The organism is Acidovorax sp. GW460-11-11-14-LB4, from assembly GCF_059423685.1.
Map to the genome: position 1 here is coordinate 1 of NZ_JBWKYJ010000024.1, position 55,779 is coordinate 55,779.

Annotated in this window: 51 protein-coding genes, 8 tRNA genes and 1 pseudogene (1 of these 60 only partly in view); 34 read left to right on the forward strand and 26 right to left on the reverse strand. The window is 63.1% G+C overall.

Translation table 11 applies throughout. From position 1 onward, the window contains the following. The 6 genes and pseudogenes from AC07X4_RS11025 to AC07X4_RS11050 form a co-directional block, all read right to left on the reverse strand. Positions 1-194 (reverse strand): annotated as a pseudogene (locus AC07X4_RS11025) (energy transducer TonB); the annotation flags it as partial. A 103-nt stretch (positions 195-297) separates the two neighbouring features. After that, the gene (locus AC07X4_RS11030; protein WP_056063825.1) at positions 298-570 is read right to left on the reverse strand and encodes a (2Fe-2S)-binding protein; all 273 of its coding nucleotides are present in this window, start codon (positions 568-570) and stop codon (positions 298-300) included. A gap of 136 nt (positions 571-706) precedes the next feature. Continuing rightward, positions 707-1,849 carry an alpha-hydroxy acid oxidase gene (locus AC07X4_RS11035; protein ID WP_494740083.1) on the reverse strand — a complete coding sequence of 381 codons (1,143 nt, stop codon included), beginning with the start codon at positions 1,847-1,849 and terminating at the stop codon, positions 707-709. A 115-nt stretch (positions 1,850-1,964) separates the two neighbouring features. Further along, positions 1,965-2,657, reverse strand: a complete 693-nt coding sequence (locus AC07X4_RS11040) for a Fe2+-dependent dioxygenase (RefSeq protein WP_494740084.1) — start codon at positions 2,655-2,657, stop codon at positions 1,965-1,967. A gap of 66 nt (positions 2,658-2,723) precedes the next feature. Next, positions 2,724-4,946, reverse strand: coding sequence for a TonB-dependent receptor (locus tag AC07X4_RS11045; protein WP_494740110.1), 2,223 nt, complete (start codon positions 4,944-4,946; stop codon positions 2,724-2,726). A 270-nt stretch (positions 4,947-5,216) separates the two neighbouring features. Further along, on the reverse strand, positions 5,217-5,537 hold the full coding sequence (locus tag AC07X4_RS11050; RefSeq protein ID WP_015014555.1) for an SWIB/MDM2 domain-containing protein: 321 nt from the start codon (positions 5,535-5,537) through the stop codon (positions 5,217-5,219). 435 nt (positions 5,538-5,972) lie between these two features. Between AC07X4_RS11050 and rraA the strand changes: the two genes are divergently transcribed. Further along, positions 5,973-6,494 (forward strand): ribonuclease E activity regulator RraA, encoded by a 522-nt coding sequence (rraA, locus tag AC07X4_RS11055; RefSeq protein ID WP_056063808.1) that lies wholly within the window; start codon positions 5,973-5,975, stop codon positions 6,492-6,494. A 76-nt stretch (positions 6,495-6,570) separates the two neighbouring features. On the opposite strand, the gene AC07X4_RS11060 is transcribed toward rraA, so the two are convergent. Next, a complete protein-coding gene (locus AC07X4_RS11060) occupies positions 6,571-7,482 on the reverse strand; it encodes a DMT family transporter (RefSeq protein ID WP_494740111.1) in 912 nt (303 codons plus the stop codon). Between the two features lie 93 nt (positions 7,483-7,575). Here AC07X4_RS11060 and AC07X4_RS11065 point away from each other — a divergent pair, with 93 nt between their 5' ends. From AC07X4_RS11065 to AC07X4_RS11120, 12 genes are all read left to right on the forward strand, one after another. After that, a complete protein-coding gene (locus tag AC07X4_RS11065; protein WP_494740085.1) occupies positions 7,576-7,998 on the forward strand; it encodes a gamma-glutamylcyclotransferase family protein in 423 nt (140 codons plus the stop codon). A gap of 252 nt (positions 7,999-8,250) precedes the next feature. Continuing rightward, the gene (gene aceA / locus AC07X4_RS11070; RefSeq protein ID WP_494740086.1) at positions 8,251-9,582 is read left to right on the forward strand and encodes an isocitrate lyase; all 1,332 of its coding nucleotides are present in this window, start codon (positions 8,251-8,253) and stop codon (positions 9,580-9,582) included. Positions 9,583-9,898: 316 nt separating this feature from the next. After that, positions 9,899-11,818: a threonine--tRNA ligase gene (gene thrS / locus AC07X4_RS11075; RefSeq protein WP_494740087.1), complete on the forward strand. Its 1,920-nt coding sequence runs from the start codon at positions 9,899-9,901 to the stop codon at positions 11,816-11,818. Positions 11,819-11,898: 80 nt separating this feature from the next. Next, positions 11,899-12,507 carry a translation initiation factor IF-3 gene (gene infC, locus AC07X4_RS11080; protein ID WP_082522461.1) on the forward strand — a complete coding sequence of 203 codons (609 nt, stop codon included), beginning with the start codon at positions 11,899-11,901 and terminating at the stop codon, positions 12,505-12,507. 183 nt (positions 12,508-12,690) lie between these two features. Beyond that, positions 12,691-12,894 (forward strand): 50S ribosomal protein L35, encoded by a 204-nt coding sequence (gene rpmI / locus AC07X4_RS11085; RefSeq protein ID WP_008904041.1) that lies wholly within the window; start codon positions 12,691-12,693, stop codon positions 12,892-12,894. 26 nt (positions 12,895-12,920) lie between these two features. Further along, positions 12,921-13,280, forward strand: coding sequence for a 50S ribosomal protein L20 (rplT, locus tag AC07X4_RS11090; RefSeq protein ID WP_005795139.1), 360 nt, complete (start codon positions 12,921-12,923; stop codon positions 13,278-13,280). Between the two features lie 101 nt (positions 13,281-13,381). Beyond that, complete coding sequence (pheS, locus tag AC07X4_RS11095; RefSeq protein WP_056063795.1) at positions 13,382-14,434, forward strand: phenylalanine--tRNA ligase subunit alpha; 1,053 nt, start codon at positions 13,382-13,384, stop codon at positions 14,432-14,434. Positions 14,435-14,506: 72 nt separating this feature from the next. Then, on the forward strand, positions 14,507-16,954 hold the full coding sequence (gene pheT / locus AC07X4_RS11100) for a phenylalanine--tRNA ligase subunit beta (protein ID WP_494740088.1): 2,448 nt from the start codon (positions 14,507-14,509) through the stop codon (positions 16,952-16,954). 25 nt (positions 16,955-16,979) lie between these two features. After that, on the forward strand, positions 16,980-17,306 hold the full coding sequence (locus AC07X4_RS11105; RefSeq protein WP_056063789.1) for an integration host factor subunit alpha: 327 nt from the start codon (positions 16,980-16,982) through the stop codon (positions 17,304-17,306). A gap of 97 nt (positions 17,307-17,403) precedes the next feature. Then, entirely contained in the window at positions 17,404-17,838 is a 435-nt protein-coding gene (locus tag AC07X4_RS11110) for a MerR family transcriptional regulator (protein WP_099730505.1), read from the forward strand. A gap of 30 nt (positions 17,839-17,868) precedes the next feature. Then, positions 17,869-17,945: transfer RNA gene (locus AC07X4_RS11115), tRNA-Pro, on the forward strand. A 236-nt stretch (positions 17,946-18,181) separates the two neighbouring features. Then, positions 18,182-18,493: a single-stranded DNA-binding protein gene (locus tag AC07X4_RS11120; RefSeq protein WP_494740112.1), complete on the forward strand. Its 312-nt coding sequence runs from the start codon at positions 18,182-18,184 to the stop codon at positions 18,491-18,493. Between the two features lie 81 nt (positions 18,494-18,574). Here the strand turns inward: AC07X4_RS11120 and AC07X4_RS11125 are convergent, their stop codons facing one another. From AC07X4_RS11125 to AC07X4_RS11155, 7 genes are all read right to left on the reverse strand, one after another. Beyond that, complete coding sequence (locus AC07X4_RS11125) at positions 18,575-18,757, reverse strand: hypothetical protein (RefSeq protein ID WP_056063784.1); 183 nt, start codon at positions 18,755-18,757, stop codon at positions 18,575-18,577. A gap of 382 nt (positions 18,758-19,139) precedes the next feature. Next, a tRNA-Thr gene (locus AC07X4_RS11130) sits at positions 19,140-19,215 on the reverse strand. An 11-nt stretch (positions 19,216-19,226) separates the two neighbouring features. Beyond that, positions 19,227-20,234, reverse strand: coding sequence for a class 1 fructose-bisphosphatase (locus AC07X4_RS11135; RefSeq protein ID WP_436075023.1), 1,008 nt, complete (start codon positions 20,232-20,234; stop codon positions 19,227-19,229). A gap of 23 nt (positions 20,235-20,257) precedes the next feature. Next, positions 20,258-23,002: an aminopeptidase N gene (gene pepN, locus AC07X4_RS11140; protein ID WP_494740089.1), complete on the reverse strand. Its 2,745-nt coding sequence runs from the start codon at positions 23,000-23,002 to the stop codon at positions 20,258-20,260. Then, entirely contained in the window at positions 22,986-23,660 is a 675-nt protein-coding gene (locus AC07X4_RS11145; protein ID WP_494740113.1) for an HAD family hydrolase, read from the reverse strand. The genes pepN and AC07X4_RS11145 overlap by 17 nt, the downstream gene beginning before the upstream one ends. A gap of 9 nt (positions 23,661-23,669) precedes the next feature. Beyond that, positions 23,670-24,774, reverse strand: a protein-coding gene (prfB, locus tag AC07X4_RS11150) for a peptide chain release factor 2 (RefSeq protein WP_099730502.1) whose coding sequence is annotated in 2 segments (ribosomal slippage) — positions 23,670-24,692 and positions 24,694-24,774 — 1,104 coding nt in all. Because the reading frame shifts where the segments join, the coding sequence is not laid out codon by codon here. Between the two features lie 201 nt (positions 24,775-24,975). Beyond that, the gene (locus AC07X4_RS11155) at positions 24,976-25,884 is read right to left on the reverse strand and encodes an alpha/beta fold hydrolase (protein ID WP_494740090.1); all 909 of its coding nucleotides are present in this window, start codon (positions 25,882-25,884) and stop codon (positions 24,976-24,978) included. Between the two features lie 157 nt (positions 25,885-26,041). On the opposite strand from AC07X4_RS11155, the gene AC07X4_RS11160 reads away from it, so the two are divergent. Beyond that, a complete protein-coding gene (locus tag AC07X4_RS11160; protein WP_494740091.1) occupies positions 26,042-27,103 on the forward strand; it encodes an aldo/keto reductase in 1,062 nt (353 codons plus the stop codon). 93 nt (positions 27,104-27,196) lie between these two features. Here AC07X4_RS11160 and AC07X4_RS11165 read toward each other — a convergent pair whose 3' ends face one another. Together AC07X4_RS11165 and AC07X4_RS11170 are read right to left on the reverse strand one after the other, a co-directional pair. Continuing rightward, positions 27,197-28,621 (reverse strand): M20 family metallopeptidase, encoded by a 1,425-nt coding sequence (locus tag AC07X4_RS11165; protein ID WP_494740092.1) that lies wholly within the window; start codon positions 28,619-28,621, stop codon positions 27,197-27,199. A 25-nt stretch (positions 28,622-28,646) separates the two neighbouring features. Continuing rightward, complete coding sequence (locus tag AC07X4_RS11170) at positions 28,647-29,645, reverse strand: Bug family tripartite tricarboxylate transporter substrate binding protein (protein WP_056063760.1); 999 nt, start codon at positions 29,643-29,645, stop codon at positions 28,647-28,649. 177 nt (positions 29,646-29,822) lie between these two features. Here AC07X4_RS11170 and AC07X4_RS11175 point away from each other — a divergent pair, with 177 nt between their 5' ends. The 3 genes from AC07X4_RS11175 to plsY all read left to right on the forward strand — a co-directional run bounded on the left by AC07X4_RS11175 (position 29,823) and on the right by plsY (position 32,095). Next, a complete protein-coding gene (locus AC07X4_RS11175; protein WP_494740093.1) occupies positions 29,823-30,782 on the forward strand; it encodes a LysR family transcriptional regulator in 960 nt (319 codons plus the stop codon). A gap of 71 nt (positions 30,783-30,853) precedes the next feature. Beyond that, positions 30,854-31,345 carry an aminoacyl-tRNA deacylase gene (locus tag AC07X4_RS11180; protein WP_494740094.1) on the forward strand — a complete coding sequence of 164 codons (492 nt, stop codon included), beginning with the start codon at positions 30,854-30,856 and terminating at the stop codon, positions 31,343-31,345. 57 nt (positions 31,346-31,402) lie between these two features. After that, entirely contained in the window at positions 31,403-32,095 is a 693-nt protein-coding gene (gene plsY / locus AC07X4_RS11185) for a glycerol-3-phosphate 1-O-acyltransferase PlsY (protein WP_494740095.1), read from the forward strand. Positions 32,096-32,130: 35 nt separating this feature from the next. On the opposite strand, the gene AC07X4_RS11190 is transcribed toward plsY, so the two are convergent. From AC07X4_RS11190 to AC07X4_RS11200, 3 genes are read right to left on the reverse strand one after another with little or no spacing between them, the layout of a single operon-like run. Further along, positions 32,131-33,150, reverse strand: a complete 1,020-nt coding sequence (locus tag AC07X4_RS11190) for an HD-GYP domain-containing protein (protein ID WP_056063748.1) — start codon at positions 33,148-33,150, stop codon at positions 32,131-32,133. Between the two features lie 16 nt (positions 33,151-33,166). After that, entirely contained in the window at positions 33,167-33,868 is a 702-nt protein-coding gene (locus tag AC07X4_RS11195; protein ID WP_494740096.1) for a retropepsin-like aspartic protease family protein, read from the reverse strand. 1 nt (position 33,869) lies between these two features. Beyond that, the gene (locus tag AC07X4_RS11200; protein ID WP_056063745.1) at positions 33,870-34,355 is read right to left on the reverse strand and encodes a YajQ family cyclic di-GMP-binding protein; all 486 of its coding nucleotides are present in this window, start codon (positions 34,353-34,355) and stop codon (positions 33,870-33,872) included. Positions 34,356-34,440: 85 nt separating this feature from the next. Here AC07X4_RS11200 and murB point away from each other — a divergent pair, with 85 nt between their 5' ends. Continuing rightward, the gene (gene murB, locus AC07X4_RS11205) at positions 34,441-35,514 is read left to right on the forward strand and encodes a UDP-N-acetylmuramate dehydrogenase (RefSeq protein ID WP_494740097.1); all 1,074 of its coding nucleotides are present in this window, start codon (positions 34,441-34,443) and stop codon (positions 35,512-35,514) included. A 220-nt stretch (positions 35,515-35,734) separates the two neighbouring features. Here murB and argG read toward each other — a convergent pair whose 3' ends face one another. The 4 genes from argG to AC07X4_RS11225 form a co-directional block, all read right to left on the reverse strand. Further along, positions 35,735-37,072 carry an argininosuccinate synthase gene (argG, locus tag AC07X4_RS11210; RefSeq protein ID WP_056063739.1) on the reverse strand — a complete coding sequence of 446 codons (1,338 nt, stop codon included), beginning with the start codon at positions 37,070-37,072 and terminating at the stop codon, positions 35,735-35,737. Positions 37,073-37,157: 85 nt separating this feature from the next. After that, positions 37,158-37,475 carry a pyrimidine/purine nucleoside phosphorylase gene (ppnP, locus tag AC07X4_RS11215; protein ID WP_015014470.1) on the reverse strand — a complete coding sequence of 106 codons (318 nt, stop codon included), beginning with the start codon at positions 37,473-37,475 and terminating at the stop codon, positions 37,158-37,160. 163 nt (positions 37,476-37,638) lie between these two features. Continuing rightward, entirely contained in the window at positions 37,639-38,301 is a 663-nt protein-coding gene (locus AC07X4_RS11220) for a glycine zipper 2TM domain-containing protein (protein ID WP_056063736.1), read from the reverse strand. A gap of 135 nt (positions 38,302-38,436) precedes the next feature. Next, on the reverse strand, positions 38,437-38,820 hold the full coding sequence (locus AC07X4_RS11225; protein WP_494740098.1) for an arsenate reductase: 384 nt from the start codon (positions 38,818-38,820) through the stop codon (positions 38,437-38,439). Between the two features lie 61 nt (positions 38,821-38,881). On the opposite strand from AC07X4_RS11225, the gene folC reads away from it, so the two are divergent. From folC to AC07X4_RS11285, 12 genes are all read left to right on the forward strand, one after another. After that, a complete protein-coding gene (folC, locus tag AC07X4_RS11230) occupies positions 38,882-40,207 on the forward strand; it encodes a bifunctional tetrahydrofolate synthase/dihydrofolate synthase (protein ID WP_288850608.1) in 1,326 nt (441 codons plus the stop codon). A gap of 22 nt (positions 40,208-40,229) precedes the next feature. After that, positions 40,230-41,072, forward strand: coding sequence for an SPOR domain-containing protein (locus AC07X4_RS11235; RefSeq protein ID WP_494740099.1), 843 nt, complete (start codon positions 40,230-40,232; stop codon positions 41,070-41,072). A 25-nt stretch (positions 41,073-41,097) separates the two neighbouring features. After that, entirely contained in the window at positions 41,098-41,586 is a 489-nt protein-coding gene (locus tag AC07X4_RS11240) for a CvpA family protein (protein ID WP_121942709.1), read from the forward strand. 78 nt (positions 41,587-41,664) lie between these two features. Continuing rightward, on the forward strand, positions 41,665-43,170 hold the full coding sequence (purF, locus tag AC07X4_RS11245; RefSeq protein ID WP_494740100.1) for an amidophosphoribosyltransferase: 1,506 nt from the start codon (positions 41,665-41,667) through the stop codon (positions 43,168-43,170). Positions 43,171-43,313: 143 nt separating this feature from the next. Then, on the forward strand, positions 43,314-44,735 hold the full coding sequence (gltX, locus tag AC07X4_RS11250) for a glutamate--tRNA ligase (protein ID WP_494740101.1): 1,422 nt from the start codon (positions 43,314-43,316) through the stop codon (positions 44,733-44,735). Positions 44,736-44,800: 65 nt separating this feature from the next. After that, a tRNA-Ala gene (locus tag AC07X4_RS11255) sits at positions 44,801-44,876 on the forward strand. Positions 44,877-44,908: 32 nt separating this feature from the next. Further along, positions 44,909-44,984, forward strand: a tRNA-Glu gene (locus AC07X4_RS11260). 53 nt (positions 44,985-45,037) lie between these two features. After that, a tRNA-Asp gene (locus AC07X4_RS11265) sits at positions 45,038-45,114 on the forward strand. A gap of 64 nt (positions 45,115-45,178) precedes the next feature. Beyond that, positions 45,179-45,254, forward strand: a tRNA-Ala gene (locus tag AC07X4_RS11270). A 34-nt stretch (positions 45,255-45,288) separates the two neighbouring features. After that, a tRNA-Glu gene (locus tag AC07X4_RS11275) sits at positions 45,289-45,364 on the forward strand. 53 nt (positions 45,365-45,417) lie between these two features. Continuing rightward, positions 45,418-45,494: transfer RNA gene (locus AC07X4_RS11280), tRNA-Asp, on the forward strand. Positions 45,495-45,704: 210 nt separating this feature from the next. Beyond that, positions 45,705-48,587 carry a bifunctional diguanylate cyclase/phosphodiesterase gene (locus tag AC07X4_RS11285; protein WP_494740102.1) on the forward strand — a complete coding sequence of 961 codons (2,883 nt, stop codon included), beginning with the start codon at positions 45,705-45,707 and terminating at the stop codon, positions 48,585-48,587. Positions 48,588-48,816: 229 nt separating this feature from the next. On the opposite strand, the gene AC07X4_RS11290 is transcribed toward AC07X4_RS11285, so the two are convergent. The 3 genes from AC07X4_RS11290 to AC07X4_RS11300 all read right to left on the reverse strand — a co-directional run bounded on the left by AC07X4_RS11290 (position 48,817) and on the right by AC07X4_RS11300 (position 51,679). Next, positions 48,817-49,575: a 3-hydroxyacyl-CoA dehydrogenase gene (locus tag AC07X4_RS11290; RefSeq protein ID WP_494740103.1), complete on the reverse strand. Its 759-nt coding sequence runs from the start codon at positions 49,573-49,575 to the stop codon at positions 48,817-48,819. A 120-nt stretch (positions 49,576-49,695) separates the two neighbouring features. Continuing rightward, entirely contained in the window at positions 49,696-50,748 is a 1,053-nt protein-coding gene (locus AC07X4_RS11295; protein ID WP_494740104.1) for an extracellular solute-binding protein, read from the reverse strand. A gap of 382 nt (positions 50,749-51,130) precedes the next feature. Further along, positions 51,131-51,679, reverse strand: a complete 549-nt coding sequence (locus AC07X4_RS11300; protein WP_056063715.1) for a phasin family protein — start codon at positions 51,677-51,679, stop codon at positions 51,131-51,133. A gap of 198 nt (positions 51,680-51,877) precedes the next feature. Here AC07X4_RS11300 and AC07X4_RS11305 point away from each other — a divergent pair, with 198 nt between their 5' ends. The 4 genes from AC07X4_RS11305 to AC07X4_RS11320 all read left to right on the forward strand — a co-directional run. Further along, the gene (locus tag AC07X4_RS11305) at positions 51,878-52,810 is read left to right on the forward strand and encodes a histone deacetylase family protein (protein WP_494740105.1); all 933 of its coding nucleotides are present in this window, start codon (positions 51,878-51,880) and stop codon (positions 52,808-52,810) included. Continuing rightward, a complete protein-coding gene (locus tag AC07X4_RS11310) occupies positions 52,807-53,289 on the forward strand; it encodes an acyl-CoA thioesterase (RefSeq protein WP_494740106.1) in 483 nt (160 codons plus the stop codon). The genes AC07X4_RS11305 and AC07X4_RS11310 overlap by 4 nt, the downstream gene beginning before the upstream one ends. 252 nt (positions 53,290-53,541) lie before the next feature. After that, the gene (gene pncB / locus AC07X4_RS11315) at positions 53,542-54,762 is read left to right on the forward strand and encodes a nicotinate phosphoribosyltransferase (RefSeq protein ID WP_056063706.1); all 1,221 of its coding nucleotides are present in this window, start codon (positions 53,542-53,544) and stop codon (positions 54,760-54,762) included. Positions 54,763-54,828: 66 nt separating this feature from the next. Continuing rightward, positions 54,829-55,779, forward strand: partial view of a sodium:proton antiporter gene (locus tag AC07X4_RS11320; protein ID WP_192421911.1) — the 5' portion only. It continues 462 nt past the right edge of the window; only the first 951 of its 1,413 coding nucleotides appear in the window; the start codon lies at positions 54,829-54,831; the stop codon falls past the right edge of the window.

A 55,779-nucleotide genomic window follows, 5' to 3' on the forward strand; every position in this document is an offset into this window, starting at 1 on the left:
GTGACCTTGGGCGGGGCGGGCGGCGCGATGAATTCGCTGAGCAGTTCGGCCGGCACGATCACCTCGGCCGCCTTGCGCACCAGGCCGGACTGCAGGGCCCAGATGCCCGCCACATGCAGCGCCACCACGGAGCCGACGATCACGGCATTGCGGCTCACACCGCCAGGGGGGGCGAAACGATCAGGGTGAGACATAAAAAGAAAGGAAGGGCAGCGCCGCCCCTAGCATAGGGCGGACGCTGCCGGGTAAACCCGGATTATTTGCGAAAGATCCACCAGGCCGAACCTGCGACCAGGATCAGGCTGCCTGCGAGGGTAGAGAGGAGTTCCATGACTTGCTTTCCAGGATGGAGCTGGCAAGCTGGATCGTCTGCGGCGCCGCATCGTTGCGCAAGGCGGCTACCGGGTTCGAGACACTGCACTGCGCCACCACGTCGCGGGCGCAGCTTTCGCAGCATCCGCATTGGGTGGCCACGCCCAGTTCGAACTGGATCTCATCGAAGCTCATGCCAGCACGGGCATGGCGGGCAATCTCACGGTCCGAAACCCGGCGGCAAACACAGACGATCATGGCGGCAGGCAGTGTGGCTGGCTGTTGAAAGGATGATTGAGATTATAAATACGAATCTATCGCATTTGCAATAAATCATTCCTGCCGACAGGGGGAAGGCGCACCTGCCCGTGTGGAGCTGCCGATACCCCGGGCCTCAGATCTCGCCCGCCGCGGGCTCGTCGCGGCCGTCCAACAGCGCGGAAGTCGCTTCGGCAAGGGTGGAGCAGCCGGTCAAGGCCATGGCGACCTCCAATTCGTCGCGCAGCAGGCGCAGCACATGGGCCACGCCCGCCGCCCCCGCATTGGCCAGGCCCCAAATGGCAGGGCGACCCACCAGCACGGCGGAGGCGCCCAGCGCCATGGCCTTGAGCACATCGGTGCCGCGCCGGATGCCGCCGTCCACCAGCACCGGCACCTTGCCCTGCACAGCCTTCACCACACGGGGCAGCGCGGTGGCGGTGGCAGGGGCCGTGTCCAGCGTGCGCCCGCCATGGTTGGACACGATGAGGCCCGCAGCGCCCAGCGAAACGGCCTGGCGCGCGTCGGCGGGGTGCAGCACACCCTTGAGCAGCACCGGCAGCCGGGTGATGGATTGCAGCCACGCGATGTCGTCCCACGTGGGCGCATGGTGGAGCAGGCCGTCGAACAGGGCGCTCTGGCCGGGGCCCAATGCGGAAGGGGCGGGTGCCTGCAGGCCTGCCAGGTTGACGGGGCCCACGCCGGGCGGAAGCCGAAAGCCCGCACGCCGTTCGCGGTCGCGCACGCCGCTGGTGGGGGCATCCACCGTGAGCACCAGGGCCTCGTAGCCGGCCGCTTCGGCACGCTGCACCAGTGCCTGGGTGAAGCCACGGTCGGGTTGCAGGTAGAGCTGAAACCACAGCGGGCCGCGCCCCGGGTCGGGCAGGACGGCCTGGGCCACGCTCTCCAGCGACACGCTGGCCTGGGTGCTGAGCACCACGCCCGCGCCCAGCGCCGCTGCGGCATAGGCCATGGCCAGTTCGCCGTCGGGGTGCGCCAGGCGCTGGAAGGCCACGGGTGCGAGCAGGATGGGGTGCGCCAGCGTGCGGCCCAGCAGGGGCACCCGGGTGTGCCCACCCGCCAGCGGCCGCAGCACGCGGGGCCACAGGGGCAGGGCGTCCCAGGCGCTGCGGTTGGCGTGCAGACTGATCTCGTCGGCCGCGCCGCCGCTGAAGTACGCCCAGGCGTTGTCGTCCAGCTGCGTGCGCGCGTGTTGCTCGTGGTCGGCCAGGGTGACTAGGCCCGGGGGGATGGTGTGGCGTGCAGGAAATTGGGTCATACAAACAAAAATAGCACCAAGCGATAGTGGATCATGCGCTGGGTGCTATCAAAATAATAGTTTTTGCGGGGTGTCTCATACCCCCGGTCGCAGCCGTGGGGTAGGGGTCTGCGGTTCACACATCGGCCCACATGCGCAGCAGGTTGTGGTACGTGCCCGACAGCGCGATGGCCGACGGGTCGGTGTCGCCGTGGGTCTGGCGCAGCTTGAGCAGGGCCATGTCCATGTCGAACAGCAACTGGCGTTGCTCCAGCCCGCGCACCATGCTCTCCACCCAGAAGAAGCTGCTCACGCGGTGCCCGCGCGTGACCGGCGCGACCTGGTGCACGGTGCTGCTGGGGTACAGGATCATGTCGCCCGCAGGCAGCTTGATGCGCTTCTCGCCCAGGGCTTCGGCAATCACCAGTTCGCCACCGTCGTAGTCGTCGGGCGGCGTGAGGAACAGCGTGCACGACAGGTCGCTGCGCACCCAGCAGCTGTCGGCGCGGGAGTGCATGACGGCGCTGTCCACATGGTTGCCATAGTAGTTGGCGCCATCACCATACTTGTTGAACAGCGGGTTGTAGATGCGGCGCGGCAGCGCGGCCGAAAAGAAGAGGGCGTTGCGATTCAACGCGGCCTTGACCAGGCCCTGGAGCTGGGCGGACAGCTCGCTGGCTTGTGCGAGCTGCAGGTTGTTTTTCTGGTGCACCGCCTGGCCGCCCGCGCTGCGGGCGCCGTCCACCCAGGGGGCGTCGGCCGCCCAGAGCTTTTGCCGGGAGAACGCGACCTCGTCGGCGGTGAGAACGTCTTGGATGTGCAGGAACATGGAGCCATTGTGAACCGGCCCCGGGCAGTGCCGGGGCCGGTTCATTCGAGGGACTTCAGAGGTGCGTCAGAAGCGTGTCTTCAGCGTCAGCTGCACAGCGCGCGGGGCGCCGGGCGTGTAGAAGCCGCGGTACAGGCCTTCGGCATACGTGCGGTCGAACAGGTTGCTCACGTTCAGCTTCAGCGAGGTCTTGTCGTCAAACGCGTACTCGGCCATGGCGTCCACCACCGCAAAGCCGCTGGCGTACACGGCGCGCGAGCCCTCGGGGTTCTGCTTGGCGCGGTATGTCAGGCCAGCACCCACACGCAGCTTGGAGGTGACGGCGTAGGTGCTCCACACGCTGCCGCTGTGCTTGGGCGTGAGGCCGGGTCGGTCACCCTGCACCTGCGCGCCGCCGCCGTTGGCGGCCAGCACCACGTTGCTCTTGTCGATCTTGGCCGACGGGATCCAGGTGTGGTTGAAGAACAGTTCCCATTGGGGAGTGAGGCGGCCCGCTAGGTTGAACTCCATGCCGGTGGCGTGGCGCTTGCCCGAGAGCAGTTCTTGCGCGGCAGCGGTGTCGGGGTCGGTGTTGCGCTCGTTGTACTTCTGGCTGTAGAAGGCAGCCACGCCCAGCAGGGCGCGGCGCTCGAACAGCTCGAACTTGCCGCCGACTTCGATGTTGCGGCTCTTTTCTGGGTCGGTGTTGGCGGTGCGCGCCGTGGTGGTGCCGGGGTTGCCAAACTGGTAGGTGTCGCCCGAGGTGTTGTACGAAGTGCCGTACGACAGGTAGTACGAGGTCAGCTCGTCAGGCTGGAAGATCATGCCAACGCGGGGGCTGAACAGGCTGTCGGAGCGCGAGTTGCTCAGGCTGCCTGCGGCGTTGTGGTACGCGGCGCGGAAGTTGTCGTAGCGCAGGCCGCCGACGAGCTTGAGCGTGTCGCTCAGCGAGACCGTGTCCTGGAAGTACAGGCCCAGGTTGCGCGATGTGAACGTGTTCCACTGCACCGGCGCACGGCCGTCGGCCACCCACGCGCCGTCGTTGGGCGTGCCCACCGTGGTGGTGGGGCGGGTGGTGGTGTTGGCGTAGTTCTGGTTGCGCTTGGCGTCGTCGTCGTAGTAGTCCACGCCGGTCAGCACCGCGTGCTTCTTGCCACCCCAGTTGTAGGTGTTGCTGTAGTCGCTTTGCACCTGCAGCACATTGCTCTCGCCCACGCGGCCCTTGGAGCCACGGGTCAGCACGGTGTTGCTGTTGATCTGGTCCAGCGTGATGGCGCTGTTCTGGAAGCCGATGGTGCTGGCCAGCAGGTCGCGCTCGTACTTGCCGTAGCGCAGGCGCGTGGTCAGCTCGCCGCTGTCGTCAAAGCGGTGGATGTGGCCCAGCGTGAAGTACTGCGATGTGGTGTCGTTGTGGTCGCTGGCCAGGCCGTAGTACTTGCCGGCTTCCAGCGGCATGTTGATCTTGCCGTCGGCCGAGAGGCGCCAGGGGTGGTTGTAGAGCGGGCGGCCCTTGGATTCGAGGTAGTACAACCCGACGGAGAACTCGTCGCGCGTGCCGATGCCCCAGGCAAAGGTGGGTGCAATGCCGCGCTTGTCCTGCTTGGCACCGTAGTTGTCGTACTCCTGCACCATGGCGTTGAGGCGGAAGGCCGAGTTCTCGCCCGTCACCCAGTTGAAGTCGCCGGTGGCGCGGTGGTACTTGCCGGTGCCCAGCGTGTAGCCGGCTTCGTGCTGGTCGATCAGCAGCGGGTACTTGTTGACCTGGTTGACCACGCCGCCGGTCGAGCCCTTGCCGAACAGCATGGAGGCCGAGCCCTTGAGCACTTCGATGCGGTCGTTGTTGAAGGTGTCGCGCTCGATCAGCGGGGCGTCCTTCATGCCGTCCACGTAGATGTCGCCCGCCAGGCCCAGCGAGAAGCCGCGCAGGCGCACGTCTTCTTCACCGGTCTCGCCGGACTGGAAGGTCACGCCCGCCGTGGTGCGCAGCACTTCGCGGAAGTCGTCCTGGTTGCGGTCGTTCATCAGCTTTTCGGTGAACACCGTCACGGACTGGGGGATGTCCTTGATGTCCTGCTTGCCCTTGCCCACGGTGGTCTTCTTGATGAGCAGGGTGTCCTTGCCCTGGACTTCAGCGGCTTCCTTCACCGTCACGGTGGACAGGGTGGTCTCGGACGTGCCGGTCTGCGCCATGGCGCCCATCGAGGCGGCCAGCATCAGCGCGCCCAGTGGCAGCAAGGCCCTGTCGGATTGCGAAGCCTGGGGCAACAGGGTGGCGGGAGAAGCAACGAATGCGGGAGAAGAACGCAGCATGCCGCTGCGGCGCTGGGCGCGAGATTTAGCCAAGAGGGCCTCCGTCAATAGGGGTGTGCAGGTGGCGCGCAGGGGCACCAAGAGCAGGCGAGAGGCAGTGGCTAGATCAACATGGCTGTGCGTCGTCGTGCAGCTTTATGTTACATCAAATGCGGGTCATTCTCATTTGCATTGATGCGGGCGCGCCACACTTCGACAGGGTATGGGCGTAAAAAAACCGGCAGAGCCGGTTCTTTTACGGGTGCGACGCGGGTCGCAAAGCGCCAGGGCTTACTTGACGTGCTTGCCGATCAGGCCAGCCAGTTCAAACATGGAGACCTGGGGTTTGCCGAACAGCTCCTTGAGCTTGGCGTCAGCGTTGATGTTGCGCTTGTTGGTGGCGTCCTGCAGGTTGTTGGCCTTGATGTAGACCCACAGCTTGCTGATGATCTCCGTGCGCGGCAGAGGAGCCGAGCCCACCACAGCGGCCAGCGCGGGGCTGGGCGTGAGCGCCTTCATGAAAGCGGCGTTAGGGGTCCGCTTCTTGGCGGGTGCAGCGGCCTTCTTGGCTGCTGGGGCTGTGGTTGCCGGAGCTTTTTTTGCAGTTGCCATGTTGGGTTGTCCTTGTTGGGAATAAATTTTTACCAGCGAAAACGACGCTTTCCCACTGGCAGGCTGATGCTAATGGGAAAAAAACGCGTTTCCAAGGGAGAAACGGCTTTTTTTGCCTCGATTTGTAGCGGTGGCGCCGCGCACCCCGCAGCAATAGGCCGCCAAGGCGCGCCAGGCTTGACAAACACGCGGCAAAGGGCGGGTTTCAAGTGCGGTTCCCCGGGGGCATCTTCTGGGTGCGGCGTTGGGCACCGCGTCTGTGGTGGCTGCTGCTGCAGCACAATCTTGCACAACAGATTTGCCGCTCAACGAACGCGGCTCGCCCGCAGGCGTGTGCCGCAGCGAGGGGGCGTTCGGTGTGGGGTTCGTGCTCGCCGCTGCCGTTGGGGCGGGTTTGATTGTTGGAACCGTTTGATTGACTGAAAGGATCTTGGAATGGCTGCAGCTTCGCCTCTTCCCCTCACGCCGTTTGCCACCTGCGACTTTTGTGACGTCCACAAGGGCGACACCAGCGGTGCGTTCCGCGTGCTGCCCCCGGTGTTCCAGAGCTTTGGGGGCGTTGCCGCGTTCGCGGGCCCCGTCACCACCGTCAAGTGCCACGAGGACAACACCCAAGTCAAGGCGGCTGTCGAGTCAGCAGGCGAGGGCCGGGTGCTGGTGGTGGATGGCGGCGGTTCGCTGCGCCGGGCCCTGGTGGGCGGCAACCTGGCGGCAGCCGCCGCCCGCAATGGCTGGGCCGGCATCGTGGTGGACGGCTGTGTGCGTGACGTGGCCGAGCTGAACGCGGAAGCCGTCGGCATCCGCGCGCTGGCGCTGATGCCGCTGCCCACCGAGCGGCGTGGCGAGGGGCAACGCGATGTGGCTGTGTCGATCCAGGGCGTGCCCGTGCGCCCCGGCGACTGGCTGTATGCCGATGCCGATGGCATCGTGGTCAGTGCGCAGCCCTTGCACGGCTGAGTCCGGCCTTCTCTGGTTCTGCCCAGTCTGTCCAGTCCCCGTGGTGGGATGGTGAAGACGGTTGCCGAAGGGCCAGTCAGCCGGCGCTGCCGCTCCGCCGCCCTACGCGCAGCGCCGCGCGCGAGGGCAGGGTGGCCAGCAACACGCTGGCCAGGGCAATGACAAAGGCGACCAGTTGCAGGCCAGTCAATACCTCGCCCAAAAACAGCACGCCCACCAGCGCAGCACTCACCGGCAGCATGACCGAGAAAACACCGCCTTGCGCAGCGGGCACGGCCTTGAGCCCGGTCATCCACAGCCACACCGTCCACATGCAGGCGGCCAGCGCATAAAACAGCAGCAATAGCCAGGTGCCCCATCCCACCGAGGCAAACGGGAAGTCCAGCGCGAAGTACAGGCCAAACGGTGTCGTCAGCACAAAGCCCCACAGGTTGATGAGCGAGGTGATGCGCTTGGGCCCCAGGCTGCCGGTCAGCTTCTTGCCGATCACCGTGTATGCGGCCTCGCAAATCACTGCCCCCAGCAGCAGCATTTGGCCCCACCAGGCATGGTTTGCAGTGTTTTTGGCTCCAAGCGCAGGTTCCATATGCGCTGCGTGCTCTGGTTTTGATAGTGAGAACAGGGCAATGCCAATCACCGCACAAAGCACCGCCATCCAGGTGCGAGGCGCCACCCGTTCACCCAGAAATGCCCATCCCAACAATGCCACGGCTGCAGGAATGGCTGCCATGGTCACCCCTGCCGAGACCGCGTCGGTCAGGCTCACGCCATAGATCATGCAGATGGTGAACAGAAAGTTGCCCAGAAAGGACTCCAGGAACAGCAGCCGTTTGGTCTGCGGCGTCAGTGGCGGCTCGTTGTCGGGCTTCTTGAGCCAGTGCAGCATGGCGATGCCCCCGATGCCAAAGCGCATCCAGGCCAGCAAGAGCACGGGCAGCACGGCTGCCAAGGGTTTGGAGAGTGCCACATAACTGCCCACCAGCGACATGCTGAGGGCCAGGCACACATAGGCGAAAGGGCGGCTGGGAGCGGGCGTATTCACTAGACTGGGGCGCTGTTCAATCAAAAACGACTGCGCATCATGCCCGAGCCTTCTTTGCCTGCTGGCACCCCACGCCATGTGTTTTTATACGGCACCTTGCGCCGCGGTGGGTCGAACGACATCACGCGCTTGTTGCCTGCGCCACACTGGGTGGGTTTTGCGCAGGTGCCGGGAGTGTTGTTTCACCTGGGGGCTTATCCGGGCATGACGCTGGGTGGCGATCAGCCGGTGCATGGCGAGGTGTACGCCATCGAGCCTGCGCTGGAGGGAGTTCTGGATGCCATCGAAGGACTGGGCGGAGATGACCCGACCGACGAATACCTCAAGCGCGAGATCGTGGTGACAGTTGAGGGCCAGCGGCTGTCTTGTCTGGTGTACGAGATCCATCCCCGATACACAGAGGGCGCACGCCGGATCGAACATGGCGACTGGCTCAGGGCAGTTGGCACTGCGCCCGCTTGAATTATCACAATACGAAAGTTAAATTTCTTGATGTGGAATGCGATAGATGTTGCATTGCCGCAATTTTTCTCGATATGAGAAATCAATTTCTGTATTGAGAAATCACGTGGTTAAGTGGTTGTTTTGAAAGAAGAAAATTTATCTCTTCTATAAGACATAAGAGCTTGCGCAAGTCTTATAGAAGACTTAAAGTTGTCTTCAAGGGCGGCACACAGCAGCCCGGCGTTTTCAACCAACCCCTGGAGTGATCTCATGCCCCAATCCCTCAACGAACAACTGAGCCGCGAACAGCAAATTGCCGCCCTGGAAAAAGACTGGGCGACCAACCCCCGCTGGAAGGGTGTGAAGCGCGGTTACTCCGCTGCCGACGTGGTGCGTCTGCGTGGTTCGCTGCCCATCGAGCACACGCTGGCCAAGCGCGGCGCCGAAAAGCTCTGGGACAAGATCAACGGCGGTGCCAAGAAGGGCTACGTCAACGCTTTCGGCGCCATCTCTGCCGGTCAAGCCATGCAGCAGGCCAAGGCTGGCCTCGAAGCCGTGTACCTGTCGGGCTGGCAAGTCGCCGCTGACGGCAACACATCCGAAACCATGTACCCCGACCAGTCGCTGTATGCGTATGACTCGGTGCCCACCATGGTTCGCCGCATCAACAACACCTTCAAGCGCGCCGACGAAATCCAGTGGGGCCGTGGCATCAACCCCGGCGACAAGGAATTCATCGACTACTTCCTGCCCATCGTGGCCGACGCTGAAGCCGGCTTCGGCGGCGTGCTGAACGCCTTCGAACTGATGAAGAACATGATCGCTGCAGGTGCAGCCGGCGTGCACTTCGAAGACCAACTGGCTGCCGTGAAGAAGTGCGGCCACATGGGTGGCAAGGTGCTGGTGCCTACGCAAGAAGCCTGCGAAAAGCTGATCTCCGCACGTTTTGCCGCTGACGTGATGGGCGTGTCCACCATCGTGCTGGCCCGTACCGACGCCGAAGCCGCCAACCTGATCACGTCCGATCACGACGCCAACGACAAGCCTTTCCTGACCGGCGAGCGCACGCAAGAAGGCTTCTACCGCGTGAAGAATGGCCTGGAACAAGCCATCAGCCGTGGCGTGGCCTATGCCCCCTACGCGGACCTGGTGTGGTGCGAAACCGGCGTTCCAGACATCGGCTTTGCCCGTGAGTTTGCACAAGCCGTGCACGCTGCCTGCCCCGGCAAGCTGCTGTCGTACAACTGCTCGCCATCGTTCAACTGGAAGAAGAACCTCAACGACAAGCAGATCGCTTCGTTCCAGGAAGACCTGTCGGCTCTGGGCTACAAGTACCAGTTCATCACGCTGGCCGGCATCCACATCAACTGGTTCAACACCTTCCAGTTCGCCCATGCATACGCTCAGGGCGAAGGCATGAAGCACTACACCGAAATGGTGCAAGAGCCGGAATTCGCAGCTCGCGAAAAGGGCTACACCTTCGTGTCGCACCAGCAGGAAGTGGGCGCAGGCTACTTCGACGACGTGACCACGGTGATCCAGGGCGGCTCGTCCTCCGTGAAGGCCCTGACGGGTTCGACCGAAGAAGAGCAGTTCCACTGATCTGCGGGGCTCAGCGCCGCTTCGTTGTGGCGCCAAATGCACTCGAAAAAGCCCGAAGCAGATGCTTCGGGCTTTTTTTCTGGGTGCTAGGGTTAAAATCTGGCGAAATTCACTGCACAAGAGCGAGAAAGGCAATCTGGTTATGACACCGCGAACTACATCGGAGATGTTGACCGGCCGTTGAGGCTGGCTGTTCGCGCCTGCACGAGATTGCACACACCTCCAAAAAGCGCGGACCTGTTCCGCGCTTTTTTGTTTTACGGGCCTGGCACGTGCCCGCACCCATTGCACTGATCACAGAGAAAGAGTTGCTCCCATGATTCACATCACGCTTCCCGACGGTTCACAGCGCGAGTTTCCGGGCCCCGTCACCGTGGCCGAGGTGGCCGCCTCCATTGGCGCCGGTCTGGCCAAAGCCGCCCTGGCGGGCAAGATCGGCGACAAGGTGGTGGACACCAGCTACCAGATCACGGCTGACAGCGCGCTGTCCATCGTGACGGCCAAGGATGCGGATGGCCTGGAGGTGATTCGTCACTCCACCGCTCACTTGCTGGCCTACGCGGTCAAGGAACTGTTCCCTGACGCGCAGGTCACTATCGGCCCGGTGATCGAAAACGGCTTTTATTACGACTTTGCCTACAAGCGCCCCTTCACGCCTGAAGACCTGGTGGCGATTGAAAAGCGCATGGCCGAACTGGCATCCAAGGACGAGCCCGTGGTGCGCCGCGTGCTGCCGCGTGACGAGGCCGTGGCGTATTTCAAGGGCCTGGGTGAGCACTACAAGGCCGAGATCATCGCAAGCATTCCCAGCAACGAAGACGTGAGCCTGTACCGCGAAGGCAATTTCGAAGATCTGTGCCGCGGCCCCCACGTGCCCAGCACCGGCAAGCTCAAGTTCTTCAAGCTCATGAAGGTTGCGGGCGCCTACTGGCGTGGCGATCATCGTAACGAGATGCTGCAGCGGGTCTATGGCACGGCCTGGGCTACCAAGGATGAGCTGCAGCAGTATTTGACGATGCTGGAGGAGGCAGAAAAGCGCGACCACCGTAAACTCGGCCGCGAGTTGGATCTGTTCCACATCGACGAACACTCGCCTGGCACAGTGTTCTGGCACCCCAAGGGCTGGACGGTGTGGCAGGAGGTGGAGCAGTACATGCGCCGCGTGTACCGCGACAACGGCTACCAGGAGGTCAAGGGGCCGCAGATCCTGGACCAGGGCCTGTGGGAGAAAACCGGGCACTGGGACAAATACCGCGAGAACATGTTTGTCACGGAGTCGGAAAAGCGCGACTACGCGCTCAAGCCGATGAACTGCCCTGGGCACATCATCATTTTCAAGCAAGGTATCAAGAGCTACCGCGACCTGCCTTTGCGGTTTGGTGAGTTCGGCCAATGCCACCGCAACGAGCCGACTGGGGGGCTGCACGGCATCATGCGCGTGCGTGCATTCACACAGGACGACGGCCATATCTTCTGTACTGAAGACCAGATCCAGTCCGAAGTCGTGGCGTTCACCACGTTGCTGCAGAAGGTTTACAAGGACTTCGGGTTCACGGACATCATCTACAAGCTGTCCACACGGCCTGAGAAGCGAATCGGTAGCGAGGAAAGCTGGGACCGTGCCGAGAACGCCTTGGCTGAGGGTCTAAGGGCATCCGGTTGCGATTTTGAATACCTGCCCGGAGAGGGCGCCTTTTACGGTCCCAAGATCGAGTACACGCTCAAGGACGCGCTGGGGCGCCCCTGGCAGTGCGGCACGATTCAGGTGGATCCGAATATGCCCGAGCGCTTGGACGCAGAGTTTGTGGGTGAAGATGGCGCCCGCCATCGGCCCATCATGCTGCATCGCGCCATCGTTGGTAGCTTGGAGCGCTTCATTGGCATTCTGATCGAGCAGCACGCGGGGGCCTTGCCTACATGGCTCGCTCCCGTGCAGGTTTCGGTGCTGAACATCACTGACGCTCAGTCCGATTACTGTCGTGAAATCGCAGCAAAACTGCAAAAAGCGCTGCCCAATCAAGGCCTTAGGGTGGCCCTGGATCTGCGCAATGAGAAGATTACGTATAAAATACGGGAGCATTCGATGCAAAAGCTGCCCTACATCCTCGTCGCAGGCGACAAGGAAAAGGCAGCCGGCGCCGTCGCAGTGCGAGCCCGGGGTAATCGTGATCTCGGCGTGATGTCGGTGGATGCGTTCATTGAATTGATCGCTAACGACATCGCCACCAAAGCCTGATTTTGAACACAAAACTGCTTTGCCGCTCGCGGACTGTGCGGAAGTAGCTACTTTATTTGTAGCATTTTGATTCAAGGAAGATAGCCATCGCTACTGAATTTCGTGATCGTCGCCACCGGGAAGAGCGCAAGCACCGCCTGAACCGTGAAATCATGGCCCCGGAAGTCCGCCTGTCCGGGCCGGACAACGAGCCTTTGGGTGTTGTCAGCCTCATGGAGGCCTTGCGCATGGCCGGTGAGCTGGACGTGGATCTGGTGGAAATCGCCGCTACGGCGAATCCGCCGGTATGCCGCCTCATGGACTACGGCAAGTTCAAGTACCAAGAGCAAAAGCGTGCGGCAGAAGCCAAAGCCAAGCAGACGGTCATTGAGATCAAGGAAGTCAAGTTCCGCCCCGGAACGGACGATGGCGACTACAACATCAAGATGCGCAACATTCGCCGCTTTTTGGCGGATGGCGACAAGTGCAAGATCACGCTGCGGTTCCGCGGTCGTGAAATCACGCACCAGGAACTCGGCTTGGCTTTGCTGAACCGGATTCGTGACGAGTTGGCTGACAGCATCATCATTGAGCAGTTTCCTAAGTTGGAAGGCCGCCAGATGATCATGATGATTGCTCCGGGCAAGAAGAAGCCCGCGGCCAAGCCAGCGGCTGAAGGCGCGGCCCCAGCAACGGGTGCGGCGGCGTAGGTTTGCCAATCAGTGTCAGATTTTGAGCGCCACGCCCGAAGGGGCGGGGTGTTTGAAAAGGCGGGGCTTTCGAGCACTGCCGACCGGAAGGTGAAAGCCTTTCGATAAAAGTGGCTCGGGGCCAACAAGTTTGCAGATCGGTTTGCAAACGCCTCACGAGCACAACGAAAAAGGAGCATTCACATGCCCAAAATGAAGACCAAGAGCAGCGCGAAAAAACGTTTCCGCGTTCGTCCAGGTGGTACCGTCAAGCGCGGTCAAGCCTTCAAACGTCACATCTTGACCAAGAAGACCACCAAGAACAAGCGCCATCTGCGTGGTGCGGTTGCTGTGCACGAGACCAATATGGGCTCGATTTCACAGATGCTGCCCGGCATGGGCGTTTAATTTACTGACGAACAAGGAGTACATACATGCCTCGCGTCAAACGTGGTGTAACGGCCCGTGCCCGTCACAAGAAAGTTCTCGCCCTTGCCAAGGGTTTCCGTGGTCGCCGCGGTAACGTCTTCCGTATCGCCAAACAGGCGGTAATGAAGGCTGGGCAATATGCCTACCGTGACCGCCGCACCAAGAAGCGCGTGTTCCGCCAGTTGTGGATCGCCCGTATCAACGCCGCTGCCCGTGAACTGGGCCTGACCTACAGCCAGTTCGCCAACGGCCTGAAGAAGGCATCCATCGAGATCGACCGCAAGATGCTGGCCGACCTCGCAGTGCACGACAAGGCTGCCTTTGGCAGCATCGTGGAGCAAGTCAAGGCCAAGCTGGCTGCTTGAGTTCACGATGAGCGGCTATCGTTCTGATAGCTGCTTGCGCAATAACAGCAAGGGCTAGGGCTTGAAAAGGCACTAGCCCTTGTTCATTTTCAAGAGTCGATATGAACGAGTTGGATTCCCTGGTCGAGAGCGCGACGCAACTGTTTGCCCAAAGCGCAACCCCTGCTGACCTCGAAAACGCCAAGGCGCAGTTTCTGGGCAAGTCAGGTCGCGTGACCGAGCTCATGAAGGGCATGGCGCAGCTGTCCGTCGAGGAAAAGAAATCCCGCGGCGCAGCCATCAACGTTGCCAAGCAGGCCATCGAGGCTGCACTGACCGCTCGCCGCCAAGCTCTGGCCGATGCCGAACTTCAATTGCAGCTCAAGGCCGAAGCACTGGACGTGAGCCTGCCAGGCCGTCAGCGCGGGCAGGGGGGCTTGCACCCGGTGTCGCTCACGCTTGAACGCATCCAGGGCATCTTCGGTTCCATGGGTTTCGACGTCGCCGAAGGCCCCGAGATCGAGACCGACTGGTTCAACTTCACAGCATTGAACACGCCGGAAGACCATCCTGCGCGTTCCATGCATGACACGTTCTATGTGGAGGGCGGCACTGCCACCGCTCCCAACCTGCTGCGCACACACACCAGCCCCATGCAGATCCGCCATGCGGTCCAGCATGTCAAAAAGCACCGGGCTGCGCTCGATGCCGGTCAGGCTATGCCCGAGATCCGCGTCATTGCACCCGGCCGTACCTACCGCGTGGACAGCGACGCTACGCACTCGCCCATGTTTCACCAGTGCGAAGGTCTCTGGATTGGTGAGAACGTGAGTTTCAAGGACCTGAAAGTCATCTTCACGGATTTCTGCCGTACGTTCTTCGAGAGCGACGATCTCGTGTTGCGCTTCCGTCCCAGTTTCTTCCCGTTTACAGAGCCCAGCGCCGAGATCGATATCCAGTTCCAGACGGGCCCGCTGGCAGGTCGTTGGCTCGAAGTGGCTGGCTCGGGCCAGGTGCACCCCAACGTGGTGCGCAACATGGGTCTTGACCCTGAGAAGTACATCGGCTTTGCATTCGGCATGGGACCCGACCGCCTGACCATGCTGCGCTATGGCGTCAATGACCTGCGCCTGTTCTTTGACGGCGACATCCGCTTCCTGTCGCAGTTCCAGTAAAGCCCGCCGACTTCGCGCCGTGCGCGTGCCCTGTGGCCGTGCTGCGCACCTTCCGTACAAGAGTGTCCGACTATGCAATTTCCTGAATCCTGGTTGCGTGAGTTCTGCAACCCCCCTTTGACGACGGCCGAGCTGGCCGAAACGCTGACGATGGCCGGCCTCGAGGTGGAGGAGCTGCGCCCCGTGGCCCCGCCTTTCACCAAGATCGTGGTGGGTGAGATCAAGGAGGCGGTACAGCACCCAGACGCCGACCGCCTGCGTGTGTGCCAGGTGGACGTGGGGCAGGACGCCCTGCTGAACATCGTTTGTGGTGCGCCCAATGCCCGCGTGGGTATCAAGGTGCCTTGCGCACTGGTGGGTGCCGAGCTCCCGCCGGGTGACGATGGCAAACCTTTCCTCATCAAGGTGGGCAAACTGCGCGGTGTGGAAAGCCAAGGCATGTTGTGCTCCGCCCGTGAGCTCAAATTGTCAGAGGACCATGGAGGCCTGCTGGAGCTGGATGCCTCAGCCCCCGTGGGCCAGGACATCCGCGAACACCTGAACCTGGACGACACGCTGTTCACGCTCAAGCTCACGCCCAATCTTGCGCATTGCCTGAGCGTCTATGGCATCGCGCGAGAAGTGTCCGCATTGACGGGTACGCCGCTAAAAAATCCATCGTTCCCTGCCGTGGCCGCAAAGCTGAAGGACAAACTGCCCGTCAAAGTGAGCGCGCCTGACCTGTGTGGCCGTTTCTCCGGCCGTATCGTGCACAACGTGAATACGCGGGCTGCCACGCCTCAGTGGATGCTCGATCGCCTGGCACGCTGTGGCCAGCGTGGTGTGTCGCCGCTGGTAGACATTTCCAACTATGTGATGTTTGAGTTGGGACGTCCTTCGCACATTTTTGATCTGGACAAGATCCATGGTGGCCTGGACGTGCGCTGGGGAAAGCCGGGTGAGCAGCTGAAGCTGCTCAATGGCAACACCATCACGGTGGATGACAAGGTGGGCGTGATCGCCGATGACAGCCAGGTAGAATCGCTGGCGGGCATCATGGGCGGAGACGCCACGGCGGTGTCTGATGAAACCCGGCACATCTATATCGAGGCGGCTTTCTGGTGGCCCAAGGCGGTGGCAGGCCGTTCGCGCCGCTTCAACTTCTCGACGGATGCCGGCCATCGTTTTGAGCGCGGCGTGGATCCGAGCCTGACGGTGGAGCACATCGAGCGCATTACCCAACTCGTCATCGATATCTGCGGTACGGCCGATACAGCATGCGGCCCTATGGACGACCAAGTGGTGAACTTGCCTGTGCCACAGCCTGTCACGCTGCGCGTGGCGCGTGCTGCCAAGGTCATCGGCATGCCGCTGACGCAGGTGCAATGCGCCGACGCGCTGACCCGCCTGGGTCTGCCGGTGGTGCAGGGCGAAGGTGCGCTCACGGTCACGCCGCCGTCGTTCCGTTTCGATATCACCATCGAGGAAGACCTGATCGAAGAAGTGGCCCGTATGGTGGGCTACAACAACCTTCCGACCACTCCACCGCTGGCACCCATTACGCCCAAGCTAGCGCTCGAGGCCACGCGCAGCCCGTTTGCGGTGCGCCGTTCGCTGGCAGCCCTGGGGTATCAGGAAACGATCAATTTCAGCTTTGTGGAGGAGCGTTGGGAGCACGAGCTGGCTGCCAACCCGCAACCCATCAAGCTGCTCAATCCGATCGCAAGTCAGATGAGCGTGATGCGCTCGACTTTATTGGGTTCTCTGCTACAAGTTTTGAAGTTCAACCTGGACCGCAAGGCCGAGCGGGTGCGCGTCTTCGAACTGGGCCGTGTGTTCCTGCGCGACGGCGGCGTGCGCAACACCGACACCACGGTCGAAGGCTTTCACCAGCCCATGCGCGTGTCGGGCTTGGCGTATGGTCCGAACGACATGCTGCAGTGGGGTCGCAAGGACCAGGCCATCGACTTCTTTGATGTGAAGGGGGACGTGGAAGCGCTTCTGGCCCCCCTGCGCGCAACGTTCGAGCCCGGCACCCACCCCGCCATGCACCCTGGCCGTTGCGCCCGCGTGCTGGTCGATGGGCGTGCCATGGGCTTCGTGGGCGAATTGCACCCCCAGTGGCGCCAGTCGTGGGACCTGCCTCAGGCGCCTGTGATGTTCGAACTGGAGCTTGACGCCGTGCTGCAGCGTGTGGTGCCTCAGTTCAAGCAGGTGACCAAACACCAGGCTGTCGAACGAGATTTGGCCGTGGTGGTGGCAGAGCGCGTGACGCACGCCGACATCATGGGTGCGGTAGAGCAGGCCGTCCCGGGTGGCATGCTCCGCTCTGCCGTGCTGTTTGACGTGTATCGGCCCAAGGCGCTGCGGGCGGGCGAAGAGGCGCCTGCGGGTGGCTTGGCCCCCGGCGAGAAGAGCTTGGCCGTGCGCCTCACTCTGGGGCGCGATGAAGCCACGCTCACTGAGGCAGAAATCGACGCAGCGATGCAATCCGTGATCACTCAGTTGACGCAGCGCACGGGCGCCCGTCTGCGGGTGTGATGATGTCCAAGGGGAGTGACGAGCCATGATCGAATTCGCAGTTGAAAGCCTGGAAACACCGGCACTGACCAAGGCGCAGTTGGCGGATCTGTTGTTCGATCAGATCGGCTTGAACAAGCGCGAGTCCAAGGACATGATCGATGCCTTCTTCGACTTGATTGCCCAAAGCCTTGTCGAAGGCAAGGACGTGAAGCTTTCGGGGTTTGGTAACTTTCAGATCCGCACCAAGGCTCCCCGTCCCGGGCGCAATCCACGCACGGGCGAGGCCATACCCATCAAGGCGCGTCGCGTGGTGACTTTCCATGCCAGCAGCAAACTCAAGGAGCAGATTCAGACGGCCGCTGTTGCGTGAGTTTGTGCTGTTTTTGTTGCCAAGATGTTCTTGGTGGCTGGCGGTGCAGGCTGGTCTGCAGTACGCTTGAAAGCTTTCCCGTTTGAACACGCATCTCATGGGCACCACCCTCCCTTCCATTCCCGCCAAGCGATACTTCACGATTGGTGAGGTTGCGGAGCTGTGCGGCGTCAAACCGCATGTTTTGCGTTACTGGGAGCAGGAGTTCACGCAGCTGCGGCCCATGAAGCGGCGTGGCAACCGGCGTTATTACCAGCACCATGAGGTGCTGATGATTCGCCGCATCCGTGATCTGCTGTACGACCAGGGCTTCACCATCAGTGGAGCGCGCAATCGCCTGCAAGAGCTTGCACATGCTGCGCGAGAAGTTGTTGGGTCGGACGAGGCTTCTCTGTCGCAGGACGCAGAGCCACCCAGCATGCTGGTGGACAGCGCGCGCGACCTTTCCATCGTTGCTGCGGGCTTCTCTCTGGACTCCAACGCAGTGCGCCAAGAATTATTTGAAATTCGTGCGCTACTTTCTCTGAACTGAGCTTTTTTCTGCATATAATCTAAGTCTTGTCGGCGTGTAGCGCAGCCTGGTAGCGCACTTGCATGGGGTGCAAGGGGTCGCGAGTTCGAATCCCGCCACGCCGACCATTGATAGCAAAAGCCCAGAGCCGAAAGGTTCTGGGCTTTTTTGCTTTTCTCCTCCGCTGGTTTTAACGGCGTCAGCGTTGCGGTTCGGTGGTGGCGCATTGCTCCATGCACACACTGTGCTTGCGTGCCGTGCGTGCGGCGACGTCAGGCGCCCTTGCCGGTGGCATCGGCAGTGCAGTGATGACGGGGCCAGGGAGGGGCGCAACAATACGCCCACGATGGGCATGGAGACCTTCATGATTGATGGCTTGGTAGCCGGACGGCTTTACGGTGAGGCGGAGCGCCGCACGGACAAAGCGGGCAAGGCCTACACACTGGCGAAGGTGAGAGCCAGTACGGTAGAGGGCGAAGTGCTTTTCATCAACGTCATCGCCTTTGACGAGGGTCTCTGCGCGTCACTTCACCAGTTGCGCGACGGTGATTCAGTGGCGCTTTCTGGCAGCTTGAATCCTCGTGTCTGGGCGGACAAACAAGGCAACGCGAGGCCCGCGCTGGATATGGTGGCACACCGGTTGATCAGCCTGCCGCTCTCTGGTATCGAGCAGTAGGCATATGCGGCGCAAGCTGTGCCATGGGATGACACGCGGAGCAGGGCGGGCCCACAAGCGCACCCGGACCGGGCGCTGTACCTAGCCTGTCTTGCGAGGGTTGCCTTTGGGCGTGGGCGCAAAGCCCAATGCCTTGAGCTCATCCTCGCTCATGTGTAGCTCTGTCAATTCGGGCTGGCGCGCCTCGATGGCTCGGCGCCGCTCGAAATTGGTGGGAGGACCTTTTTCTTCCTGGCGGCGATCCTTGCCAGTGCGGCGGTCCATGCTGCCTCTGCGTTCGACACTCATGATGGTGCTGGTTGTGGAGGTGTGAGACTTTGGTGTGTGGCCTGTCGTCAGTTGACCGGGCAACCTGTGGTGGCAAGTTGAAGCGCACAGTCTGCATCAGTTGCCGATGTTTGCAAACACCTAAGCTGCCATCTGGCGGGCGCAACACACGCGCGACACCATTGTTGACGATGGGGGTGGGCGCACCGAGTGGCGGCCCCCCCTGTTGGCAGCGCTGTATCGCATGTCCCGGCAGTGGGTTGATCTGCGCCACCCACTGGTCGCACCGCCTGTTCTTGTTGTCCAGTGGTGGGCTGGGTTGTTGCTCCGGAGCCGCCAATGAAAAAGCCCTGACTCTTGCGAATCAGGGCTTTTCATTTGGTGCCGGAGAGATGAATCGAACACCCGACCTTCTCATTACGAATGAGCTGCTCTACCGACTGAGCTACACCGGCTTAGCCTTGGATTATAGCGTGGAATGGTAGCTGGTCACGCGTTCCACCTCATTTTTTGAGCCGAGGATCACGCTGACGCGCTCATGGAGCTGGGTGGGCTGGATGTCGAGGATGCGTTGCTTGCCATTGGTGGCAGCACCACCGGCTTGTTCTACCAGCCAGCCCATGGGGTTGGCCTCGTACATCAGGCGCAGCTTGCCGGGCTTGTTGGGCTCGCGTTTGTCCCACGGGTACATGAAGACGCCGCCACGGGTCAGGATGCGATGCACGTCGGCCACCATGCTGGCGATCCAGCGCATGTTGAAGTCCTTACCACGCGGGCCTTCCTTGCCCTGCAGGCATTCCTCGATGTAGCGCTTCACGGGCTCGTCCCAGTGGCGCATGTTGCTCATGTTGATCGCGAATTCTTTGGTGTCCTCGGGGATGCGCACGTTCTCCTCGGTCAGCACGAAGGAGCCCTGTTCGCGGTCGAGGGTGAACATGGCCACGCCGTCGCCCACGGTGAGCACCAGGGTGGTCTGCGGGCCGTAGATGCAGTAGCCTGCGGCCACTTGCTGGGTGCCGGGCTGCAGGAAGTCGCCTTCCTCCACGCCACGGTCACCATCGGGCTTTTTCAGCACGCTGAAGATGGTGCCGATGCTCACGTTCACGTCGATGTTGCTGGAGCCGTCGAGGGGATCGAACAGCAGCAGGTATTCACCTTGCGGGTAGCGGTTGGGCACCAGGTAAATGCCGTCCATTTCTTCAGACGCCATCGCCGCCAGGTGGCCGCCCCATTCGTTGGCCTCGATCAGCACCTCGTTGGCGATGATGTCGAGCTTTTTCTGGATTTCGCCCTGCACGTTTTCACTGCTGGCCGTGCCCAGCACGCCGCCCAGTGCGCCCTTGTTCACGGCGTGGCTGATGCTTTTGCAGGCGCGGGCCACCACTTCCAGCAGCAGGCGCAGTTGCGAGGGAATGAGTCCGTCCACCCGTTGTTGTTCAACAAGGTAGCGGGTCAGGCTGATGCTTTTTGCCATGTCAGTCTCTTCTCGGTCGTGGTTTATTCGGCGAGTGCGCGGGTCACTACCTCGCGCACATCGTTGGACAGATCAGGCTTGGCGGCCACGCGAGCAATGGCCTCGCGCGCGGCACTGCGCCAGGGGTCCGCCAGCTTCTTCCAGCGGTCGAGCGCGCGCGCGAGGCGGGCCGCAACCTGCGGGTTGATGGCGTCCAGCTCGATCACGCGGTCGCTCCAGAACACGTAGCCCGCAGCGTCCGACCGGTGGAAAGCACCGGGGTTGGCGCTGCAGTAGCTGAAGATCACGCTGCGCGCCCGGTTAGGGTTCTTCAGGCTGAAGTCCGGGTGCTGCATGAGCTGGCGCACGGCGGGCAAGACGTTGCCGCCACGGTCGGGCGCACCCGCTTGCAGTGCAAACCACTTGTCGATGACCAGGGGCTCGTCCTTGAACAGCGCATGGAAGCGGGCGAGGGCCGGTGTGGCCAGTTCGCTGCCGCTGGCCACCAGGGCCGTGAGGGCATTGAACCGGTCGGTCATGTTGCCGGCGACCTTGAAGCGCTGGTACGCCTTGCCAGGCCAGACCACATCACCTGTCTTTTGCGCGGCAATGCACAACATGTGCAGCGCCAGGCCACTGAGTGCGCGGCGGCCGGAGGAGACGGGGTCGGGGCGATAGCCGCCGGTGTCCTGGTTCTGTTCCCAGACGGTTTCCCAGTCGGCCTGCAGCGCCAGCGCCAGCTCTTCGCGCATGGCTTCACGCACTGCGTGGATGCGCTGCGGGTCCACCACATCCAGTTGCTCGGCGATGTACGTCTCGGAGGGCAGCGTGAGCACCAGCTCCTTGAACGCCGCGTCCAGGGCCGGGTTGCGCAGCACGCTGCGCATGGCCTCTACAAACGCCGTCGACAGAATGGTTTGCTCAAATCGGCCGGTAGCGCCTGTTGTATATGCTTCATTAGCTATTGTATTAATAGCAATTCGCAGTGCCAGGCGCTGCCCAGCTTCCCAGCGGTTGAAAGCGTCGGCGTCGTGCGCCAGCAGCGTGAGCAACTGCACGTCGGTGTAGTCGATGTCCAGCACCACGGGGGCACTGAACCCGCGCAGCAGCGATGGCACAGGCTCGCTGTCCAGGTTGGTGAAGGTGAGGGTCTGCGATGCCTCGGTGAGCACCACCACGCGCGAGGTGCTGCCGGACGAATCTTCGCCCGACAGGTGCAGGGGCAGGGCGGCACCGGTGGTGGCATCGATCAGGCCCAGCTCGACCGGGATGACGAATGGCTGCTTCTCGCTTTGGCCGGGCGTAGGGGCGCAGCTTTGCGATAGCGTGAGTGCATAGCAGCGCGTGGCAGCGTCGTAGCGGCCCGTGGCGCGCACGCGGGGCGTGCCGGCCTGGCTGTACCAGCGCTTGAACTGCCCAAGGTGCTGCGTGAGCGGACTGCCCGGGTTGGCATCGGCTATTGATCGCACAAAATCGTCGCAGGTCACGGCCTGGCCGTCGTGGCGCTCGAAGTACAGCTTCATGCCCTTGGCAAAGCCTTCGCGGCCCACCAGGTTGTGCTGCATGCGCACCACTTCCGCACCCTTTTCGTAGATGGTGACGGTATAGAAGTTGTTGATCTCGACGTAGCTGTCGGGCCGCACCGGGTGGGCCATAGGGCCAGCGTCCTCGGGGAACTGGGCGGTGCGCAGCACGCGCACATCCTCGATGCGCTTGACGGCGCGGGCGGAGGGGCTGCCCGCGAGGTCCATGCTGAATTCCTGGTCGCGGAAGACCGTGAGGCCTTCCTTCAGGCTGAGCTGGAACCAGTCGCGGCAGGTCACGCGGTTGCCCGTCCAGTTGTGGAAGTACTCGTGGCCTACCACGCTTTCGATGTTGGCGAAGTCGGTGTCGGTGGCCGTGGATTCGCTGGCCAGAACGTACTTCGTGTTGAAGATGTTCAGGCCCTTGTTCTCCATGGCGCCCATGTTGAAGTCGCTGGTGGCGACGATCATGAAGCGCTCCAGGTCCAGCGGCAGGCCGAAGCGGGCTTCGTCCCAGGCCACGCTGTACATCAGCGAGTTCATGGCGTGTTCGGTCTTGCCCAGATCGCCGGGGCGCACGTAGACCTGCAGCAGGTGGTCGGTGCCCGAGCGGCTCTTGATCTTCTGCTCGCGGGCCACCAGCTTGCCTGCCACCAGGGCGAACAGGTAGCAGGGCTTCTTGTGCGGGTCCACCCACTTGGCAAAGTGGCGGCCGTCTTCCAGGTCGCCGCTGTCCACCAGGTTGCCGTTGCTCAGCAGCACCGGGTACTGGGCCTTGTCGGCGCGCAGCGTGACGGTATAGCTGGCCATCACGTCCGGGCGGTCCAGGAAGTAGGTGATGCGGCGAAAGCCCTCGGCCTCGCACTGCGTGAAGAAGGTGCCCTGGCTCACGTACAGACCCATGAGCTGCGTGTTCTTGGCGGGGCAGCAGGTGGTGAAGATTTCGAGCGCAAAGGGCTCGGCGCCTTCCGGCAGGTTCTCCAGCACCAGGCGGGTGCCTTCCATCTTGAACGAGGTGCCCTGGCCGTTGACCAGCACACGTGCCAGGTTCAGGTCATCGCCATCGAGCTTGAGCGGCTGCGCGGCCACGTCGGGGTTGCGGCGCAGCGTCATGCGGTTGAGCACGCGTGTCTTGTTCGGGTCCAGGTCGAAGGTCAGCTCGACGCTGTCGATCCAGTAGGCGGGGGCGGTGTAGTCCTCGCGGCGGATGGCGATGGCCGGGGCCGTGCCGTCTCCGCTTCCGTCGGCTTTATGCAGTTGCAACATGGATGCTCTCCAGAAAGTCGGTGTTCATGAGTTCGGTGTAGTCGCGCACGGCGGCCAGCACATGGGGCCCGGCCAGTTGTTCGGGCGTGTGGGTGCTGCAGATGGCCACGGCACGCATGCCCGCGCGGCGCGCTGCCTCGATGCCGAAAGGCGCGTCTTCAAAGACGATGCAATGCTCGGGGGCTGCCGCGATGCGGCGTGCCGCCTCCAGGAAGATCGCGGGCTGGGGCTTGCCGGGCAGGCCCTCATCGCCACGCACGATGACCTGGGGCGCGGGTTCCAGGCCCAGGTGGCCCAGTGCGAATTCCACGTTGCCGATGTCACCCGCGGTGCCCACCGCCACCTTGAGACCACGCGCGCGCACCTGGGCCGCAAACTGGCGAAAGCCCGCCACTTCGGAGAAACGCGGGGCGAACAGCTCGCGGTAGATGGTTTCTTTTTCGTGCGTGAGCGCGTCGGCCTCGTCCTGCGACACGGGGCGCCCCAACAGTTCCACGATGCACTCGGTGCCATTGCGGCCCGTGGTGCGGGCCATGAGGTCGGGCACGTCGATGTCCATGCCCCGGCGGCGTGCGAACTCGACCCACGCCTGGGCGTGCCAGGGCATGGAGTCGATGATGGTGCCGTCCATGTCGAAGATGATGGCGTCGGTGCGCATCCGCATCGCTCAGACGCCTTGCTTCAACGAAGCTTCGATGAAAGCGTCCAGGTCGCCGTCCAGCACCTTTTGCGTGGCCGAGATTTCGACGTTGGTGCGCAGGTCCTTGATGCGGCTGTTGTCCAGCACGTAGCTGCGGATCTGGTGGCCCCAGCCCACGTCGGTCTTGGTGTCTTCCAGTTTCTGTTGCTCTTCCATGCGCTTGCGCATCTCGAAGTCGTACAGGCGGCTGCGCAGGCGCTGCCATGCCACGTCACGGTTGCTGTGCTGGCTGCGGCCGTCCTGGCACTGCACCACGATGCCGGTGGGGATGTGCGTGAGTCGCACGGCCGAGTCGGTCTTGTTGATGTGCTGGCCGCCCGCGCCCGATGCGCGGAAGGTGTCGGTGCGCACGTCGGCGGGGTTGATGTTGATCTCGATGGAGTCGTCGATTTCGGGGTACACGAACAGCGACGCGAACGATGTGTGGCGGCCGCCCGAACTGTCGAACGGGCTCTTGCGCACCAAGCGGTGCACACCGGTTTCGGTGCGCAGCAGGCCGAAGGCGTACTCACCCTCGATCTTGATCGTGGCGCTCTTGATGCCGGCCACGTCGCCCGGGGTTTCTTCTTCGACCGTGGCCTTGAAGCCCTTGCGTTCGGCGTACTTGAGGTACTGGCGCAGCAGCATGCTGGCCCAGTCGCAGGCCTCGGTGCCGCCAGCGCCTGCCTGGATGTCCACAAAGCAGTTGAGCGGGTCGGCCTCGTTGCGGAACATGCGGCGGAACTCCAGCTCTTCCACCGCTGCGCGCATCGTGGCGGCTTCCGACTCGATGGTCAAAAGGCCGGCTTCATCGCCTTCCTCTTTGCTCATCTCATACAGCTCGGCGTTGTCGGCCAGATCGCGGGTGAGCTTGTCCAGCGTGACGACCACGCTGGAGAGCGACTTTTGTTCCTTGCCCAACTCCTGGGCCTTCTTGGGGTCGTTCCAGACGGAGGGGTCTTCCAGCGATGCGTTTACCGTGCGCAGGCGTTCAAATTTGGCATCGAAGTCAAAGATACCTCCGTAACTCTTGCGTGCGCAGAGCCAGGTCGCTGAGGGTGGTGCCGATGAGGTTGATGCGTTCTGCGTCCATGATTCTTGTCCTGCGTGTTCTGTGGAATAACCCGCGATTTTCTCATGGGAAGGGCAAGTGCCCTGGCAATGCCCTTTGCGCCGGGCGGTCGCCGCAGTGGCGCGTGAAGCCCGTCGGGCAATCCATCGGGAAAATGTCAAAAATGATAGCTAATCAGGCAATATCCACTAGCGCTTGCGGGCGCAAGGACTTCAAATTGCCTCAGGCAGCATCCAGAAACGCTTCGATCAGCTGTGCCACCTGCTCGGGCTGGTCATGGTGCAGCATGTGGCCCGCGTCTTGCACGACGGCGGTGCTGCAGGTGCGCACATGGGTCAGGCGCTGGTGGTATTCGTCCAGGGTGTACCGGCCGTTCCACCACTGACCCAGGCTGTCGCCACTGGCCTCGATGGCCAGCACGGGGGCCGCAATGCGCTCGTAGATGGCCAGGGCCTCGTCCGCGCGGTACAGCTGCGCGCTGGTGATCTTGTGGGCGGGGTCGCCCAGGATTTCCCACTTCCCTTGCGCGTTGGGCCGCGCCCAGTGCTGGGCCAGCCATTGGGCCTTGTCTTCGGACAGGCGGGGGTTGGTCTTCATCAGGCGGCGGGCGACGCCGTCGGCGCTGTCATAGGTCTTGAGCTCCTTGGTGCCCTGGTGCAGCTGCTTGATCTCGTCGATCCATTGCGCGTAGCGGGTGGGAGCCTGCGCGGGGCGTGTGGCGGGCAGGCCAAAACCTTCCAGGTTGACGAGCTTGCGCACGCGCTCGGGCCGCACACCGCCGTACATCATGGCCACGTTGCCGCCCATGCTGTGGCCCACCAGGTCGATGGCTTCGCCGGGGGCATAGTGGTCCAGCAGCAGGTCCAGGTCGGCCAGGTAGTCGGCAAACACATAGTGGTCCACCGGTGCACCGGTGGTGAGGCCAAAACCGCGCCAGTCCGGCGCGATGATGCGGCGTGATTGCCGCAGCGCGTCCACCGTGAACTGGTAGGAGGCACTGACGTCCATCCAGCCATGCAAAAGCACCAGCGTGGGGAGGTCGCTTTGCTCGGGGCCCCAGTGGCGGACGTGATAGTTGAGGTGCCGCAGCGCCAGTGTGCTGCTGCGCGAAGGGGTGAGGACTTGGTACATGCTGTGCCAATGTTACGTTGCCGCCACGCTGGCGGGGCGCCCTGCGGTGTCACCAAGGAGTCCGGCGTCCGGCAGGTTTTGGCGATCGCTTGTACCATCGCCAGCCGGGGCCGCAGCAGGCCCTGCTTACTTTCCCACCTTCTGGAGCCTTCACCGCATGAACACCGTCCGCTTGGGTCAGAGTGACCTGCTTGTCACCCCCATTTGCCTGGGCACCATGACCTTCGGCGAGCAGGTCAATGAGGCCGACTCGCATGCCATCCTGAGCCAGTCGCTCGCGCGCGGCGTGAACTTCATCGACACGGCCGAGATGTACGCCGTGCCCGCCAAGGCCGAGACCTTTGGTGCCACCGAAACCATCATCGGCAACTGGTTTGCCAAGAACCCTGGCGCGCGCCAGAAGCTGGTGGTGGCGACCAAGGTGGCCGGCCCATCGCGCGGCATGCCCTGGGTGCGCGAGGGCAAGGGCATGACCCCGGCCGACATCGTGGCGTCGTGCGAGGCCAGCCTGCGTCGCTTGCAGACCGATGTGATCGACCTCTACCAGATCCACTGGCCCGAGCGCCATGTGCCAGCGTTCGGCAACCTGTATTACGACCCTTCCAAGGAAACCTCGCAAACCCCGATCCGTGAGCAACTGGACGCGCTGGCCGGGCTGGTGAAGGCAGGCAAGGTGCGCTACATCGGCCTGTCAAACGAAACCCCGTATGGTGTGCACGAGTTCGTGCGCCTGGCCGAGCAGCACGGCCTGCCGCGTGTGACCACGGTGCAGAACCCGTACTGCCTGATCAATCGCACCTGGGAAAACGGGCTGGATGAAACCTGCCACCGCCTGGATGTGTCGCTGCTGGCCTATTCGCCGCTGGGTTTTGGTTTGTTGACGGGCAAGTACGACGAAAGCGGCATTACTGGGCCCAATGCCCCGCAGGGTGCGCGCATTGCATCGTATGAATCCGTGCGCAAACAACGCTGGGGCCGCCCCGAGGCGCTGGAGGCATCGCGCCGCTACAACGCGCTTGCCCGCGCCAACGGCATGACGCCCACGCAGATGGCGCTGGCGTTCTGCTACACCAAGTGGCAAGTGGCCAGCACCATCATCGGCGTGACGTCGGTGGCGCAGTTGGAGGAAGACCTGAATGCCTGGGGCACCACGCTGTCGCCCGAGGTGCTGAAGGCCATTGACGCTATCCGCTGGGAGCTGCGCGACCCTGCGTTGTGACCGGGGGCAGGGCGTGGCCCTGCGAATAGGCAAGATCAAACCAAGGGGCCGTGCAGGCCCCTTGGTTTGTCTGCGAGTTTGTGCGCGCTGCTGTCAGGCAGTTGCCTCCTGCCGGGTGGTGCGCCCTTCAACCCACGGCGTCCCTTGGGGCTCACCCAGGTCCCAGAACAGCCCGGCCATCACCGCCAGACCTTCTCGTGCCACGGGCGCCAGCAAATGTTCGTTGGGTGCATGCTGGGCGCAGGCAGGGTACGAGTGCGGCACCCACAGCGTGGGCAGACCGAGCTGGTCGGCAAAGATGTCGTTGGGCAGCGAGCCTGCCAGGTTGGGCAGCAGCGTTGCGGGCTGGCCTGCGCTGGCCTGCAGCGAGGCCATCGTCCAGTCCACCCAGGGGTTGTGCAGATCGAGCCGCGTGGCGCCGCAGTGCATGCCCATGGTGATCTCGACTTGGCTGAAGCCATGCGCATCCAGGTGTTCGCGCAGCGTGGCCTGCACGTTCTGCCAATCGGTGCCCACCACAAAGCGCAGCTGGCAGTGCGCTACGGCCTGCGCGGGGATGGCGTTGATGGGCCGCTGCGCGTTGCCCGCGCCCAGCGCCAGCACCTCCAGCGTGTTCCAGCCCACCAGCTGCTCTGCGGGGGTGAGGCCAGGCTCGCCCCAACCGGGGGTGAGGGCGGGGTCATCGGCGCCGGTGCCAATCACCACGTCCTTGAGGGCAGTGCGCAGCTTGTCGGGCACCGCAGGCGGCAGCAGGCCTTTGACGAGGATGCGGCCCTTCGCGTCCACCAGCGTGGCCAGGGCGTGCGTGAGCACGGTGGCCGGGTTGGCCAGCACGCCGCCCCAGTTGCCGGAGTGGTAGGCCTTGTCGCGGCTGCGCACCGCGAGTGAGAAGTTGATGGCTCCGCGTGAACCCAGGAAGAGGGTGGGGTAGCTCGCGTTCACGCGGGGGCCGTCGCTGGCCAGAAAAAGGTCGGCTCTCAGCGCGTCGCTGTGCCGCTCACAGAAGGCGGCCAGGCCGGGCGAACCCGCCTCTTCGCCCATCTCCATGAGCAGCGTCACGTTGTAGCCCAGGCGGCCGCCCCGGGCCTCGATGGTGTGGGCGAGTGCGGCCAGGCTCACGGTGTGCTGGCCTTTGTTGTCGGCCGTGCCTCGGCCATACCAGCGCTCGCCTTCGATGGTGAGCTTCCAGGGCGAGAGGCCCTCGCGCCATTGCGCGTCCTGTCCGTTGACCACATCGCCGTGGCCGTAGGTGAGCACGGTTGGCAGTGCAGGGTCTTCCACGCGGCGGGCCACCAAAAAGGGGCCGCCTTGTGGCGAGGGGTTGTCGAGCACCTCGCATTCAAAACCCAGGGGCGTGAGCCAGGGCACCATTTCGTCGGTGAGGTAGGTGTGCAGTTCAGGGGGCACCTTGCCAGTGTCGCTTTCGGTGCGCCAGGCCACGCGGCGGCGCAGGTCGGTGGCAAAGCGGCCATCGTCAAAGTAGCGCTGGACGTCTTGAATGAGTTGTTGGCGGTTCATCGTGCAGGTCCTTGTTGGGTGTTCGTCAGTCCACCACGATCTTGGCGCGGTGGGCCAGCGCGCGGTAGCGGCCGATCTCGTCATCGATCATGGCGCGCGTGGCCACCGGCCCCAGGTGCACGGGTTCCATGCCCTGGGTGCGCATCTGTTCCTGCAGACCACTGTCGCGGGTGACGGCTTCCACCTCGGTCACCAGCTTTCGGATGACAGACTGTGGCGTCTTGGCGGGGGCGGCGATGGCATACCAGGCGTCGAACACGGCGTCTGGCAGTTTGAGTTCCTCCACGGTGGGCACCCCCGGCAGCATGCTGGAGCGCGACTTGCCCGCAATGGCCAGAGCGCGCAGCTTGCCGGCCTTCACTTGCGGCGCCGCAGCCGCCACGGTGTCGATACCTAGCTGGATTTCGCCACCCATGAGGGCGATCAGCGACTGGCTGCTGCCCCGGTAGGGCACGTCCTGCAGCTGGATCCCGGCCGCCTGCTCCAGCAGCGCGCCCGCCAGGTGTGGGCCAGAGCCGGAGCCGAAGGTGGCGTAGTGGATGCTCTTGGGCTTTGCCTTGGCTGCGGCGATCAGTGCGTTCAGGTCCTTGTACGGCGCGCTGGCGCTGACGACCAGCACCAGGGGTGCCCGGGCCACGGTGGCCACGGGCACGAGGTCCTTGGCAGGGTCGTAGGGCAGCTTGCTGCGCAAGGCAGGGTTGACCGTGTAGCTGGTGGAGCCCGAAACCAGCAGCGTGTAGCCGTCGGGGTCGGCACGCACCACGGCTTCGGTGCCGATGATGGTGGAGGCACCCGGCTTGTTGTCGATCACCACTGGCGTGCCCAGGCGGCTGGCCAGCTTCTGTGCCAGCGCGCGTGCCACCACGTCGGTGCCGCCGCCGGGCGGGAAGGGCACCACCATGCGCACGGGGCGCTGGGGCCAGGCGTCGGCAGGGGCTGCTGCCTGGGCGCAGGCCAGGCTGGCATGGCCGGCAAGAACTGCCAGGGTGGCAGACAGGAAAGAGGCTCGAACAAGGCGTTTCATGCGGACTCCGGTGGTAGGGCCCCGGCAGCGGGCGCCGTAGGAGCAATGGCCACGTGGCGCCCGCGCAAGGGCATGGGTGAATTGGAGCCTCAAGCCATGCAAGATGGATGCTGGTTTACCATTGCTTTGAATAGAGATTTGGCAACTGACCATTGCCTTTTTGTGATTTAAACAGCCATGGCCATTTCACTGCTCAGCCTGCCCTTGCGCTACTTTCTGGAGGTCGCGCGCACCGGCTCCGTCAACCAGGCCGCGCAGCGCCTGCACGTGGCCGCTTCGGCCGTGAGCCGGCAGCTGGGCAAGCTGGAAGACAGCCTGGGTGTGGTGCTGTTCGAGCGCCAGGCGCGCGGCATGACCCTGACCGAAGCGGGCACCCGCCTGCTGGCCCATGCCAGTGCACACGATGCGCAGGCGCTGGAGCTGGTCGATCAATTGCAGGATCTGTCGGCCCAAAGTGCCCTGCGGGTGCGGCTGGCCTGCACCGAAGGGTTTGCGGCAGCCTTCATGCCGCTGGTCATGGGCGGGTTTCGGCAGGCGTACCCGCAGGTGCAGCTGCAGTTGCAGGTGGCCGTGCCGCAGGAGGTGTCGGCCCTGGTGCTGCGCGGCGAGGCCGATCTGGCGCTGAAGTACAGCACGGCGCCCGAGAAGGGCCTGCAGGTGCTGCACTCGGCCATCGCACCCATTTATGCCGTCATGCCCGCACAGCACCCGCTGGCGCGCCAGCGCAGTGTGAGCGTGGCTGACGTGGTGCGCTACCCACTGCTGCTGGGGGCCGCCAACACCACGGGGCGGCAGCTGTTTGACCTGAGCTGTGCGGTGCAGGGCCTGCGCTATGTGCCTGCTGTGGAGAGCAATTTTTCGTCGGCCTTGTTGCCGCTGCTGAGCGGGCAGGACGTGGTGCTGGCCAGCTACCTCACGGCGGCGCGCTGGGTGGAGGCGGGCCTGCTGGCTGCCCGGCCATTTGACGAAACCCAGCTGCAGCAACGGCGCCTGCAGGTGCTGGCAGCCGAGGGCCGTAGCCAGTCCGCCCTGGTGCAGCAGTTCACGCAAGCGCTGGTGATCGCCATCGAGGAATACGGCAAGCGCAAGGTCGGGCGGCGCCGCAAGGCTACCCCAGCGCCTGCCTCGGTGTTCTGACACATTGCCGCAGATTCCAGCACGCTCACATTTGGATACGGATACCATCGGTGCCCTATCCGCACCACACCATGGCCAAGAAAGAACACGTTTCCGAGACCCAAGCCACCCAGCTGCTCAAGGCGAACAAGGTGGCGTTCACCGAACACCCGTATGAGTACCTGGAGCACGGCGGCGCGATGCACAGCGCCGAGGTGCTGGGTCTGGACCCGTTCACCGTGGTCAAGACCCTCGTCATGCAGGACCAGGACGCCAAGCCGCTCCTGGTGCTGATGCATGGCAACCGCAAGGTCTCCACCAAGAACCTCGCACGCCAGATCGGCGCCAAGTCGGTCGAGCCCTGTGCACCCGAGGTCGCCAACCGGCACAGTGGCTACCTTGTGGGGGGGACGTCTCCGTTTGGCACGCGGCGCACCATGCCGGTTTACATCGAAGAGACCATCCTCGCGTTGCCCCGCATTGCCATCAACGGCGGGCGCCGGGGCTTTCTGGTGCAGCTGGACCCGAAGGTGTGTGTGCAGTTGCTGGGCGCCAAGCCGGTGCAGTGCGCGCTGGCAGAATAGGTCGCCGCGCGATTCAGCCCTTCAGAAGGCTGACCATTAGATTTCCAAGGAGTTGCTTTGACCGCCGTCTATCCCGTTCTTGCCACTGTGGCCGCCTACCTGCTGGGCTCGCTGTCGTTTGCCGTCATCGTGACGCGCGTCATGGGCCTGAGCGATCCGCGCACCTATGGCAGCAAGAACCCCGGCGCCACCAATGTGCTGCGTTCTGGCAGCAAGGCGGCGGCCATCGTGACCCTGCTGCTGGACGCAATGAAGGGCTGGCTGCCGGTGGCGCTGGTGATGTGGTTTGGCCATCCCTATGGGCTGGAGGACGGTACCGTGGCGTTGGTGGGGCTGGCTGCTTTCCTGGGGCACCTGTGGCCGGTGTTCTTCCGGTTTCAGGGCGGCAAGGGCGTGGCGACGGCACTGGGCGTGCTGGTGGGCATCAGCGGCTGGCTGGGCCTGGCGACGGCGGCTACCTGGCTCATCATTGCGTTCTTCTTCCGCTATTCATCGCTGGCCTCGCTGGTGGCCGCTGCGTTTGCCCCGGTGTACTACCTGATGGTGGATGGCGTGGTCTGGTATGCCGAAGGCACGATTGCCGCCTCGATCGTGGTGATGGCGCTGCTGCTGGCCTGGCGGCACCGCGAGAACATCCAGCGCTTGATTGCGGGCACCGAATCGCGCCTTGGCAGCAAGAAGGCGAAACCTGCCGAGGGTGAAGAGAGCGCCAAGGCAAAGCCCACCGCAAAAGCCAAGGCCAAACACTGATGTAGCCACGCGCCCGGTTGGGCGCGTGCCCCGTGTCAGAGCGCGCCGGGCGCAGTCACCAGCCCGCGCAACCCTGCGCTGTGCTGGGCGGCGTACAGCCCCAGCCGCACCATGGTGCGGTGGTTGAGTTCCAGGCTCACTGCGGACCGGGCCAGGGCAGACTGGATGCGGGGCTTGCCACTCGCGGTCTGGTACAGGCTGGGCTGGCTGCGGTGGTTGCCGGTGCTGTCCAGCAGGCTGGCCACCAGCGGGTGGTTGGCCTTGTCGCTGCGGCGCAGCACGATGGCGGTTTCGCCGTTGTCCAGTTTCACAAACGTACCTGGGGGGCACAGGCCGATGGAGCGCACCAGGGTGTAGCTGACCTCGTCGCGCTGGTCCACTTCTTGTCCCACGATGGCACGCACCGAATCGGTGGCACTGCGCCCGGCGCGGGATTTGCGCGGGCTGATCATGGCGGCATACCGGTCAATGGTGCCGAGGATGCGGGTGAGCCGGTCTATCGGCTCCTGGTTGGCCAAAGGCACGCGTTCGGCAATGCTGGCATGGTGTTGCCCCACCACGTCCAGCCAGAGCGGATCGTTGATGAACAGGCGTTCCAGCAGCAGCATGCTGTCTTCGGGGTGGCTCTTGATGGCCTCCTGCTGCTCCGCCGTGGGGCGCTCGCGCTGCACGGCCAGTTCGTCCTGCAGGGTCGTCATGCCAATGTTCATGGTGAGTGCCGCCCGCACCAGGCTGTCGCGCTCACGCTGCGGCAGCTTGAGCTCCAGCGCCATGATGTGGCACAGCGTGCCGCACACCAGCGCGTGCGAGGCGCTATAGCCCACGGTGGATGTGGAGGCGTGCTGGAACATCAGGTACAGCGCCGCGTCGATGTCGTGCGCCACCAGGTCCTGCAGCCAGGCATCAAACTGCCGCACCTTGCCCGGAAAGTCCTGCACTTGCAGCGGCCGGCTCAGCAGCACCGACAGGGCCGACTCCAGGTCGGACCAGAGGCTGAGCAGGTCTTCGTACTCTCCTTCGGAGTGCGCGTGGGTGGAGGAGGGGTGTGCGGACATTGCGGGTGTACAGGCGTCAGTGGCGCTTTTCGAGCACCATCTGGTCGTTGGTGCGGGTCATCTGGAACTCGTTCAGGAAGCTGTTGCCCAGCAGCACATAGGGCATGGGCTGCGAGGTGATGATGGCCTCTACCCCAAAGACCTCGACGTCACCGATGCGGATGGAGTCGAGCTTCATGCGCCAGCCCTGGGCGACGCCATTGGCCGTGTTCACGCGCACCGGCTGGCCGTTTTGGTAGTTGAGGCCCATACGCTCTGCATCCGGCCGCCCGATGGCGACGGTGGAGGCCCCGGTGTCCACCATGTACTGCATCACCTGCCCGTTGATGGTGCCGCTGTTCACAAAATGGCCTCTGCCATCTGCCACCAGCAAAATGCGTTTGCCGCTGCCACTGCGTCCGCCCACGCTCACGGGCGCCTCGCCCAGTCGCAGCGTGCGCCGTGCGCCCTGGATCTCCACGGTGGCTTCGTCCTTGGCGACGGCGATGACTTTCACCCCCTGGAACTCATCCCCCGCGCCCACCGCCTTGGGCGGGTTGGCATTCACCACGATCAGCGCCTTGCTGCCCAGTACACCCGCCAGCGCCACAGCCTGCGCATGCGCCCAGGTGGGGCCCAGCAGCAACCCGATGCACAGGGCGAGGAGGCGCTGATACCGGCGCAGCCCCTGCGGGAGCGGGGGGAAGGCCCGCAGGACCTCAGGGGGATGTGGCTTCATATCAGTCGCGGAAGTTGTCGAACGACAGTGGCACGTCCGTCACATCCTTGCGGATCAAGGCCATGGCGGCCTGCAGGTCGTCGCGCTTGGCGCCAGTCACGCGCACCTTGTCTTCCTGAATAGCACCTTGCACCTTGAGCTTGCTTTCCTTGAGCAGCTTCTGGATCTTCTTGGCCAGCTCGCTCTCGATGCCGTTGCGCACCTTGATGACCTGCTTGACCTTGTCGCCGCCCATTTTCTGCACATCGCCCATGTCCAGAAAACGCACATCCACGCTGCGTTTGGTGAGCTTGTTGCGTAGAACATCTTCAATCTGGGTGAGCTGGAAATCAGCATCGCCGATCAGCGTGATGTCCTTGTCCTTGATCTCGATGCTGGCAGAGGTGCCCTTGAAGTCGAAACGGGTGGCGATTTCCTTGGCGGTGTTCTCGACGGCGTTTTTCACTTCAACCAGATTGGCTTCGCAGACGGTGTCAAAAGATGGCATGGTGGGTCTCTATCTCGGGGAAAACAAGTGCAGATATGGGGGCGGATCGCAGGGAGCCAAAAGGCCGGGTGCGACAATCGGGCCAATGGTAGTCGAGAAAAACGCCCCTTTACAGCCCTGCAACACCTTCGGCATTGCCGCGCGCGCCCAAACCCTGGTGCGAGTGCATTCGGTGGACGATCTGCGGGCTGTGCTGGCAGCCCCCCAGCTCGCGAACGCACCGAAATTTGTGCTGGGCGGCGGCAGCAACATCATCCTGACCGGTGACGTGAAGTCCGTCGTGCTCAAGATGGAAATCAAGGGCCTGCGCCTGGTGGATGAAACGCCCAAGGCCTGGATCGTGGAGGCGGGTGCTGGCGAGGTCTGGCACGACGCCGTGGCCTGGACGCTGGCGCACGGCTATCCCGGGTTGGAGAACCTGGCCCTGATCCCGGGCACGGTGGGGGCATCGCCCGTCCAGAACATTGGCGCGTATGGCGTGGAGCTGCAGGACCGTTTTGAGTCGCTCGACGCCATCGACCTGGCTACGGGCCAGTCGTTCAGCCTGGATGCCGCGCAATGCGGTTTTGGCTACCGTGATTCCGTTTTCAAGCACGCACCTTCCGAAGCGCAGGACGGCAGCGGGCTGCCGCGCGGCATGGGGCTGGCAGGCCGGGCGGTGATCACCCATGTGCGCTTTCGACTGCCCAAGCCGTGGAAGCCGGTGCTGGGCTACCTGGACCTGGAGCGCCGCCGCGCCGAGGCGGGGGTGGAACACCCCGGTGCCCAGCAAATTTTTGACTGGGTCTGCGACATCCGCCGCGCGAAACTACCCGACCCTGCCGTGGTGGGCAACGCGGGCAGCTTCTTCAAGAACCCTACCGTGTCGCCCGACCAGTGCGCCGACATCATCGCCCGCGAGCCCAAGATCGTGCACTACCCCATGCCCGACGGCAGCATCAAGCTGGCGGCGGGCTGGCTGATCGATGCCTGCGGCTGGAAAGGCAAATCCATCGGCAAGGCCGGGGTGTACGAGAAGCAGGCCCTCGTGCTGGTCAACCGGGGGCAGGGCGCTGACAGCGTGACAGGGGGCGAGGTCATGACCCTGGCCAAGGCCATCCAGACGAGTGTGTACGAGCGCTTTGGCATCCGGCTGGAGCCCGAGCCGGTGGTCGTGTAGCGCGAAGTCAGAGGCGACCCCTGCGCCTCGAAAGGGCTGGTGTCGCGCCTAGTACGAGACCCCAATGAAAAAGCCACCCCAAGGGTGGCTTTTGCTCATCTATTGATAGCTGGAGAGGCAAATTGCACTAGCGCTACGAGCCCTTTTTGCTCCAAATGAGCCGCTAAGCTGCTCCCTGTGGTCACCCGGAAGGCTTGGGGCCCATAGGGCGAGTGCTGCCTTACTTGCGGTCGTTGTCCAGCTGGGCCAGGGCTGCATTGCCTCCCAGCGACAGCAGGCCCGCGCGCGAGTACACGCCCAGCTTTCCACGCGTGTCCGAGATGTCCAGGTTGCGCATGGTCAGCTGGCCAATGCGGTCCAGCGGGCTGAACGGCGCGTCTTCCACCTTTTCCATCGACAGGCGCTCGGGTGCGTAGGTCAGGTTGGGCGACTCGGTGTTCAGCAGTGAATAGTCGTTGCCACGGCGCAGTTCCAGTGTCACGGTGCCGGTCACGGCGCGGGCCACCCAGCGCTGGGCGGTTTCGCGCAGCATGATGGCCTGGGGGTCGAACCAGCGGCCCTGGTACAGCAGGCGGCCCAGCTTCAGGCCATTCATGCGGTACTGCTCGATGGTGTCTTCGTTGTGGATGCCGGTCACCAGGCGCTCGTAGGCGATGTGCAGCAGCGCGAGGCCGGGGGCTTCGTAGATGCCGCGGCTCTTGGCTTCGATGATGCGGTTTTCGATCTGGTCGCTCATGCCCAGGCCGTGGCGGCCACCGATGCGGTTGGCTTCAAGGATCAGCTCGACGGGGTCGTTGAACTCCTTGCCGTTCAGCGCCACGGGCTGGCCTTCGTTGAAGGTCACGGACACTTCCTCGGCCTTCACTTCGACCTCGGGCTTCCAGAACGCCACACCCATGATGGGGTTGACGATGCGGATGCCGCTGGACAGGAACTCCAGGTCCTTGGCCTCGTGTGTGGCGCCCAGCATGTTGCTGTCCGTGCTGTAGGCCTTCTCGGCGCTCATCTTGTAGCCAAAGCCGGCCTGCGTCATGAACGCCGACATTTCGGCGCGGCCGCCCAGCTCGTCGATGAACAGTTGGTCCAGCCACGGCTTGTAGATCTTGAGCGAGGGGTTGGTCAGCAGGCCGTAGCGGTAGAAGCGCTCGATGTCGTTGCCCTTGAAGGTCGATCCGTCGCCCCAGATGTTGACGTCGTCTTCCTTCATCGCGGCCACCAGCATGGTGCCGGTCACGGCGCGGCCCAGGGGGGTGGTGTTGAAGTAGGTCAGGCCGCCGGTGCTGATGTGGAAGGCGCCAGCCTGCAGGGCGGCAATGCCTTCGTGGGCCAGTTGCGTGCGGCAGTCCACCAGGCGGGCCTTCTCGGCGCCGTATTCCATGGCCTTGCGCGGGATGGCGTCGTAGTCGGGCTCGTCGGGCTGGCCCAGGTTGGCGGTGTAGGCGTAGGGCACGGCGCCCTTGAGCTTCATCCAGTGCAGTGCGGCACTGGTGTCCAGGCCGCCGGAGAAGGCGATGCCGACCTTTTGGCCGAGGGGGAGGTTCTGGAGGATGGTTGCCATGGAGTCTTCTTCAAAAATGATAGCTGCCAGCGCATTGTGGACTAGCGCTAGAGGCCAAAATCAATCAAATTTCAGCCCGAACATCTCAGCCGAAATGGCAGATGTAGTGGTAGGCCTCGGTCACGCGGATGTCAAACTTGGAGTTGCCGGGCACGCTGAACTTCTCGCCTGCGGACGATTTCACCCATGCGTCGGTACCAGCCAGCTTGTATTCGCACGAGCCCGCCACGCATTCCATGATTTCAGGGGCGCCGGTGTTGAACGTGAGCGTTGCGGGCAGCACCACGCCCACCGACTTCTTCGTGCCGTCCGGGAAGGTGATGCCGTGGCTCACGCACTTGCCGTCAAAGTACACATTGGCCTGGGTGGTGACGGACACGCCGTCGATTTTTTCGGTGGTCATGGATGCGCGGGTAGGAATGGAGGAAACCCGCGATTTTAGGGCAGGGTGCTGACGCATTGGGCTGTGCGAACCAACGAAACCCATGCCCGCCGCCGCTTGCATCAAGAAAAAGAGCCCCGAAGGGCTCTTTGTTCACAGGCTTGTGCGGCCACGCTGCCAGCCTTCAACGCCAGTAAGGGTTGCGGTGGTGCGGGTAGTAGGGGCGGCCGCTGTCGTAGCCGTATTCAATCACCGTCACCGGGGGCGTCACATAGGTGGGGGGCGCCTGGTACACCGGCTGCACGGGGTAGGTGGAGGTCACCACACCCGGTTGGCTGTAAACACCCTGGGCCGCATACGGGTCGGGTTGTGTGGAATAGGTCTGGCCAGCGGGCTGCACATTCACCGGGATCCAGCGGCCTGGGTCGTTCTGGGTGCGGGTGGTGTACTGGCGGCCTGCGTATTCATACACCACGTTGTAGCCTACGGTACGGTTTTCGTAGTACGTCTCGGTGGAGCAACGCTGCACGTTCTGGTATTGCGGCTGGCCGTTGCCCTCGATCTGGTTGCCTACTACGGCGCCACCCAGCACCCCGATGGCGGTGGCTGCTGCGCGACCGCTGCCCTTGCCGATGGTATTGCCCACCGCGCCCCCGGCAATCGCGCCAATCACAGCGCCGGCGCCCGTCGTGCGGTTGCCGTTGTAGACGGTCTCGTTGCCACACACCTGCTGCGGAACGCCGACCTGCTGAATGATGGGCGTGGCAGACAGCACACGGCCTTGTTCCTGAGCGCTGGCCACGACGGCGACGGCTGCCAGGGCAGAAAAAATGACGATCTTTTTCATGGAGAAACTCCTTTCGGGTCGGTACATAACGCACCAGACTGCAGAAAAGTTTAGGCCCGCAAGGTCAATTCGGGGCCCGGACGCCGTAAATCTGCGTAAAGATTTGTGCGATTTTCCCGCGTTCCCCGTCCCAAGTCAGCCCTTGGATGCGCCATTCGGCCCGCCAGGCCACTGCTCCGGCACAAATCCGACGGTCACATGCAGGCCTTGGGCGTCCTGCCACTGCACCACGGGGCGCTTGATCACACTGGGTTGTTGCTGCATCAGGGCACTGGCGCTCGCGTCGCCCTGCACCGATGCCTGTGTGGCTGCGTCCAGCTTGCGCCAGGTGGTCCCTTGACGATTGACCAGCTTCTGCCAGCCCACGGCCTTCAGCCAGCCAGGGAGCAGCTCGGTGGGAACGCCTTGCTTTTTGAAGTCATGAAACTGGACTTCCAGCCCTTGTTCTGCAAACCAGGCGCGGGATTTTTTGACGGTATCGCAATTGGGGATGCCGTAGACGGTGATGGCGGTATTCATGCCGCGCATCATCCTCGAAATCGCGGGGGTGAATGCTGGCTCGGCGACAATCCCTCGCTGTATGCAAACCAAACCCCACACCCTGGAAGGCTGGCTGCGCCATTGCGAGCAGCTGCACCCCCGCAACATTGATATGGGCCTGGATCGGGTCGCCGAAGTCGCCCGCCGCATGGCGCTGCGGTTCGAGTGCCCGGTGATCACGGTGGCGGGCACCAACGGAAAAGGATCGACCTGCGCCATGCTCGAAGCGGTGGCGCTGCAGGCGGGTTATCGCACCGGCGTGTACACCTCACCGCATTTGGTGCACTTTGAGGAGCGCTGCCGTGTGCATGGCGAAATCGTGTCGGCGGCGGACCTGGTACCCCATTTCGAGGCGGTGGAGAGCGCCAGAACTCAGAACGGAAACGAGGTGTCTCTCACGTACTTTGAGTTCACCACCCTGGCCATCCTGCGCTTGATGAGCCATGCGTTGCTGGACGTGGCAATTCTCGAAGTCGGCCTCGGAGGGCGCCTGGATGCCACGAACGCGATCGACACCGACTGCGCCATCATCACCAGCATCGATATCGACCACACAGAATTTCTGGGCCCGGACCGCGAGAGCATTGGCCGCGAAAAGGCGGGCATCATGCGCACGGGGCGCCCAGCCATCGTGAGCGACCCCATGGCCCCGCAGAGCGTGGTGGATCACGCGCGGGAGATCGGCGCCGATTTGTGGAGTTTCGGGCGCGATTTCAATTTCTCGGGCGACAAGCAGCAGTGGAGCTGGGCTGGCCGGGGGCGGCGCTATGCCGGGCTGGCTTATCCGTCTCTGCGTGGGGCTAACCAGCTGGTGAACGCCTCGGGCGTGCTCGCCGCTTTTGAGGCATTGCGTGATCGGCTGCCGGTGACCGCCCAGGCCGTGCGCAACGGTATGGCCATGGTGGAGTTGCCGGGCCGCTTTCAGATCGTGCCGGGGCAACCGACCCTGGTGCTGGATGTGGCGCACAACCCGCACTCCGTGGCGGCGCTCACGGCCAACTTGGATGCGATGGGGTACTTCCCCGTCACCCACGCGGTGTTTGGCGCCATGGCGGACAAGGACCTAGCGCCCATGCTGGCCAAGGTCGGGCCTCTGGTGGACCGTTGGTATTTCACCGATCTGCCCACTCCGCGCGCTGAGTCGGCCGCCGTGTTGCAGCAGAAGTGGAATGCCGTGCATATGGTGGCGGGCGGTCGCCGGGACGTTGCATCCAGCTTGCATGCCGACCCACTGCAGGCCTTGCAGGCGGCGGTGGCCGCCGCAGACCCCGCTGATAGAATTGTGGTCTTTGGCTCGTTCTACACGGTGGGTGGGGTGCTGATCAATGGAACACCCCGCTTGCACGCCAAACATATGGGCGCCTGAGCGCCTCACGAGTCCTTAGTCCATGGCATTTTTCAAGTTCCGGTGGCCCGGTCAGGGTGAGCAGCAACAGGCCGAAAAGCCGTCCAAGCGCCCGCGCACACCACAGGCTGAGAGCATCGAAGTGATGCGCCGCCGCGCCCGGCACCGTTTGATTGGCGCTGCAGTGCTGGTGCTGGTGGGGGTCATCGGGTTTCCGTTGCTGTTTGATACCCAGCCACGGCCTATCCCTGTGGACATTCCCATCGTGATCCCAGACCGCAACAAGGTGGCTCCCCTGGTGGTGCCTGCGCCAGTGGCTGAACCTATCGCCGCCAAGCCTGCTGCACCCTCCACCCCAGAGCCAGCCCCGACGGCTGCTGCGCAGCGGCCTGCGCCTTCGCGCACTGCCGCAGCCAATGGCTTGGCGGACGGTGAAGAACTGGTGCCTAGCGCTCGTACAGCAGCAGCCAAACCTGCGCCAGCCCCAGCGGTTGCCCCCCCAAAGCCCGAGGTGAAACACGAGGCCAAGCCGCCTGCTGCTCCCGCACCTTCTCCCGTCCCTGAACCCAAGCCTGCACGTGCAGACGATTCGGCACGTGCCCGCGCCCTGTTGGAAGGCCGCAGCACCGAGGCGCCAGCCGCCGCCAGTGCCGAGGAAGCGCGCTTCATCGTGCAGGTGGGGGCGTTTGCTGATGCCGAAAAGGCCCGCGAAGCACGCACGAAGGTGGAACGGGCGGGTCTCAAGACCTATACGCAGGTGGTGGACACCAAGGACGGAAAGCGCACCCGGGTGCGTGTGGGTCCGTTCACCAACCGGGCAGAGGCAGACAAAGCGGCGGCGCGCATCAAGTCGCTGGACCTGTCGGCGTCGGTGCTGACCCTGTAAACATTGATCAGGCTGCCGCTTGTCCATGGCTGCGTTGGATTGGGTGTTTGTGGCCGTGTTGCTGGCCTCCATGCTGATAGGTGCGTGGCGCGGACTGGTGTTTGAAGTGCTGTCGGTGTTGGGTTGGGTGGCGTCTTTTTTTGTGGCGCAATGGTTTGCGGCCGATGCAGCGGCCTTGTTGCCCATGGGTGGGTCGGGCGAGTCGCTGCGGTATGCAGCCGGTTTTGTCGTGGTGTTTGTGGCTTCGGTTTTTGCCTGTGGTTTTCTGGCATGGCTGGCCAAGAAGCTGGTGGAAGCTGTAGGGCTGCGCCCGGCGGACCGCACCCTCGGTGCCGTCTTTGGTGTGTTGCGCGGCCTCGTTTTGTTGCTTGCTGTGGCCGTGGTGGCTGGCATCACCCCCGTGCACGAGGCACAGTGGTGGCAGGAGTCGCGGGGCGCGCCGGTCTTGGCCGAAGTGCTCAAGGGGTTGAAACCGGCGCTGCCGGACGAATTTGGAAGGCATCTGCCTTCGTGAGATCGAAGCGGCAGCGGCCAGAAGCTGCTGCCGTTGGATGACCGCGGGGCTGTTCCCGCAAACGGATGGAATACAACTATGTGTGGAATCGTCGGCGTCGTCAGTCCTGCGCCCGTCAATCAGCTGATCTATGACGCTTTGCTGCTTTTGCAGCATCGTGGTCAGGATGCTGCTGGCATCGTGACCCAGCAGGGCCGCAAATTCTTCATGCACAAGGCCAAGGGCATGGTGCGCGACGTTTTTCGCACGCGCAACATGCGCGCTCTGCCGGGCAATGTGGGGCTGGGTCAGGTGCGTTACCCCACCGCCGGCAACGCCTACAGCGAAGAAGAGGCGCAACCGTTTTACGTCAATGCCCCGTTCGGCATCGTGTTGGTGCACAACGGTAATCTGACGAACGCCCGCGAACTGCGCACCGAGCTGTTCCAGACGGACCACCGCCACACCAACACGGAAAGTGATTCGGAAGTCCTTCTGAACGTGTTTGCGCACGAACTCGAACGCGCCACGCGGGGCGTGCCTCTGCAGCCCGAGGACGTTTTCACTGCCGTGCGTGCAGTGCACAAGCGCATCAAGGGGTCCTATGCTGTGATCGCGCTGATCGCAGGCCACGGTCTGCTGGCCTTCCGCGACCCGCACGGCATCCGCCCGCTGGCCATGGGCCGCAGCCAGGACGGCACCGTGATGGTGGGCAGTGAGTCGGTGGCGCTGGAGGGCACCTCCCATGTGTTCGAGCGCAACATCAATCCGGGCGAAGCGATTTTCATCACGCTGGACGGACAGGTTCACGCCAGCCAGTGTGCAGAGAATCCGCAGCTCAATCCATGCATCTTTGAGTTTGTGTACCTCGCGCGGCCCGATTCGGTGCTGGACGGCATCTCGGTCTACCAGGCCCGCCTGAACCTGGGTGAAGCCTTGGCCAAGCGCGTGGTGTCCACCGTGCCGCCTAATGAGATCGATGTGATCATCCCCATCCCCGAGTCCAGCCGCCCCAGCGCTACCCAGCTGGCGCATCTGCTCGGCGTCCCGTACCGTGAAGGCTTCGTCAAGAACCGTTACGTGGGTCGTACCTTCATCATGCCGGGGCAGGGCGTGCGCAAGAAGTCGGTGCGCCAGAAGCTCAATGTGATTGGCAGCGAATTCAAAGGCCGCAACGTGTTGCTGGTGGATGATTCCATCGTGCGCGGCACCACCAGCCGCGAGATCGTGCAGATGGCACGCGACGCGGGTGCCCGCAAGGTGTACCTGGCCAGCGCGGCGCCACCGGTGCGCTACCCCAATGTGTATGGCATCGATATGCCCACCAGCAGCGAACTGGTGGCCCATGGCCGTACGGTCGAAGAAATTCGCCAGGCCATCGGCTGCGATGCTCTTATCTACCAGGATGTGGATGGCATGAAGAAGGCCGTGGGTGTGCTCAACAGCGCAATCGTCGGTTTCGATGCCTCGTGCTTTGACGGCGTGTACGTGACTGGCGACATCACGGCGGAAGGGATTGCCAGCCTGAATGAAGGGCGTGTGGGTGCGGAAGAAGGCGAGGAAGACACCTCGCGCCTTGCTTTGCCCAACGCGCAAGAAGCGTAGCCAAGGGCTTGCGCAGCCCTCAGGGCCATCGCAAGCGATGCTGGACTTTTGGCACAGCGGGCGATGCTGTTTCAGTACTGACTGCGCCCGATGGATTGACCCCACTTGAGAACTGGCCCCGTTGAGGGCCAGCATTGATTTTTATGACTGAAACCACTGCTTCCAGCACGGGCCGCGTACGCACCCGCTTCGCTCCTTCGCCCACCGGCTTCATCCACCTGGGCAATATCCGGTCGGCCTTGTACCCCTGGGCATTCGCTCGCGCCACGGGTGGTGACTTCATTCTGCGCATTGAAGACACCGACCTGGAGCGCTCCAGCCAGGCAGCGGTGGACGTCATCATCGAGGGCATGGCTTGGTTGGGCCTGAACCACGACGAAGGCCCGTTCTATCAGATGCAGCGCATGGACCGTTACAAGGCGGCTCTGGCAGAGATGCAGGCTGCCGGTCATGTGTATCCCTGTTACATGAGCGTGGCCGAGCTGGATGCGCTGCGCGAGCGGCAGATGGCTGCAAAGGAGAAGCCTCGCTACGACGGCACTTGGCGCCCCGAGGCTGGCAAGACCCTGCCCGCTATTCCAGAAGGCGTGCAGCCTGTGCTGCGCTTCAAGAACCCGCAGGGCGGGGTGGTGGCCTGGGACGACAAGGTCAAGGGCCGCATCGAGATCAGCAACGATGAGCTGGATGACCTGGTCATCGCGCGGCCCGATGGCACGCCCACCTACAACTTCTGCGTGGTGGTGGACGATATCGACATGGCGATCACGCACGTGATCCGTGGCGACGACCACGTGAACAACACTCCACGCCAGATCAACATCTTCCGCGCCCTGGGCAAGGAACCCCCGGTCTATGCCCACCTGCCTACCGTGCTGAACGAGCAGGGCGAGAAGATGAGCAAGCGCAATGGGGCCAAGCCTGTGACGCAGTACCGCGATGAAGGTTATCTGCCCGACGCCATGGTGAATTACCTGGCCCGCTTGGGCTGGAGTCATGGCGACGATGAGATCTTCAGCCGTGAGCAGTTCCTGCAGTGGTTCAACCTCGACCATCTGGGCCGCAGCGCGGCGCAGTTCGATGAAGCCAAGCTGCGCTGGGTGAATGCCCAGCATCTGAAAGCCATGGCTGATGACGCTTTGGCGGCGCTGGTGGCTCCGCAGCTGCAGGCGCGTGGTGTTTCGGCGCAGGCGCTGGCCGATGGGCGTCTGCCCCGTATCTGCGCACTGTTCAAAGACCGGTGCGATACCACCGTCGCGCTCGCCCACTGGGCGCAGGTTTTTTATGGCGATGTGTCGCCCGTGGATGCTGAGCGCGCGCAGCATGTCACCGACGCCATTGCGCCTGCTCTGGACGCATTGGCCGATGCGCTGTCTGCGTGTGAATGGGACAAGGCTTCCATCAGTGCGGCGTTCAAGCAGGTGCTGGCTGCCCAAGGTCTGAAGATGCCTCAACTGGCCATGCCTGCGCGCGTGTTGACGGTTGGTACCGCCCACACGCCATCGGTCGATGCGGTGCTGGAATTGGTCGGACGTGAAAAAGTTGTAGCGCGTTTGCGAAACCGCTAAAAATCTGTCTATAATTCAAGGCTCAGGTGATGACAACAAATACTAAGTGTTTGAAGTTATTTAGTGGGGGTATAGCTCAGCTGGGAGAGCGCTTGCATGGCATGCAAGAGGTCATCGGTTCGATCCCGTTTACCTCCACCACATCGCTTGATAACGGTTAGTTCCAAGGTTTTGACCCTATCGTCTAGAGGCCTAGGACATCACCCTTTCACGGTGAGTACCGGGGTTCGAATCCCCGTAGGGTCGCCAAGTTTGTAGCACTTGGCTTGTGTTGAGAAATGCAAGCGAAAAGCTGCCTGCCAGGAGTGGTAGTTCAGTTGGTTAGAATACCGGCCTGTCACGCCGGGGGTCGCGGGTTCGAGTCCCGTCCACTCCGCCAGTCAACAGTTTTTGCAGTCCTTTTGAGTGCAAAAACTTTTCTTCGGTACAAGCCGAAGAAGTTTGGGGGTATAGCTCAGCTGGGAGAGCGCTTGCATGGCATGCAAGAGGTCATCGGTTCGATCCCGTTTACCTCCACCAAATTTGTCAGTAGTTCGGTTAGTTCCAAGGTTTTGACCCCATCGTCTAGAGGCCTAGGACATCACCCTTTCACGGTGAGTACCGGGGTTCGAATCCCCGTGGGGTCGCCAAGTTTGTAGCACTTGGCTTGTGTTGATAAATGCAAGCAAAAAGCTGCCTGCCAGGAGTGGTAGTTCAGTTGGTTAGAATACCGGCCTGTCACGCCGGGGGTCGCGGGTTCGAGTCCCGTCCACTCCGCCAGATATCAACCGCTGCAGTCGCAAGGCTGCAGCGGTTTTTTTTATGCCTCTTTGGCTACGTCATGTGCTCGCATGGCTTTGCAGGCATCCTGAGACAGGTTCCGCTACTGGGGTTCAACCTGTTACAAGTGGTAGGGCCTGTGCAAGAATCACCGGTACCCGGCCGCATCGCCAACCGCCCAGGCGGCTCTCACAGACCCATCCCGCGCCTATGAACCTTTTTCGGCTGCAGATTCACCCACAGCACCTGGCCAGCTTCAAGGCTGTGGCGCCGGTGCTTTACTTGTTGACCGGTGGGGTGATTGCAGCCTGGGCCTATTTTTCGGTGGCCAGTCCGCAGCGGGTGGGGCACTACCTCACGCTGCACCAAGTGCTGGAGACGCTGTCCATCGCTGTGTCTGCCCTGGTATTTGCAGTGGGGTGGAAGGCACACAGCCTCAATCCGCAGCGCAATGTGCTCATCCTGGCCTGCGGCTTTCTGGGCGTGGCGATCCTCGATTTTTCGCACATGCTGTCATTCGCCGGCATGCCCGACTACATCACGCCCAACTCGGTGGCCAAGGGCATCAATTTCTGGTTACCCGCGAGATACCTGGGGGCGCTGACGCTTCTGGGCGCGGTGGCATTACATTGGCGCGTGCCTGGTGATGCTGCAGCACCCCGCCCTGGCAGATTTTTGGTGCTGGCGCTGGTACTGGCCGTTGTCGCAGTCATCCACGCCGTTGTGTTCTTGTTTCCACAATGGTACCCGCAGACCTACGACGACCAGGGGCTCACACGGTTCAAGATTGCTTCCGAGTACGGCGTGGTGGCCTTGTATGCAGCGTCGCTGGGCGTGCTGCTGCACTGGGCGCGGGAGCGTGCCGCCTTTGACGTGGCCAGGTTGTTCGCCGCCGTGTGGGTAATGGCCCTGAGCGAGTTTTTTTTCACGTTCTACGTCGTCGCGACCGATCCCTTCAATCTGCTGGGCCATATGTACAAGGTGGTGGGGTACTACTACCTGTACCGCGCCATTTTTGTGGGCACCATCGAGGCGCCGTACCGGGTGCTCAAGCAGTCCGACAAGGCCATGCGGGCCGTGCTGGACGCCGTGCCTGACCTGATGTTCGAGGTGACCCGCGACGGTCGCTATGTGCAGATCCATACGCGCCAGCCTGAATTGCTGCTGATGCCTGCCAACGAGGTCGTGGGGCGTTCGATCCACGACATCTTGCCTCCTGCGGCGGCAGCTGTGGCGCAGGCTGCGATCAATGCCGCAGCAGAGCAAGGTCTGGCCCGCGACTTCCAGTACGCACTGGACCTGCCCGACGGGCAGCACTGGTTTGAGCTGTCCGTGGCGCGCAAGGGGATGGACGATGAAACGGATGATCACTTTGTGGTGCTGTCCCGCGACATCACGCAGCGGGTTCAGATGCTGGACACCCTGCGCAAGCTGCGGCATGCCGTGGAGCAGGCGCCCAACTCCATCTTCATTGCAGGCGCTGACGGCAACATCGAATATGTGAACCCCGCGTTCACCGCCACGACAGGCTACAGCCCCGAGGAGGTGATTGGCCGTAACCCGCGTCTGCTGAGCGCCGGGGCAACGCCTGCCAGCGTGTATGCCGACCTGTGGGCGCATTTGACGTCAGGCCGTCCGTGGCGCGGCGAGTTCGTGAACCGGCGCAAGGGCGGAGGCGAATACAACGAGTCCGCCATCATCTCGCCACTGCACGACGAGCAGGGCCGCATCACCCACTACCTGGCCGTGCAAGAGGACGTGACGGAACGTCGGCGTGACGAGGAACGTATCCGCAAGCTGATCAACTTTGATGCGCTGACAGGCTTGCCCAACCGCACGATGTTCGCCTCCCGTTTCAGCCAGGCCCTTGCACTGACCCAACGCAGCGGCCATCAGCTTGCCTTGTTGTATCTGGACCTGGACCACTTCAAGAACGTGAACGACTCGCTGGGTCACCAGGTGGGCGATGGGTTGCTGATCGAGATTGCGCACCGCTTGCAGTCGGTGGTGCGCGACGAGGACACGGTGTCCCGACAGGGCGGGGACGAGTTTGTCATTGTGCTGCCGCTCACCGATGCCCAGCAGGCGGCCCACGTGGCCGACGAGTTGCAGGCACAGGTGCGCCGCATCTGCCAGCTGGAGCACCACGAACTGGTGGTCACGTCATCGATCGGTATTGCGATGTACCCCGAAGATGGTGGTGACTTTGAAACCCTGGCGCAGCGCGCCGACGCAGCCATGTTCCGCGCCAAAGAGTCGGGGCGCGACACCTACCGGTTCTTCTCGGCGGACATGCAGGCACGGTCGCTCAGGGTGTTGCACATCGAGAACGCTCTGCGCAGCGCCCTGATGCAGGGCCAGCTGACGCTGCACTACCAGCCGCAAATCCGGCTGAAGGACCGTCAACTGGTGGGGGTGGAGGCCCTGCTGCGCTGGACCCACCCCGAGCTGGGCGCCGTCAGCCCGGCCGAGTTCATACCGGTCGCCGAGAGCAGCGGCCAGATTCTGGGCATCGGAGAATGGGTGCTGCGCACTGCGCTGGCCCAGGCCCGGCAATGGCGCGATGCTGGCCACACCGAGCTGGTGGTGGCGGTGAACCTGTCGATGGTGCAGTTTCGCCATCCGGGTCTGGTGGACATGGTGGGCCGGGCGCTGGCCGACAGCGGGGTGCCGTCGCAAATGCTGGAGCTGGAGCTGACCGAGAGCATCGCCATGGATGCGCCTGAGCAGGTGATTGCCATCGTGCGGCAGCTGTGTGACCTGGGCGTGCAGCTGTCCATTGACGACTTTGGGACCGGGTACTCGTCGTTCAGCTATATCCAGCGCCTCAAGGTGCACAAGCTCAAGATCGACCAGTCGTTTGTGCGGCATTTGGGCGACGACCCCAGCGCGCCCCACATCGTGCGCGCCATCATCGGTCTGGCGCAAAGCCTGGGCCTGGAAACCATTGCCGAGGGCGTGGAGACGGCTGCGCAGCGTGACGTACTTTGGGGACTGGGCTGCGACACCGGGCAGGGCTACCACTTCAGCCGCCCTGTGCCAGCTGCCGACTTGGAGGGGCTTCTCACCCAAGGCCACGCAGTCTTGGGTTGAGGAGGCGGGAGACCGGGGTAAGCCACCGCCAAAACGAAGCCGCCGCGTTGTGAGCGCGGCGGTCGGGTGGGCATCAGCAAAGTGTTTGGTTCTCAGTAGTCCTGCGGCCTTTCCGGGCCCCTTGTGGACGACTTTTTGTGCCAAACAGGCACCATGTGCTAGAGGAATATACCTAAGGTGCTATCGAAAGAGTAGCATTCAGGCGTGCCTCTTTAACTCAATCCCCAGCTCAGCGTGGTGCCAGGCGAATGGCACCGTCCAGGCGGATCACCTCGCCATTGAGCATGTCGTTTTCGAGGATGTGGCGCACCAGCTTGGCGTAGTCCTGGGGGGTGCCCAGGCGGCTGGGGAAGGGCACGCCAGCGGCCAGCGCATCCTGCACTTCCTGCGGCATGCCAAACAGCATGGGAGTGCCGAAGATGCCGGGGGCAATGGTCATGTTGCGGATGCCGTTGCGCGCTAGGTCACGGGCAATCGGCAGGGTCATGCCGACCACGCCGCCCTTGGAGGCTGCGTAGGCGGCCTGGCCGATCTGGCCGTCGTAGGCGGCCACGCTGGCCGTGGAGATCAGCACGCCACGTTCGCCGGTGGATTCCGGCTCGTTCTTGCTCATGGCCTCGGCGGCCAGGCGGATCATGTTGAAGCTGCCAATCAGATTGACCGTGATGGTCTTGCTGAACAAGGCCAGCGCATGCGCACCGTTCTTGCCCACCGTCTTCTCGGCGGGGGCGATGCCGGCGCAGTTCACCAGGCCCACCAGTTTGCCCAGCGACACGGCCTTGGCCACCACGGCTTGGCCGTCTGCCTCGTTGCTCACATCGCATTTCACGAACGCGCCGCCGATTTCCTTGGCCACGGCTTCGCCTTTTTCTGCCTGCATGTCGGCAATGACCACGATGCCGCCCTGGGAGGCCAGCATGCGTGCCGTGCCTTCGCCCAGGCCCGAAGCGCCGCCGGTGACGATGAATACCTTGCCTTGGATGTCCATGGTTGTCTCCAGTAAGTGACGTTAACGTAAACGTCAATTATGGCGCATCTCCTCACGGTGCTGAACGCGAAAAAAAGCCCGGACCGGGCCGGGCTTGTGGTGGGTGAGGGCAGGGGCAGCTTACTGGAAGCCCACGCGGTCCAGCATCTGCTGCACCTTGGTCGTGTTGGCGCCCACCGCGCTGATCGGGATGGTCTCGTTCTTGAAAGGCTTGCCGCCGGTCATGGCCTTGAGTGCCGGGTTGTCCAGTGCCACGCCCTTGGCAGCAGGCCACTCGTTGTTGCCGTTTGCAAAATAGTTCTGTGCCTCGGGGCTGGCCAGATATTCGAGGAACTTGATGGCGTTGGCCTGGTTCTTGGAGTGCTTGGCCACCGCGCCGCCGGCGATGTTCAGGTGCGTGCCCCAGGATTCCTGGTTGGGGAACACCACGCCCACCTTGTTGACCACAGCCACGTCTTCGGGCTTGTTGGAGCGCATCATGCGCGCCAGGTAGTAGGTGTTGGTCACGGCGATGTCGCACTCACCCGCGGCCACGGCCTTGATCTGGTCGGTGTCGCCGCCCTTGGGTGGGCGGGCCAGGTTGGCCACCATGCCCTTGAGCCAGGCTTCGGCCTTCTGTTCGCCCATGTGTTCCGTTACAGCGCCGAACAGGCTCAGGTTGTAGGGGTGCGAGCCGGAGCGGATGCACAGCTTGCCCTTGTTCTTGGGGTCACCCAGTTCTTCGTAGGTGTCCACATCGGCCTTCTGCATCTTGACCTTGTTGTAGACGATGACGCGCGCGCGGGTGGACAGGCCAAACCACGAGATGCCGCCGTCCGCTGCCGGCTGGCTGCGCAGATTAGCGGGGATGGCATCGTTCAGTACCTTGGACTGGATGGGCTGAAACAGGCCATCGACCTCGCCCTTGTACAGGCGGGCTGCGTCCACCAGCAGGATCACGTCGGCGGGCGAGGCGGTGCCTTCGGCCTTCAACCGGGCCAGGATGCCGGCATCGTCCGCGTCCACGCGGTTGATCTTGATGCCCGTGGCCTTGGTAAAGCCGGTGTACAGCGCTTCGTCGGTGGAGTAGTGGCGGGCCGAGTAGAGGTTGACCACTTGTTCCTGGGCGTGCACGGCGCCCGCAGCGGCGGCCAGGGCACAAGCGCTCAGCAAGGCTTTCACAGTCTTCGACATGGGTTGCGTCTTTCGGGGTTGAAACTGCGTCAATGATAAAGCAAACGCGAATTATTCTTGATCAATGTCTTGCGCAAAGGCCGGATTTCGGGTCCGGGTTTGAGGTGGCGCAAGGGCCGCATGCCGTGGATGCTGGACCACCGTAAAAAGATCGGTTCGCCGCGCGGGCCCGTTCCCACGCTTGCGGCCTGTGGGTGGTCAGGCCAAAAAAAAGCCCGGTCGTAAAACCGGGCTTTAAAAGGATCCTTGAAACGGGGGTTTCGAGAGGATCCAAGGAGACAACTGAGGCGCAGTAGACAAGGTCAGCAGCGCATGGGTTGAATTATCAGGGTATTCCCTGAACACGGCCTAGAGGTTGCACTCCAGACCGCAGGTAGGGCGATTAACGCTTGCGGGGAGCGGCCGTCTTGGCAGCGTTGGCAGCGGTGTTGGCCACGGCGTTGAAGTTGGCTTCAGCCACATCAGACGCTTGCTTCACAGCCTTTTGTACCGACTCGAACGCGTTGTTGGCGGCAGACACGGCGCTCTTCATCACGGCCACAGCGGTTTCGGAACCGGCGGGGGCGTTCTTGGCGGCGCTGTCCACCAGGTTGGTGAAAGCCTTCTGTGCGTCGGTGGCCTGGGCTTCGAAAGCCTTGCCGAACTCAGCGCCCGTGCCCGATGCGATGTCGTACAGGTGGCGGCTGTAAGCGGCGGTCTTTTCAGCCAAGGGCTGGAACAGGCCAGCTTGCAGGGCCAGCAGTTCTTGTGCGTCCTTCACGCCCAGCACGGCTTGCGTGTGGTTGGCGGCTTCGGACAGGGCAGCGCGCGAAGCGGTCACGTTCAGTTCGACCAGCTTTTCCACGCCTTCGAAAGCCTTGGTGGTCAAGCCAAACAGGGTTTCGATGTTGGCCTTGTGGGATGCCAGGATTTGTTCTGCGGTCAGCGACATGTCATATCTCCTAAAAATGAGGGCCCAGGGGGCCGGGTGGTTCACAGACATCTGCGCTGACCTTGACCTGTTGGTCATGTTGCAGTGCAGCATGGGGTGAATTTTAGGGACTTGCAGCGCTATTGCAAGGGCTTTTTGTTGCACTGCAGCAAATTAGACACGATCACCCAGAAATCCCCGGCTTGCCACAATTGCGTCATGCACGCCTACTACGCCGACCACTTCGTGTTGCCTTTGCCGGATGGTCACCGCTTCCCCATGGCCAAGTACCGCATGCTGCGCGACCGGATCGCCCAGCACCTGCCTGACGTGCTGTTGAAAGAAGCCCTACCAGCATCGGATGAGGCACTGGCGCGGGTGCACAGCCCGCAGTACATCGATGCCATCGCCCAGGGCACGTTGGCGCCCGCCGCGCAGCGGGAGATCGGGTTTCCCTGGAGTCCTGCCATGGCAGAGCGCGCTCGCCGCTCGGTGGGCGCTACTCTGGCGGCCACCCGCGCCGCCTGGCGCGAGGGTGTCGCCGGCAACCTGGCTGGCGGCACCCACCACTCGTATGCCGATAAGGGCAGTGGCTTTTGTGTGTTCAACGATGTGGCGGTGGCTGCCCGGCAGGCACAGGCCGATCACCTGAACGATGGATCGGGCTGGCCGCTGCAGGTGGCGGTGATCGACCTGGATGTGCACCAGGGCAATGGCACGGCCCATATCTTTCAGGGCGACGACAGCGTGTTCACCCTGTCGCTGCATGGTGCACGCAACTTTCCTTTTCGCAAGGAGCCGAGTGACCTGGACGTGGAACTGCCAGACGGATGCGCTGACGACGACTACCTGCACGCCCTGGACCAGGCCCTGGAGGCGCTGGACCGTCGCTGCAAGCCGGACCTGGTGTTCTATCTGGCGGGGGCGGACCCCCATGTGGGCGACCGCCTGGGTCGTCTCGCCGTCACCCACGATGGGCTGGAGGCACGCGACCGGCGGGTGTTTGACTGGGCCTGGCAGCGGCGCATTCCCACGGTGTTCGTGATGGCGGGCGGCTACGGCAACGACCTGGAGGACACACTGCTGGCGCAGCTCACCACCTGGCGCGTAGCCTGGCAGTACCACCAGCGCTGGCAGAATGTGCGGCCATGACCTCTGCCGCCAGCCCCTCTCCCGTCGCTTCTTCCGCACCGGTCCGCCCGGCTCCGCAGCCGCGCAGCGCCTACCCCGTGTTCCGTCCCATCACCACGCGCTGGGCCGACAACGATGTGTATGGCCATGTGAACAACGTCGTGTACTACAGCTGGTTTGACACCGCCGTGAATGCCCACCTGATCGACCAGGGCGTGCTCGACATCCACGCGGGGGAAACCATCGGCCTTGTGATCGAGACACAATGCAATTACTTTGCGCCACTGGCGTTCCCGCAGACAGTGGAGGCTGGCATCCGCGTCGCGCGGCTGGGGGGCTCCAGCGTGCGCTACGAGGTGGGCCTGTTTGCGCAGGGTGAGCCACTGACGGCGGCGGCAGGACACTTCATCCACGTGTATGTGGACCGCGAGACCCGTCGCCCAGTGGCCGTGCCAGACGCATTGCGCAAGGTGTTGCAGGCGCTGGTCATGCCTGGCTAATGGGTAGTTGATGGGCGGCTGATCGGCGGCCGCATGCCGTTGCCACTGATTTGATAGCACCAAGCGCTGGCGCAATTTGCACTTGGGCCCTGAACAGCCTGAATTTCCGGCAGCGGCTGAAGGCTGGCTGACGCCGCCCGCAGTGCCGCGCACCGGGCGCCGTGATGGCCTACACTTTGCGGCTTTATTGTCCGGTCTGCGGCCGGAGCATCGCGTGCCCAGCGTGCGCGGTTTCTGAGGCGTGCCCTGTCCATGATCATCACCAGCCTGCTCGACACCGACCTGTACAAGTTCACCATGATGCAGGTGGTGCTGCATCAGTTTCCCGGGGCGCAGGTCGAGTACAAGTTCAAGTGTCGCAACCCCGGCGTGCAGCTGGCACCGTTTGCCAACGAGATCCGGGACGAGATCCGTTCGTTGTGCAGCCTGCAGTTTCAGGATGCCGAGCTGGCCTACCTGCGATCGCTGCGATTCATCAAGAGCGACTTCGTGGACTTTCTGGGCCTGTTCAAGCTCAACGAGAAGTACATCACCGTTGTGCCCCAGCACAACGGTGAAATCGACATCACCATCCGCGGGCCCTGGCTGCACACGATCCTGTTCGAGATCCCGGTGTTGGCCATTATCAACGAGGTGTACTTTCGCAACACGCAGAAGGTGCCCGACTTTCCGGAAGGCCGCCGCCGTCTCGACGCCAAGATTGCGCTGCTGCAGGGCGAGGGCCTGTCCGACCTCAAGATTGCCGACTACGGCACGCGCCGCCGCTTCTCGCGCGCCTGGCACGAAGAAGTGCTTCGCGTGCTGGTGGCACGCCTCGGTACCGGGGACCGCCGCCCAGGTGCACCCGCAGGCCCCGGGCAGTTCGCAGGCACCAGCAACGTGCTGTACGCGATGAAGCTGGGCGTGACCCCCCTGGGCACCATGGCGCACGAATATTTGCAGGCCTGCCAGGCGCTGGGCCCGCGGCTGCGCGACAGCCAGGTGTTTGGCTTTGAGATGTGGGCCAAGGAATACCGGGGTGACCTGGGCATTGCGCTGTCGGACGTGTACGGCATGAGCGCCTTCCTGCGTGACTTCGACCTGTACTTCTGCAAGCTGTTCGACGGTGCCCGCCATGACAGCGGCGACCCGTTCGCTTGGGGCGAACGCTTGCTGGACCACTACCGCAAGAACCGCGTGGACCCGCTGACCAAGACGCTGATCTTCAGCGACGCGCTCACCATCCCGCGCACCATCGAGCTGTACCAGCAGTTCCGGGGCCGCTGCCAGCTGGCGTTTGGTATCGGCACCAACCTGACCAATGACCTCGGCAGCCCGCCTGCCCATGAGCCTTTGCAGGTCGTCATCAAGATGACGCGCTGCAATGACCAGCCTGTGGCCAAGCTGTCGGACACGCCGGGTAAGGGCATGTGTGACGACGAGAAGTACCTGGCCTACCTGCGCCAGGTGTTTGATATCCCTTCGCCGGTGTGACCGTGCCCCGCAGGTGCCATGGCCCTGCGTCCCCTGATTTTTAGCAATGAGACGGAGACAAGAACCATGAAATTTTCGCGCGGGCTGGCAGTGGCCGGCCTACTGGCGGCGTTGCCGGGACTGGCACTGGCGGCCGATATTGATGGCAGTGCGTTGTCAGTGCTGTGGGGCGTGCCCTTTGCCGGCATTCTGCTGTCGATTGCCTTGATGCCGCTGTTGGCGCCCATCTTCTGGCACCACCACTTTGGTAAGGTCGCAGCCGGTTGGGCGCTGGCTTTTCTGGTGCCGTTTGCGCTGGTGTTTGGCCCGGGCGCGGCGGGTGCGAGTTTTGTGCACGCGCTGGTGGCCGAATACATTCCGTTCGTCATCCTGCTCACCGCGCTGTTTACCGTGGCAGGGGGCATCTACATACGGGGCAACCTGCACGGCAGCCCGGCGCTCAACACGGCCATCCTCGCCATTGGCGCGGTGCTCGCCAGTGTCATGGGCACCACGGGGGCGTCGATGCTGCTCATCCGCCCGTTGATCCGCGCCAATGACAACCGCAAGCACACGGCGCATGTGGTGGTGTTCTTCATCTTCATCGTCTCCAACGCCGGGGGCTCGCTCACGCCCTTGGGTGACCCACCGCTGTTCCTGGGCTTCCTGAAGGGCGTGGACTTCTTCTGGACGGTGAGCCACATTTTCCCCGAGACACTCTTTTTGGTGGGCTCGCTGCTGGCCATCTTCTTCGTGATGGATTCCTGGTACTACCACCGGCGCGAAGAGGTGCTCAGGGCCGACCCCACGCCCGACACCAAAGCCATCGGCTTTGACGGTAAGGCCAACTTTGCGCTGCTGGGCGTGGTGGTGGTGCTGGTGCTGCTCAGCGGCCTGTGGAAGTCGCAGGTGGCGTTCACCATCGCCGGGGCCGAGGTGGGGCTGCCCGGCATCGTGCGGGACGTGGGCCTGATCATCGTGGCGCTGGTTTCCCTGCGCATCACGCCCAAGCAGGTGCATGAAGACAACCAGTTCAGC

Excerpts from the sequence above, each read along its gene's own strand:
- AC07X4_RS11235 (WP_494740099.1), top strand. The coding sequence starts at position 40,230 with ATGGCATTTTTCAAGTTCCGGTGGCCCGGTCAGGGTGAGCAGCAACAG.
- AC07X4_RS11160 (WP_494740091.1), top strand. The coding sequence starts at position 26,042 with ATGAACACCGTCCGCTTGGGTCAGAGTGACCTGCTTGTCACCCCCATT.
- AC07X4_RS11050 (WP_015014555.1), bottom strand. The coding sequence starts at position 5,537 with ATGGCAACTGCAAAAAAAGCTCCGGCAACCACAGCCCCAGCAGCCAAG.
- AC07X4_RS11135 (WP_436075023.1), bottom strand. The coding sequence starts at position 20,234 with ATGGCAAAAAGCATCAGCCTGACCCGCTACCTTGTTGAACAACAACGG.
- pepN (WP_494740089.1), bottom strand. The coding sequence starts at position 23,002 with ATGTTGCAACTGCATAAAGCCGACGGAAGCGGAGACGGCACGGCCCCG.
- AC07X4_RS11110 (WP_099730505.1), top strand. The coding sequence starts at position 17,404 with ATGGGCACCACCCTCCCTTCCATTCCCGCCAAGCGATACTTCACGATT.
- AC07X4_RS11310 (WP_494740106.1), top strand. The coding sequence starts at position 52,807 with ATGACCTCTGCCGCCAGCCCCTCTCCCGTCGCTTCTTCCGCACCGGTC.
- AC07X4_RS11195 (WP_494740096.1), bottom strand. The coding sequence starts at position 33,868 with ATGAAGCCACATCCCCCTGAGGTCCTGCGGGCCTTCCCCCCGCTCCCG.
- AC07X4_RS11285 (WP_494740102.1), top strand. The coding sequence starts at position 45,705 with ATGAACCTTTTTCGGCTGCAGATTCACCCACAGCACCTGGCCAGCTTC.
- AC07X4_RS11305 (WP_494740105.1), top strand. The coding sequence starts at position 51,878 with ATGCACGCCTACTACGCCGACCACTTCGTGTTGCCTTTGCCGGATGGT.
- AC07X4_RS11220 (WP_056063736.1), bottom strand. The coding sequence starts at position 38,301 with ATGAAAAAGATCGTCATTTTTTCTGCCCTGGCAGCCGTCGCCGTCGTG.
- AC07X4_RS11175 (WP_494740093.1), top strand. The coding sequence starts at position 29,823 with ATGGCCATTTCACTGCTCAGCCTGCCCTTGCGCTACTTTCTGGAGGTC.
- purF (WP_494740100.1), top strand. The coding sequence starts at position 41,665 with ATGTGTGGAATCGTCGGCGTCGTCAGTCCTGCGCCCGTCAATCAGCTG.
- AC07X4_RS11105 (WP_056063789.1), top strand. The coding sequence starts at position 16,980 with ATGATCGAATTCGCAGTTGAAAGCCTGGAAACACCGGCACTGACCAAG.
- thrS (WP_494740087.1), top strand. The coding sequence starts at position 9,899 with ATGATTCACATCACGCTTCCCGACGGTTCACAGCGCGAGTTTCCGGGC.
- pncB (WP_056063706.1), top strand. The coding sequence starts at position 53,542 with ATGATCATCACCAGCCTGCTCGACACCGACCTGTACAAGTTCACCATG.
- rraA (WP_056063808.1), top strand. The coding sequence starts at position 5,973 with ATGGCTGCAGCTTCGCCTCTTCCCCTCACGCCGTTTGCCACCTGCGAC.
- AC07X4_RS11180 (WP_494740094.1), top strand. The coding sequence starts at position 30,854 with ATGGCCAAGAAAGAACACGTTTCCGAGACCCAAGCCACCCAGCTGCTC.
- AC07X4_RS11045 (WP_494740110.1), bottom strand. The coding sequence starts at position 4,946 with ATGCTGCGTTCTTCTCCCGCATTCGTTGCTTCTCCCGCCACCCTGTTG.
- AC07X4_RS11165 (WP_494740092.1), bottom strand. The coding sequence starts at position 28,621 with ATGAACCGCCAACAACTCATTCAAGACGTCCAGCGCTACTTTGACGAT.
- AC07X4_RS11170 (WP_056063760.1), bottom strand. The coding sequence starts at position 29,645 with ATGAAACGCCTTGTTCGAGCCTCTTTCCTGTCTGCCACCCTGGCAGTT.
- AC07X4_RS11125 (WP_056063784.1), bottom strand. The coding sequence starts at position 18,757 with ATGGACCGCCGCACTGGCAAGGATCGCCGCCAGGAAGAAAAAGGTCCT.
- AC07X4_RS11145 (WP_494740113.1), bottom strand. The coding sequence starts at position 23,660 with ATGCGCACCGACGCCATCATCTTCGACATGGACGGCACCATCATCGAC.
- AC07X4_RS11240 (WP_121942709.1), top strand. The coding sequence starts at position 41,098 with ATGGCTGCGTTGGATTGGGTGTTTGTGGCCGTGTTGCTGGCCTCCATG.
- gltX (WP_494740101.1), top strand. The coding sequence starts at position 43,314 with ATGACTGAAACCACTGCTTCCAGCACGGGCCGCGTACGCACCCGCTTC.
- AC07X4_RS11295 (WP_494740104.1), bottom strand. The coding sequence starts at position 50,748 with ATGTCGAAGACTGTGAAAGCCTTGCTGAGCGCTTGTGCCCTGGCCGCC.
- aceA (WP_494740086.1), top strand. The coding sequence starts at position 8,251 with ATGCCCCAATCCCTCAACGAACAACTGAGCCGCGAACAGCAAATTGCC.
- AC07X4_RS11190 (WP_056063748.1), bottom strand. The coding sequence starts at position 33,150 with ATGTCCGCACACCCCTCCTCCACCCACGCGCACTCCGAAGGAGAGTAC.
- murB (WP_494740097.1), top strand. The coding sequence starts at position 34,441 with ATGGTAGTCGAGAAAAACGCCCCTTTACAGCCCTGCAACACCTTCGGC.
- argG (WP_056063739.1), bottom strand. The coding sequence starts at position 37,072 with ATGGCAACCATCCTCCAGAACCTCCCCCTCGGCCAAAAGGTCGGCATC.
- AC07X4_RS11155 (WP_494740090.1), bottom strand. The coding sequence starts at position 25,884 with ATGTACCAAGTCCTCACCCCTTCGCGCAGCAGCACACTGGCGCTGCGG.
- AC07X4_RS11035 (WP_494740083.1), bottom strand. The coding sequence starts at position 1,849 with ATGACCCAATTTCCTGCACGCCACACCATCCCCCCGGGCCTAGTCACC.
- pheS (WP_056063795.1), top strand. The coding sequence starts at position 13,382 with ATGAACGAGTTGGATTCCCTGGTCGAGAGCGCGACGCAACTGTTTGCC.
- ppnP (WP_015014470.1), bottom strand. The coding sequence starts at position 37,475 with ATGACCACCGAAAAAATCGACGGCGTGTCCGTCACCACCCAGGCCAAT.
- folC (WP_288850608.1), top strand. The coding sequence starts at position 38,882 with ATGCAAACCAAACCCCACACCCTGGAAGGCTGGCTGCGCCATTGCGAG.
- AC07X4_RS11065 (WP_494740085.1), top strand. The coding sequence starts at position 7,576 with ATGCCCGAGCCTTCTTTGCCTGCTGGCACCCCACGCCATGTGTTTTTA.
- rpmI (WP_008904041.1), top strand. The coding sequence starts at position 12,691 with ATGCCCAAAATGAAGACCAAGAGCAGCGCGAAAAAACGTTTCCGCGTT.
- AC07X4_RS11200 (WP_056063745.1), bottom strand. The coding sequence starts at position 34,355 with ATGCCATCTTTTGACACCGTCTGCGAAGCCAATCTGGTTGAAGTGAAA.
- AC07X4_RS11300 (WP_056063715.1), bottom strand. The coding sequence starts at position 51,679 with ATGTCGCTGACCGCAGAACAAATCCTGGCATCCCACAAGGCCAACATC.
- AC07X4_RS11120 (WP_494740112.1), top strand. The coding sequence starts at position 18,182 with ATGATTGATGGCTTGGTAGCCGGACGGCTTTACGGTGAGGCGGAGCGC.
- rplT (WP_005795139.1), top strand. The coding sequence starts at position 12,921 with ATGCCTCGCGTCAAACGTGGTGTAACGGCCCGTGCCCGTCACAAGAAA.
- AC07X4_RS11225 (WP_494740098.1), bottom strand. The coding sequence starts at position 38,820 with ATGAATACCGCCATCACCGTCTACGGCATCCCCAATTGCGATACCGTC.
- AC07X4_RS11060 (WP_494740111.1), bottom strand. The coding sequence starts at position 7,482 with ATGTCGCTGGTGGGCAGTTATGTGGCACTCTCCAAACCCTTGGCAGCC.
- AC07X4_RS11030 (WP_056063825.1), bottom strand. The coding sequence starts at position 570 with ATGATCGTCTGTGTTTGCCGCCGGGTTTCGGACCGTGAGATTGCCCGC.
- pheT (WP_494740088.1), top strand. The coding sequence starts at position 14,507 with ATGCAATTTCCTGAATCCTGGTTGCGTGAGTTCTGCAACCCCCCTTTG.
- AC07X4_RS11290 (WP_494740103.1), bottom strand. The coding sequence starts at position 49,575 with ATGGACATCCAAGGCAAGGTATTCATCGTCACCGGCGGCGCTTCGGGC.
- AC07X4_RS11040 (WP_494740084.1), bottom strand. The coding sequence starts at position 2,657 with ATGTTCCTGCACATCCAAGACGTTCTCACCGCCGACGAGGTCGCGTTC.